Annotated in this window: 52 protein-coding genes (2 of these 52 cut by a window edge); 35 read left to right on the forward strand and 17 right to left on the reverse strand. The window is 70.6% G+C overall.

The window, feature by feature from the left end:
• The 4 genes from ABZV34_RS18940 to ABZV34_RS18955 form a co-directional block, all read left to right on the forward strand.
• A protein-coding gene (locus tag ABZV34_RS18940) for a glycosyltransferase (protein ID WP_356277484.1) crosses the window boundary here: on the forward strand, positions 1–873 show its 3' portion. 381 nt of this gene lie to the left of the window's left edge; the window shows 873 of its 1,254 coding nt (coding positions 382–1,254); its start codon lies off the left edge, out of view; its stop codon occupies positions 871–873.
• A 191-nt stretch (positions 874–1,064) separates the two neighbouring features.
• On the forward strand, positions 1,065–2,726 hold the full coding sequence (locus ABZV34_RS18945) for a phospholipid carrier-dependent glycosyltransferase (RefSeq protein WP_356277487.1): 1,662 nt from the start codon (positions 1,065–1,067) through the stop codon (positions 2,724–2,726).
• Entirely contained in the window at positions 2,723–3,937 is a 1,215-nt protein-coding gene (locus tag ABZV34_RS18950; protein WP_356277490.1) for a glycosyltransferase family 2 protein, read from the forward strand. The genes ABZV34_RS18945 and ABZV34_RS18950 overlap by 4 nt, the downstream gene beginning before the upstream one ends.
• A 157-nt stretch (positions 3,938–4,094) precedes the next feature.
• Positions 4,095–6,359 (forward strand): galactose oxidase early set domain-containing protein, encoded by a 2,265-nt coding sequence (locus tag ABZV34_RS18955; RefSeq protein WP_356277668.1) that lies wholly within the window; start codon positions 4,095–4,097, stop codon positions 6,357–6,359.
• A gap of 10 nt (positions 6,360–6,369) precedes the next feature.
• On the opposite strand, the gene ABZV34_RS18960 is transcribed toward ABZV34_RS18955, so the two are convergent.
• From ABZV34_RS18960 to ABZV34_RS18975, 4 genes are all read right to left on the reverse strand, one after another.
• On the reverse strand, positions 6,370–7,104 hold the full coding sequence (locus ABZV34_RS18960; protein ID WP_356277493.1) for a Mut7-C RNAse domain-containing protein: 735 nt from the start codon (positions 7,102–7,104) through the stop codon (positions 6,370–6,372).
• Positions 7,105–7,116: 12 nt separating this feature from the next.
• On the reverse strand, positions 7,117–7,752 hold the full coding sequence (locus ABZV34_RS18965) for a TetR family transcriptional regulator (protein ID WP_356277496.1): 636 nt from the start codon (positions 7,750–7,752) through the stop codon (positions 7,117–7,119).
• Between the two features lie 5 nt (positions 7,753–7,757).
• A complete protein-coding gene (locus ABZV34_RS18970) occupies positions 7,758–9,326 on the reverse strand; it encodes an MFS transporter (protein ID WP_356277499.1) in 1,569 nt (522 codons plus the stop codon).
• Positions 9,327–9,559: 233 nt separating this feature from the next.
• Complete coding sequence (locus tag ABZV34_RS18975) at positions 9,560–10,285, reverse strand: hemolysin III family protein (RefSeq protein ID WP_356277502.1); 726 nt, start codon at positions 10,283–10,285, stop codon at positions 9,560–9,562.
• 331 nt (positions 10,286–10,616) lie between these two features.
• Between ABZV34_RS18975 and ABZV34_RS18980 the strand changes: the two genes are divergently transcribed.
• Positions 10,617–12,440, forward strand: coding sequence for a phosphoenolpyruvate carboxykinase (GTP) (locus ABZV34_RS18980; protein WP_356277505.1), 1,824 nt, complete (start codon positions 10,617–10,619; stop codon positions 12,438–12,440).
• A 208-nt stretch (positions 12,441–12,648) separates the two neighbouring features.
• Here the strand turns inward: ABZV34_RS18980 and ABZV34_RS18985 are convergent, their stop codons facing one another.
• The 6 genes from ABZV34_RS18985 to ABZV34_RS19010 all read right to left on the reverse strand — a co-directional run bounded on the left by ABZV34_RS18985 (position 12,649) and on the right by ABZV34_RS19010 (position 19,029).
• The gene (locus ABZV34_RS18985) at positions 12,649–13,257 is read right to left on the reverse strand and encodes a hypothetical protein (protein ID WP_356277508.1); all 609 of its coding nucleotides are present in this window, start codon (positions 13,255–13,257) and stop codon (positions 12,649–12,651) included.
• Positions 13,244–14,746: a VWA domain-containing protein gene (locus ABZV34_RS18990; RefSeq protein ID WP_356277671.1), complete on the reverse strand. Its 1,503-nt coding sequence runs from the start codon at positions 14,744–14,746 to the stop codon at positions 13,244–13,246. Before ABZV34_RS18990 ends, ABZV34_RS18985 begins: the two co-directional genes overlap by 14 nt.
• Positions 14,747–14,796: 50 nt before the next feature.
• On the reverse strand, positions 14,797–15,969 hold the full coding sequence (locus ABZV34_RS18995) for a toxic anion resistance protein (RefSeq protein ID WP_356277511.1): 1,173 nt from the start codon (positions 15,967–15,969) through the stop codon (positions 14,797–14,799).
• Positions 15,966–17,057 (reverse strand): substrate-binding domain-containing protein, encoded by a 1,092-nt coding sequence (locus ABZV34_RS19000; RefSeq protein WP_356277513.1) that lies wholly within the window; start codon positions 17,055–17,057, stop codon positions 15,966–15,968. Before ABZV34_RS19000 ends, ABZV34_RS18995 begins: the two co-directional genes overlap by 4 nt.
• Positions 17,058–17,300: 243 nt before the next feature.
• The gene (locus tag ABZV34_RS19005) at positions 17,301–17,714 is read right to left on the reverse strand and encodes a hypothetical protein (RefSeq protein ID WP_356277515.1); all 414 of its coding nucleotides are present in this window, start codon (positions 17,712–17,714) and stop codon (positions 17,301–17,303) included.
• A 103-nt stretch (positions 17,715–17,817) separates the two neighbouring features.
• Positions 17,818–19,029, reverse strand: coding sequence for a pyridoxal phosphate-dependent aminotransferase (locus ABZV34_RS19010; protein ID WP_356277518.1), 1,212 nt, complete (start codon positions 19,027–19,029; stop codon positions 17,818–17,820).
• A gap of 365 nt (positions 19,030–19,394) precedes the next feature.
• On the opposite strand from ABZV34_RS19010, the gene ABZV34_RS19015 reads away from it, so the two are divergent.
• Positions 19,395–20,333 (forward strand): serine protease, encoded by a 939-nt coding sequence (locus ABZV34_RS19015; RefSeq protein ID WP_356277521.1) that lies wholly within the window; start codon positions 19,395–19,397, stop codon positions 20,331–20,333.
• Between the two features lie 19 nt (positions 20,334–20,352).
• Here the strand turns inward: ABZV34_RS19015 and ABZV34_RS19020 are convergent, their stop codons facing one another.
• Both ABZV34_RS19020 and ABZV34_RS19025 read right to left on the reverse strand, forming a co-directional pair.
• Entirely contained in the window at positions 20,353–21,975 is a 1,623-nt protein-coding gene (locus ABZV34_RS19020; protein WP_356277523.1) for a D-aminoacylase, read from the reverse strand.
• 26 nt (positions 21,976–22,001) lie between these two features.
• Positions 22,002–23,279 (reverse strand): amino acid deaminase, encoded by a 1,278-nt coding sequence (locus ABZV34_RS19025; RefSeq protein ID WP_356277526.1) that lies wholly within the window; start codon positions 23,277–23,279, stop codon positions 22,002–22,004.
• Between the two features lie 151 nt (positions 23,280–23,430).
• Here ABZV34_RS19025 and ABZV34_RS19030 point away from each other — a divergent pair, with 151 nt between their 5' ends.
• The 5 genes from ABZV34_RS19030 to ABZV34_RS19050 all read left to right on the forward strand — a co-directional run bounded on the left by ABZV34_RS19030 (position 23,431) and on the right by ABZV34_RS19050 (position 28,109).
• Positions 23,431–24,573 carry a sugar kinase gene (locus tag ABZV34_RS19030; protein ID WP_356277529.1) on the forward strand — a complete coding sequence of 381 codons (1,143 nt, stop codon included), beginning with the start codon at positions 23,431–23,433 and terminating at the stop codon, positions 24,571–24,573.
• Complete coding sequence (locus ABZV34_RS19035; RefSeq protein WP_356277532.1) at positions 24,570–25,328, forward strand: IclR family transcriptional regulator; 759 nt, start codon at positions 24,570–24,572, stop codon at positions 25,326–25,328. Before ABZV34_RS19030 ends, ABZV34_RS19035 begins: the two co-directional genes overlap by 4 nt.
• 8 nt (positions 25,329–25,336) lie before the next feature.
• Positions 25,337–25,747 carry a RidA family protein gene (locus ABZV34_RS19040; RefSeq protein ID WP_356277534.1) on the forward strand — a complete coding sequence of 137 codons (411 nt, stop codon included), beginning with the start codon at positions 25,337–25,339 and terminating at the stop codon, positions 25,745–25,747.
• 132 nt (positions 25,748–25,879) lie between these two features.
• Positions 25,880–27,352, forward strand: a complete 1,473-nt coding sequence (locus ABZV34_RS19045; protein WP_356277536.1) for a gluconate:H+ symporter — start codon at positions 25,880–25,882, stop codon at positions 27,350–27,352.
• 64 nt (positions 27,353–27,416) lie between these two features.
• Positions 27,417–28,109, forward strand: a complete 693-nt coding sequence (locus ABZV34_RS19050; protein ID WP_356277539.1) for a hypothetical protein — start codon at positions 27,417–27,419, stop codon at positions 28,107–28,109.
• Positions 28,110–28,175: 66 nt separating this feature from the next.
• Here ABZV34_RS19050 and ABZV34_RS19055 read toward each other — a convergent pair whose 3' ends face one another.
• Positions 28,176–29,513 (reverse strand): M14 family metallopeptidase, encoded by a 1,338-nt coding sequence (locus tag ABZV34_RS19055; protein ID WP_356277542.1) that lies wholly within the window; start codon positions 29,511–29,513, stop codon positions 28,176–28,178.
• Positions 29,514–29,774: 261 nt separating this feature from the next.
• Complete coding sequence (locus tag ABZV34_RS19060) at positions 29,775–31,460, reverse strand: glycoside hydrolase family 18 protein (protein WP_356277545.1); 1,686 nt, start codon at positions 31,458–31,460, stop codon at positions 29,775–29,777.
• Between the two features lie 378 nt (positions 31,461–31,838).
• On the opposite strand from ABZV34_RS19060, the gene ABZV34_RS19065 reads away from it, so the two are divergent.
• The 20 genes from ABZV34_RS19065 (at position 31,839) to ABZV34_RS19160 (ending at position 50,050) form a co-directional block, all read left to right on the forward strand.
• Positions 31,839–32,714, forward strand: a complete 876-nt coding sequence (locus ABZV34_RS19065; RefSeq protein ID WP_356277548.1) for a hypothetical protein — start codon at positions 31,839–31,841, stop codon at positions 32,712–32,714.
• Positions 32,715–32,944: 230 nt separating this feature from the next.
• A complete protein-coding gene (gene cpaB, locus ABZV34_RS19070; protein WP_356277551.1) occupies positions 32,945–33,658 on the forward strand; it encodes a Flp pilus assembly protein CpaB in 714 nt (237 codons plus the stop codon).
• Between the two features lie 39 nt (positions 33,659–33,697).
• Positions 33,698–35,314 (forward strand): AAA family ATPase, encoded by a 1,617-nt coding sequence (locus tag ABZV34_RS19075; protein ID WP_356277553.1) that lies wholly within the window; start codon positions 33,698–33,700, stop codon positions 35,312–35,314.
• 185 nt (positions 35,315–35,499) lie between these two features.
• A complete protein-coding gene (locus ABZV34_RS19080) occupies positions 35,500–35,811 on the forward strand; it encodes a TadE/TadG family type IV pilus assembly protein (protein WP_356277556.1) in 312 nt (103 codons plus the stop codon).
• Positions 35,812–35,854: 43 nt separating this feature from the next.
• Positions 35,855–37,195: a CpaF family protein gene (locus ABZV34_RS19085; RefSeq protein ID WP_356277559.1), complete on the forward strand. Its 1,341-nt coding sequence runs from the start codon at positions 35,855–35,857 to the stop codon at positions 37,193–37,195.
• A gap of 25 nt (positions 37,196–37,220) precedes the next feature.
• Entirely contained in the window at positions 37,221–38,162 is a 942-nt protein-coding gene (locus tag ABZV34_RS19090; RefSeq protein WP_356277562.1) for a type II secretion system F family protein, read from the forward strand.
• 16 nt (positions 38,163–38,178) lie between these two features.
• A complete protein-coding gene (locus ABZV34_RS19095; protein ID WP_356277565.1) occupies positions 38,179–39,069 on the forward strand; it encodes a DUF5936 domain-containing protein in 891 nt (296 codons plus the stop codon).
• Positions 39,069–40,655: a histidine kinase gene (locus tag ABZV34_RS19100; protein WP_356277673.1), complete on the forward strand. Its 1,587-nt coding sequence runs from the start codon at positions 39,069–39,071 to the stop codon at positions 40,653–40,655. The genes ABZV34_RS19095 and ABZV34_RS19100 overlap by 1 nt, the downstream gene beginning before the upstream one ends.
• Positions 40,648–41,379 (forward strand): response regulator transcription factor, encoded by a 732-nt coding sequence (locus ABZV34_RS19105; RefSeq protein WP_356277567.1) that lies wholly within the window; start codon positions 40,648–40,650, stop codon positions 41,377–41,379. Before ABZV34_RS19100 ends, ABZV34_RS19105 begins: the two co-directional genes overlap by 8 nt.
• A 102-nt stretch (positions 41,380–41,481) precedes the next feature.
• Positions 41,482–41,685 (forward strand): hypothetical protein, encoded by a 204-nt coding sequence (locus tag ABZV34_RS19110; RefSeq protein ID WP_356277676.1) that lies wholly within the window; start codon positions 41,482–41,484, stop codon positions 41,683–41,685.
• Positions 41,682–42,290, forward strand: coding sequence for a pilus assembly protein TadG-related protein (locus ABZV34_RS19115; protein ID WP_356277679.1), 609 nt, complete (start codon positions 41,682–41,684; stop codon positions 42,288–42,290). The genes ABZV34_RS19110 and ABZV34_RS19115 overlap by 4 nt, the downstream gene beginning before the upstream one ends.
• A gap of 15 nt (positions 42,291–42,305) precedes the next feature.
• The gene (locus tag ABZV34_RS19120; RefSeq protein WP_356277570.1) at positions 42,306–42,905 is read left to right on the forward strand and encodes a hypothetical protein; all 600 of its coding nucleotides are present in this window, start codon (positions 42,306–42,308) and stop codon (positions 42,903–42,905) included.
• Between the two features lie 2 nt (positions 42,906–42,907).
• Positions 42,908–43,561, forward strand: coding sequence for an OmpA family protein (locus ABZV34_RS19125; protein WP_356277573.1), 654 nt, complete (start codon positions 42,908–42,910; stop codon positions 43,559–43,561).
• Between the two features lie 12 nt (positions 43,562–43,573).
• Positions 43,574–44,149, forward strand: a complete 576-nt coding sequence (locus ABZV34_RS19130) for a dihydrofolate reductase family protein (RefSeq protein ID WP_356277576.1) — start codon at positions 43,574–43,576, stop codon at positions 44,147–44,149.
• Between the two features lie 165 nt (positions 44,150–44,314).
• Complete coding sequence (locus tag ABZV34_RS19135; RefSeq protein ID WP_356277578.1) at positions 44,315–44,788, forward strand: hypothetical protein; 474 nt, start codon at positions 44,315–44,317, stop codon at positions 44,786–44,788.
• 9 nt (positions 44,789–44,797) lie between these two features.
• Entirely contained in the window at positions 44,798–47,092 is a 2,295-nt protein-coding gene (locus ABZV34_RS19140; protein WP_356277581.1) for a hypothetical protein, read from the forward strand.
• Positions 47,089–47,610, forward strand: coding sequence for a hypothetical protein (locus tag ABZV34_RS19145; RefSeq protein WP_356277584.1), 522 nt, complete (start codon positions 47,089–47,091; stop codon positions 47,608–47,610). Before ABZV34_RS19140 ends, ABZV34_RS19145 begins: the two co-directional genes overlap by 4 nt.
• A 175-nt stretch (positions 47,611–47,785) precedes the next feature.
• A complete protein-coding gene (locus tag ABZV34_RS19150) occupies positions 47,786–48,658 on the forward strand; it encodes an LLM class flavin-dependent oxidoreductase (protein ID WP_356277586.1) in 873 nt (290 codons plus the stop codon).
• Positions 48,659–48,750: 92 nt separating this feature from the next.
• Complete coding sequence (locus ABZV34_RS19155) at positions 48,751–49,215, forward strand: GNAT family protein (protein WP_356277589.1); 465 nt, start codon at positions 48,751–48,753, stop codon at positions 49,213–49,215.
• Positions 49,216–49,279: 64 nt separating this feature from the next.
• Positions 49,280–50,050: a class I SAM-dependent methyltransferase gene (locus ABZV34_RS19160; protein ID WP_356277592.1), complete on the forward strand. Its 771-nt coding sequence runs from the start codon at positions 49,280–49,282 to the stop codon at positions 50,048–50,050.
• Positions 50,051–50,380: 330 nt separating this feature from the next.
• Here the strand turns inward: ABZV34_RS19160 and ABZV34_RS19165 are convergent, their stop codons facing one another.
• Both ABZV34_RS19165 and mgrA read right to left on the reverse strand, forming a co-directional pair.
• Positions 50,381–50,716, reverse strand: a complete 336-nt coding sequence (locus ABZV34_RS19165) for a DUF192 domain-containing protein (protein ID WP_356010881.1) — start codon at positions 50,714–50,716, stop codon at positions 50,381–50,383.
• 427 nt (positions 50,717–51,143) lie between these two features.
• On the reverse strand, positions 51,144–52,181 hold the full coding sequence (gene mgrA / locus ABZV34_RS19170) for an L-glyceraldehyde 3-phosphate reductase (protein WP_356277595.1): 1,038 nt from the start codon (positions 52,179–52,181) through the stop codon (positions 51,144–51,146).
• A gap of 187 nt (positions 52,182–52,368) precedes the next feature.
• On the opposite strand from mgrA, the gene ABZV34_RS19175 reads away from it, so the two are divergent.
• The 4 genes from ABZV34_RS19175 to ABZV34_RS19190 all read left to right on the forward strand — a co-directional run bounded on the left by ABZV34_RS19175 (position 52,369) and on the right by ABZV34_RS19190 (position 57,513).
• The gene (locus tag ABZV34_RS19175) at positions 52,369–53,142 is read left to right on the forward strand and encodes an isoprenyl transferase (RefSeq protein ID WP_356277597.1); all 774 of its coding nucleotides are present in this window, start codon (positions 52,369–52,371) and stop codon (positions 53,140–53,142) included.
• 312 nt (positions 53,143–53,454) lie between these two features.
• Positions 53,455–54,780: a PhoH family protein gene (locus tag ABZV34_RS19180; RefSeq protein ID WP_168530006.1), complete on the forward strand. Its 1,326-nt coding sequence runs from the start codon at positions 53,455–53,457 to the stop codon at positions 54,778–54,780.
• Positions 54,781–55,208: 428 nt separating this feature from the next.
• Complete coding sequence (locus ABZV34_RS19185) at positions 55,209–55,925, forward strand: transglycosylase SLT domain-containing protein (protein ID WP_356277599.1); 717 nt, start codon at positions 55,209–55,211, stop codon at positions 55,923–55,925.
• A 136-nt stretch (positions 55,926–56,061) separates the two neighbouring features.
• Complete coding sequence (locus ABZV34_RS19190) at positions 56,062–57,513, forward strand: AI-2E family transporter (protein ID WP_356277602.1); 1,452 nt, start codon at positions 56,062–56,064, stop codon at positions 57,511–57,513.
• Between the two features lie 153 nt (positions 57,514–57,666).
• Here ABZV34_RS19190 and ABZV34_RS19195 read toward each other — a convergent pair whose 3' ends face one another.
• Positions 57,667–57,671: the final stretch of an alkyl hydroperoxide reductase gene (locus ABZV34_RS19195; protein ID WP_168530009.1), read on the reverse strand. 529 nt of this gene lie beyond the right edge of the window; 5 of the gene's 534 nt are visible here — the last part of the coding sequence; its start codon lies off the right edge, out of view; it ends in the stop codon at positions 57,667–57,669.

Below are 57,671 nucleotides of genomic sequence, written 5' to 3' on the forward strand. Positions count from 1 at the left end.
CACTGCCGGGGTGATGTCGTCGGGGTCTTCGACGCCGAGGACCAGGTGCATCCGGAGCTGCTCGCCCACGTCGACCACGCGTTCCGTACGACGGGTGCCGATGTCGTCCAGGGCGGGGTCCAGCTCATCAACTTCAACTCCAGCTGGTACAGCCTGCGCAACTGCCTGGAGTACTTCTTCTGGTTCCGCTCGCGACTCCATCTGCACGCGCAGAAAGGATTCATCCCGCTGGGCGGCAACACCGTGTTCGTCCGGACGGACGTGCTGCGGGAGGCCGACGGCTGGGATCCCGACTGCCTCGCCGAGGACTGCGACCTGGGGGTACGCCTGTCCAGCGTCGGCAAGAAGGTCGTCGTCGCCTACGACTCCGACATGGTCACCCGGGAGGAGACCCCCGGCAGCCTGATGTCGCTGCTCAAGCAGCGCACCCGCTGGAACCAGGGCTTCCTGCAGGTCTACCGCAAGAAGGACTGGAAGCAACTGCCGGGCTTCGGGCAGCGGCTGCTGGCCCGGTACACGCTCATGACGCCGTATCTGCAGGCGGTCTCCGGTGTGGTCATCCCGCTCAACGTGGCCATCGCCCTCTTCCTCGACGTGCCCGTGGGCATCGCCTTCATCACCTTCCTGCCGGCCGTGACCGCCCTGGTCACCTTCGTCTTCGAACTCGTCGGTCTGCACGACTTCGGCAAGCAGTACGGACTCCGTGTCCGCTTCGTGCACTACCTCAAACTCGTCGTCGGCGGCCCCTTTTATCAGGTGCTCCTCGCCGGTGCGGCTGTCCGGGCCGTGTGGCGTGAACAAAGGGGACGGAACGACTGGGAGTTGACCAGTCACGTCGGGGCGCACCTCACGGAAGCCGAAGTGGCCCGCTAGGGCCCGAAGCCACCAGCCGGGGCGAACTCACCAGCCGGTAGCCGAAGTCGCCAGCCAGGACCCGAAGCCGCCCACCGGGGAACCGCTCCGGCGGACCGGCGCCGGTTCCGCATGCCGTGGTTCCAGGGGCCCTGTCGGCTCACGCCCCGAACCTGTCGATATGTCCCGAAAGTCCCGAGAGGACCTTCCGCGTGACCTCCACTCTTCCCGCGGCGACCACTTCCACGGTCCCCGCGCAGCGGCCCTCCACGCCCGAAACCGTCCCCGGCCCCCCTCCGCCGCTCCGGCGGCTGCGCACCTCGCGCGCCGACCTCGCCCTGTGCGGTGTGCTGCTGCTGGCGGTCGTCGTCGTGCAGGGCTGGAACATCACCGACTACCCGACCCTCAGCGACGACGAGGGCACCTATCTCGCCCAGGCCTGGGCGGTGCAGCAGGGCAAGGGCCTCGCCCACTACACGTACTGGTACGACCACCCGCCCCTCGGCTGGATCCAGATAGCTGCCCTGACCTGGATACCCGCCCACCTCAGCCCCTCGCTGATGACCGTCGGCTCGATGCGGGTGGCGATGCTGACGGTCGGCGCGGCCAGTGCCGTCCTCCTGTACGTCCTCGCGCGCCGGCTCTCGCTGCCGCGCTGGGCCGCCGGGCTCGCGATGGTCCTGTTCGGCCTCTCGCCGCTGTCGGTCGTGCTCCAGCGCGAGATCTTCCTCGACAACATCGCGGTCATGTGGACGCTGCTCGCGTTCTGCCTCGCCGCGTCCCCGAGCCGTCACCTGTGGCACCACTTCGGGGCGGGCCTCGCCGCCGCGGCCGCCGTGCTCACCAAGGAGACGATGCTCGTCATCCTCCCCGCCCTGCTGGTCACCCTGTGGCGGCACGGCCACCGCGACACCCGCAAGTTCGCGCTCACCGGAGCCGTCACCGCCTGTGCCCTGATCGGCCTCGCCTATCCGCTCTTCGCCCTGCTCAAGGGCGAGTTGTTCCCCGGCGCGGGCCATGTCTCGCTCTGGGACGGCATCACCTACCAGATGAGCCGCCCCGGCTCCGGCTTCATCCTCCACCCCGGCACCGGCTCGTACGGCGTCCTGCACTCCTGGCTCTACTACGACCGCGTACTGCCGCTCGGCGGCCTCGCCGGAGCCCTGCTCCTCCTGGTCACCTGGCGCTGGTCGGTCACCGCCCGCGCCCTGGCCGGACCCGCGCTCACCGTCGCGATCCTGGCCCTGGTGGCGCTGCGCCCGAGCGGCTATCTGCCCGCGATGTACGTCATCCAGGCGCTGCCGTTCCTCGCGCTGGTCCTCGCCGGCGGCACCGCGAGCGTGCTCCACGCGGTGCTGCGCCGACGACGCGACACCGCGGAGAAACCCGTCCTCACCTGGGGGCGGCGGGCGACGGCGGCCGCGCTCGTCGCGGTGGCCGCCGGCTTCGTGCTGCCACGCTGGTACGACGGCGACCGCACCGCCGTCACCGCCGACGCCAACGCCCCCTACCGGGCGGCGGCTTCCTGGCTGAGGACCGAGGTGCGGGACCCGGCGGCCACCCGGGTCCTGGTGGACGACGCGCTCTGGCTCGACCTGGTGCACGACGGTTACCGGCCCGGCCTCGGTGTCATCTGGTTCTACAAGGCGGACCTCGACCCCGCGGTGACCAGGACGATGCCGGGCGGCTGGAAGGACATCGACTACGTCGTCGCCTCCCCGACCGTACGGCGCGACGCGGTGGACCTGCCCACCGTCCGCGCGGCCATCGAGCACTCCACGCCGGTCGCCACCTTCGGCAGGGGCGAGGACCGCATCGAGATCCGGCGGATCACCACGAGCGCCACCACGTCGAGCACCGGAGGCAGTCGATGAGCAGCTTCGAGAGCACGGTCCCCGGTGAGCTGGGCGACCCGGCGGCAGGAACGGCGGAGGTTCCCGAACCGGGCGCCGTCACCATCGTCGTACCGACCTTCAACGAGGCCGGCAACGTCGCCGAACTGCTGCGCCGGATCACCGAGTCGGTACCGGCCCGGCTGCCCTGCGAGGTGGTCTTCGTGGACGACTCCACCGACGACACCCCCGAGGTGATCGCCCGGTCCGCGCGGGACTGCCCGTTCCCGGTGACCGTGCTGCACCGCGACCGGCCCACCGGCGGCCTCGGCGGCGCGGTCGTCGAGGGACTGCGGGCGGCGACCTCCGACTGGATCGTCGTCATGGACGGCGACCTGCAGCATCCGCCGTCCCTGGTACCGGAGTTGGTGGGTTCCGGAGAGCGGTCCGGCGCCGGCCTCGTCGTCGCCAGCCGCTACATCAAGGGCGGCAGCCGCGCGGGGCTCGCCGGCGGCTACCGGATCGCCGTCTCACGCGGCGCGACCTGGCTGACCAAGACCCTCTTCCCGCGCCGGCTGCACGGCATCAGCGACCCGATGAGCGGCTTCTTCGCGATCCGCCGCAGCGTGGTCACCGCCGACATCCTCCAGCCCCTCGGCTACAAGATCCTCCTCGAACTCGCCGTACGCAGCCGCCCCCGTCAGGTCACCGAGGTGCCCTTCGTCTTCCAGGACCGGTTCGCCGGCGAGTCCAAGTCGACCGCGCGGGAGGGCTTCCGTTTCCTGCGCCACCTGGCCGGGCTGCGCACCGCCTCACCGGTCGCCCGGATGGTCGTCTTCGGCCTGATCGGCGCCACCGGCTTCCTGCCCAACCTGCTCGGCCTGTACGCGCTCACCGCGGGCGGCCTGCACTACCTGCCGGCGGAGATCCTCGCCAACCAGTTCGGCGTCGCCTGGAACTTCCTGCTCGTCGAGCACCTGCTGTTCCGCGAACGCCGCAGGCACCGGGGCGGGTGGGACCGCGTGGGCCGCTTCGCCCTGCTCGCCAACGCCGACCTGGTGCTGCGTATCCCCCTGATCGCCCTGTTCGTCCGCCACTTCGGCATGGGCGCGCTGTCCGCCACCGCCCTGGCCCTGGTGACGACCTTCGTCCTGCGCTTCGCCGGCACCGAGGCGCTGGTCTACCTGCCGCGCCGTGAGGCCGCGGACGAGAGCCGCGGCCGCGGCCGCGACCGCGACCGCGACGCACAGTAAGGAGAGCCGTGTGAACTCCCGGATACGACCACGCCGCAGAACCTCACTCCTGGCCGTGGCGGGTCTCGCCGCCGGGCTGCTGCTCGTCTCGCCGCAGCCCGCCTCGGCCGCGAACCTCGTCACCAACCCGGGCTTCGAGACCGCCGGTACGGACGGCATGCCGCACTGCTGGGAGAAGTCCGGCTGGGGCGACAACGACTTCACGTTCGCCACGGTGAGCGGAGCGCACTCCGGTTCCCAGGCGATGAAGGTCAGCCTGACCCGGCGCGTGGACGGCGACCGCAAGGCGCTGATCACGGAGTCCGCGGCCTGTGCGCCGGTGGTCACCGCGGGCAGGCAGTACGACCTGGGCCTCTGGTACAGAACGACGACTCCGGACGCCGCCCTCACCCTCTTCCGGCACGACACGACGGCGGGCTGGCAGTACTGGACCGATCTGAAGACCCTGGACATGGCGGCGGCCTGGACCTCGGCGAGCGTCCGTACGCCCGCCGTCCCGGCCGGTACCGACCGGATCACCTGGGGTGTCTCGGTGTACGGCACCGGCTCGGCGACCACCGACGACTACACGATGGAGCAGGTCGTCGACCCGATCCCGCCGGCCGGCTGCACCGGCACCGCCGACCAGTGCGCCAACGGCCGCTGGGACGTGCTCCCCACCGGGAACCCGGTGCGTTCCATGCACTCCGTCGTGCTCCACAACGGCAAGGTGCTGCTGATCGCCGGGTCCGGGAACAGTGAGGAGAACTTCGACGCGGGCACGTTCACCAGCGCGGTCTACGACCCGGCGAACGGCACGTACAAGGTGATCCCCACGCCGAAGGACATGTTCTGCTCGGGGCACGTCCAGCTCGCCGACGGGCGGGTGCTGGTGATGAGCGGCAACAAGGCGTTCCCGGTCGCGGGCGGGCACGGCTACGAGGGGTACAGGGAGTCGTACGTCTTCGACCCCGTCACCGAGACGTACAGCAGGACGAACGACCTGAACGACGGCCACTGGTACCCGTCGGCCACCGAGCTCGGCAACGGTGACGTCCTCTCGTTCGGCGGCCTGCGCGAGGACTCCACCGGTTCGGTGACCGCCGAGCGCTGGTCGGCGCGGGAGCAGCAGTGGCTGCCGCTCTGGCAGGTCAACCAGACCTGGTCGTACTGGGGTCTGTACCCGTCGATGATCCTGATGCAGGACGGGCGGCTCTTCTACTCGGGCAGCCATGTCTTCGGCAACGGCACCCCGGGTACCGGCGCGGCGGTCTACGACTACGACGCGAACACGGTGACGGCCATCCCGGGGCTGCGGAACAAGGACGAGCGCGACCAGTCCGCCAGCGTGCTGCTGCCCCCGGCCCAGGACCAGAAGGTCCTCACGCTCGGCGGCGGCAACATCGACTCCAACCCGGACGCGGGCCGGCTCACCGACGTCATCGATCTCAAGGCCGCGAACCCGGCGTACACGATGGGCCCGCAGATCCCGCGGGGCACCGTCGACCTCGGCGACGGCAAGGTCCCGGAGACGGGCGGGCAGGGCAAGATGTACGTCTCCGCCGTCCTGCTGCCCGACGGCAAGGTGCTGGAGACGGGCGGCGGTCTGCACAACCGGGCCAACCCCGTCTACGAGGCGTCGATCTTCGACCCGGCCTCCTCCACCTTCGACCCGGTGGCCGCCGACCCCGAGGCGCGCGGCTACCACTCCTCCGCGTTCCTGCTGCCCGACGGCCGCGTCATGGCCACCGGCGACAATCCGGGCAACGGCACCTGGAACCACAACGTGTCCCTCTACACACCGCCCTACCTGCTCAAGGGCACCCGCCCGGCGATCACCTCGGTGATCGACAACGAGTGGGTGTACGGGGACACCCAGCGCATCACGGTCGACCGGCCCGTCGTGAAGGCGGAGCTGATCCGGCCCGCCGCGGTGACGCACTCGTCCGACCCCAACCAGCGGTTCGTGGACCTGCCCATGAGCGTGGACGGCGACAACGTCGACCTGAACGTGACCAGCAACCCCGACATGGCGCCGCCGGGCTGGTACATGCTCTTCGCGGTCGACGCCAACGGTGTCCCGTCGGTCGCCAGGTGGGTGCATCTGCAGGGCCCGTCCGCGCTCGCCACGGACACCGCCTCGGCGCACGTCCACTCCTTCGCCGGCTCCCTGGGGGGCACGGTCACCGAGGGCGGCAAGAAGCGGAGTTCGCAGAAGGTCAGCACCACGATCTCCGGCTGCGACCGGCACTACGGCGGCGTCGGCGTCTGTGTCCCGACGGTCTTCCCGCCCGGCGTCGGAAAGGCGACGGTCCCGCGCTGCGCGTGGCTGAAGGCCAACGGCTACGGCCGCCTCGGGGTCAACGGCAAGGACGACCCGCTGGGCCTGGACCCCGACCGGGACGGGGTGGCCTGCGGCGCGAAGGACGTGAAGCGGCGCTAGTGCCGCGGCGCTAGCTCTCGACCCGTCCGAACTCGGCGAGGGCGCGCCCCACGATGGCCTCCAGGTTCTCGTGGTGCGCGCCCCTCCAGTAGGCGCGCCCGCACTCCCGGCACTGCGCGAACACGTCGTACGACCGCTCGGTGCCGCCCTCCAACTGGCCGGCGACCTGCTCCTTGGCGGCCTCCTGGAGCAGACCGTTGCAGGCGGTGCAGCGCGTCCACGGCTTCAACTCGGGTGCGAACCGGCCCAGGACGTCCCGGAGTTGGTCGTCGGGCCGGGTGCTGTAGACGAACGCGCCCGCCCACAGCTCGCGGCGGCGCAGCAGTCCCCGGTCGCGACTGAGCATGACGCGCCGCTCGGCCGCCGAGCGGGTGGCGAGGGCCGGGTCACCGATGTCCGTGGACTCGTAGGCGGTGTCGACGCCGAGGAGGCGCAGGCGGCGGGCGAGGGTGCCGAGGTGGACGTCGAGGAGGAAGCGGAGCGGGGCGCCGGGGACCCGCTGCGGGCGCACGACCGGGCGTACGTGCACGGACTCGCCCGCCGCCGGGACGTGCGACACCGGGACCTCCCGGCCGTCCACGACCAGGGTGCCGACCTCGGTCAGCGGGACGCCGAGCGACTCGACGACATGGCCGAGGGTCGAGGAGCCGTCGGTGGCGACGGTGCCGGCGCCGGAACGCCGCGTGCGGGGGACGAACAGGCCCAGCTCCGGGGCGAAGGCGACGAGGATCTCCGGTCCGTTCACCCGGTCAGGATGTCATGAGCCCTTCGCCACCGGCAGGCCGTGTTCCAGGACGTCCACCGCGCGCTCGACGACGTCGGCGAAGTCCTCCCGGTGGCCGCCCTCGGCCCAGTACAGGGAGGTCTCCAGCAGGCCTCCGATCAGCGACATCGCGAAGACACGCACTTCGAGGCTGTCGGGATCCCGGCCGACGCGTTCCCCGATCGCCCGGCACAGCAGACGGCCCGTGACGGACATGCTCTCCATCATCCGGGAGCGGACCGCGGGGATCTCGACCATCAGCCGGGTCCGCAGCCGGGTCACCTCGGGCTCCTCGGAGTTCCCGAGACCGATGGCCTTCCTCAGCACGTACCGCAGGGAGTCGAACCACGGCTCGTCCGCGGGCCGTGCCCGCAGTTCCTCCTCGAGGAGCGCGTCGTACTCGTCCGTGAGGACGATGTCCTCCTTGGCCGGGAAGTAGCGGAAGACCGTGGACGGGGAGACCTCGGCCGCCTCCGCGATCTGCTCGACGGTCGTCGCGTCGTACCCCTGCTCCCGGATCAGCCGGTACGTCGCCTCGCGGATCGCGATCCGGGTCTTCATCTTCTTGCGCTCCCTCAGCCCCGGCTGGGTGCCCGGGGCGGGAGGGGAGCTGTGTGCGGTGGCGGCCATGACGCTCATTGTCGGGCATCGGCGGGCGTCGGAGCCATGCCGGTGTCCTCCTCGGCGGCGTGGGCGGGGGCCGGCTCGGGGTGGGGCAGCAGTGCCGCGGCGAGCAGCGCCGTGACGAGTGCCGCGATCCCGCTGACCAGCAGGACCAGGTCCATGCCGTGGAGGTAGGAGGCGTCCGCGGAGGCGGCGAGCGCGTGGTCGCCGAGCCGTGCGGCGACCACATGGGCGCCGACCACGGAGTCCGTGGCGGTGTCCGCGGCCGCGTGCGGCAGACCGGAGGTGTCGAGCCGGTCGCCGTACGTGCTCGCCAGCAGTGAGCCGAGCAGCGCGATACCGATCGCACTGCCCACCTGGCGCACGGTCATCAGGAGCCCCGAGCCGCTGCCGGCGCGGTCGCGGGGCAGTGCGCCGAGGGCGGCGGACATCGCGGGCACCACGGCGAAGCCGAAGCCGAGTCCGGCGATCGAAAGCCACAGGGCGGTGAAGCCGTAGCCGTCGTCGACGGCCGTACGGCTGCCGAGGACCGCGGCGAAGGCGAGCGTGACCAGGCCCCCGCTGATCACCGCCCGCGCCCCGAATTTCGCCAGCAGCGGCTGGGCGCCCCTGGAGGCGATGAGCAGTCCGCCCATCATCGGCAGCATCCGCACCCCGGTGGCGAACGCGTCGTGTCCGAGGACCGCCTGCAGATACTGCGGCAGCACGAACATCAGCCCGGACAGCACGAACATGACGAGGGTCGCCGCGAGGGTGTTGAGCAGGAAACCGCGCCGGGTGAGAAGGGAGAGGTCGAGCATCGGGCGGGGGCTACGGCGTTCGCGGACGACGAGCAGCGCGATCAGGACGGGGGAGGCGGCGAAGAGGCCGAGGATCAGCGGATCGCCCCAGCCGCGCTGCGGCGCCTCGATGATCGCGTAGATGAGGATGCTGAGGCCGGCCGCGGTGAGTGCCGTGGAGACGATGTCGACCCTGGGCGAGGCCGGGTCGCGGGTCTCGGGGAGCAGGAAGACGCAGGCGGCGATGCCGATCGCGGCCATGGGCACGTTGACCAGGAAGACCGAGCCCCACCAGAAGTGGTCGAGCAGCCAGCCGCCGAGGATCGGGCCGAGCGGCAGGCCCAGCGCGGACGCGGCGGAGACCGCGCCGACCGCCTTGGTGCGTTCCTCGGGTCCGAAGAGCGACGGCAGGACGGCCATCGCGAGCGGCATCACGAGCGCGCCGCCGACACCCATCAGCGCGCGGGCGACGATCAGCGGGGTGACGTCGTCGACCAGCGCGCCCACCAGGGAGCCGGCCAGGAAGACGCCGAGGCCGGTGATGAGCATCCGGCGCCGTCCGAAGCGGTCGCCCAGCAGACCGGCCGGGAGCATCAGCGCGGCGAAGACGACGACGTAGGCGTCCGCCATCCACTGCTGTTCACCCGTGCTCGCGTCCAGGTCCCGGGCCATCGTCGGCAGCGCCACGTTGAGGATCGTCATGTCGAAGCCGAGCACGAGCATGCTCGCGACCAGGGCCCCCAGGGCCCACCAGCGGCGGGGGTCGCGCCCCACGGCGTCATTCTGAGTGAGAGTCACCATGAAATGAAAGTAACTCTCAAAAGATGGTCACTGTCAATGGGTTGCCCCTTGTGGTGCGTCCACGGGCGCCTGCGGGTACGTGCGCGTGCCTTGTTTGCGCCTCGCCCGTGCCTTGCCCGTGCCTTGCCGTGCCTCTGGTGCCTTTGGTGTTGCGGGCATGGCGAAGGGCCGCGACTCGGGAGTCGCGGCCCTGGATTGGCCGGAAGGGTGCCGGGGGGAGCCCGGCGGTGGGATCAGCCGTGCTGGTAGGCCACCAGCGAGATGCCCACGTAGTGCACGACGAACGCCGCGAGGGTGAGGGAGTGGAAGACCTCGTGGAACCCGAACCAGCGGGGGGAGGGGTTGGGGCGCTTGATCCCGTAGATCACTCCGCCCGCGCTGTAGAGCAGGCCCCCGACGATCACCAGGACGAGGACGGCGATCCCGCCCGTGCGCATGAAGTCCGGGAGGAAGAAGACGGCGGCCCAGCCCATCGCGATGTAGCACGGGGTGTAGAGCCAGCGGGGCGCGCCGACCCAGAACACCCGGAAGGCGATGCCGGCCGCCGCCGCGCCCCAGATGCTCCACAGGAGCCACTGCCCCTTGGCCTCGGGGAGCAGCAGCATCGTCAGCGGCGTGTAGGTGCCAGCGATGATCAGGAAGATGTTGGCGTGGTCGAGTCTGCGCAGCACGCCGTCCATGCGCGGGCTCCAGTCGCCGCGGTGGTAGAGCGCGCTGACCCCGAAGAGCAGGCAGGCGGTCAGGGCGAAGATCCCGCAGGCGATGCGGGCGCGGGTCGAGCTCGCGAGGGCGGTGAGCACCAGGCCGGAGATCAGGACGGCCGGGAACATGCCGAGATGCAGCCAGCCGCGGAGCTTGGGCTTGACCGGAGATGATTCCGGCTGCGACAGGGGTGGCGCTGCGGGGCCGCGGCCTGTGGCCGGCGAGTCCGTGGGCGCGTCGGGGACGGGCGCAGTCATAGCCGAATCGTACCTACGGAACCGTAAGTTACGTATCAGTACGGCGCGCCGGCCGGTCAAGAACCGCCATCTTCTCACGCTGCTGGCGTGCCGCGGCGTTCAGGCAAAAAATCCTTCAGCTGAACCCCGTGTGGACGCAAAGAAGCGTGGGTACACGTGGCGATGCTCACTCCGCTCAGGTGTGAGGCCCTCTGGACATATGGGCGGATGCGTCGGATGATCAAATGAGTGCGGTCGGCACCGGATGAGCGCCAGGGTCTCTCACCGTGAAGCATCCGGGTCGCAGCCCCCAAGGGGCACAACAAACAAAACCCCTCATCTAGGAGCAATCGTGGCGCGCGACATCGCGGCTCCCTCCACCGTTCCCACCCAGCACAAGGACCTGATCTCGTGGGTCAACGAGATCGCAGAACTGACGCAGCCGGACAGCGTGGTCTGGTGTGACGGATCCGAGGCCGAGTACGAGCGGCTGAGCGAGGAGCTCGTGCGCAAGGGCACCTTCAAGAAGCTCGACCCGATCAAGCGCCCCAACTCCTACTACGCAGCTTCCGACCCGACCGATGTCGCGCGGGTCGAGGACCGGACGTTCATCTGCTCCGAGGAGGAGAAGGACGCGGGCCCGACCAACCACTGGAAGGCGCCCGCGGAGATGCGGGAGATCTTCAGCGGCGAGCAGGGAGTCTTCCGCGGCTCGATGAAGGGCCGGACGATGTACGTCGTCCCGTTCTGCATGGGCCCCCTCGGCTCCGACCTCTCCGCGATCGGCGTCGAGATCACCGACTCCGCCTACGTCGCCGTCTCCATGCGCACCATGACCCGTATGGGACAGCCCGTCCTGGACGAGCTCGGCACCGACGGCTTCTTCGTGCGTGCCGTGCACACGCTCGGGGCGCCGCTCGCCGAGGGCGAGGCCGACGTTCCGTGGCCGTGCAACTCCACGAAGTACATCTCGCACTTCCCGGAGACCCGCGAGATCTGGTCGTACGGGTCGGGCTACGGCGGCAACGCGCTGCTCGGCAAGAAGTGCTACGCCCTGCGCATAGCCTCCGTCATGGCACGGGACGAGGGCTGGCTCGCCGAGCACATGCTCATCCTGAAGCTGACCCCGCCGCAGGGCGGGTCCAAGTACGTCGCCGCGGCCTTCCCGAGCGCGTGCGGCAAGACCAACCTCGCCATGCTGGAGCCCACCGTCTCCGGGTGGACGGTCGAGACCATCGGTGACGACATCGCCTGGATGCGGTTCGGCGAGGACGGCCGGCTGTACGCGATCAACCCCGAGGCCGGATTCTTCGGCGTCGCGCCCGGCACCGGTGAGCACACCAACGCCAACGCGATGAAGACGCTCTGGGGCAACTCGGTCTTCACCAACGTCGCGCTGACCGACGACAACGACATCTGGTGGGAGGGGATGACGGAGGAGACTCCCGCCCACCTCACCGACTGGAAGGGCAACGACTGGACGCCGGAGTCCGGCACCCCGGCCGCCCACCCCAACGCCCGCTTCACCGTCCCCGCCGACCAGTGCCCGATCATCGCGCCCGAGTGGGAGGACCCCAAGGGCGTGCCGATCTCGGCGATCCTCTTCGGCGGGCGCCGCGCCACGGCCGTACCGCTGGTGACGGAGTCCTTCGACTGGAACCACGGTGTCTTCCTCGGCGCGAACGTCGCCTCCGAGAAGACCGCCGCCGCCGAGGGCAAGGTCGGTGAGCTGCGCCGCGACCCGTTCGCGATGCTGCCGTTCTGCGGCTACAACATGGGCGACTACATGGGGCACTGGATCGACGTCGCCAAGGACAAGGACCAGGCGAAGCTCCCGAAGATCTACTACGTGAACTGGTTCCGCAAGGACGACGCGGGCAAGTTCGTGTGGCCGGGCTTCGGCGAGAACAGCCGTGTCCTGAAGTGGATCGTGGACCGCCTCGACGGCCGTGCCGAGGGCGTCGAGACGCCCATCGGCGTCCTGCCGGCCAAGGGTGCCCTGGACACCAAGGGACTCGACCTGTCCGAGTCGGAGCTGGACTTCCTGCTCACGGTCGACCGGGAGGTGTGGCGCGAGGAGGCCGCGCTCGTGCCCGAGCACCTCAACACCTTCGGCGAGCACACCCCGAAGGAGCTGTGGGACGAATACCGGGCGCTCGTGCGGCGTCTGGGCTAGGCCGTGTCCGTCTTTTCCCGCCGGGCGGACGGCGCCCGACGGGGGGAGGCGGACACGTCCCACCCGCTCCGCGGCCGGCCGGATGTGCCCTGACCTGCGACGTCGCCAGGGCCGGCCGCGGTGACAGCACCCCGCCGGGGCTCCGCACGATTGTGTGCGGGGCCCCGGCGGACGTCATCACCGCACCGCACCGGGCCGGGAGCGGCCGTCACTGCGAGCGGCCGCGGTCCTCCAGGTAGCGCGTGTGCGTCTCCTGGCGCCGCGACTCCGCTTCCCGCAGGGCGCCCGCCAGCCGGTCGGCCTCCTCGTGCAGCAGGGTGAGCTGCCGCTCCAGATGCCGTTCCGGCGGCTCCGCGCCGGGCGTCAGCCGGGTCCACCACCGGGTCCGCACGAAGGTGTCGACGGCCTCGGGAATGTCCTGCCGCACGGCACGGGACAGCGCGTGCACGCCCTCCGGGTCGCTCGCGAGGACCTCGGCGACCCAGCCGGGGTCCAGCAGCGCGGCCAGGAGTTCGCTCAGCTCGGTGAGCCGGCCCGCGGCCGCCGGAGGCAGCTCGACGCCGTCCAGATACGCGCGCAGGGTGGCGAAGTCGGCCCGCAGCTCCTCCAGTTGCGCGGAGGGGTCGGGGAAGTCCGGGAGCGCCGGACGCTCCGGCGGCGCGATCAGCGCGCCCGCGCCGTACAGACCCGCGACGACCACGGGCCAGTACACACCCGCCAGACCCGTGAAGGTCAGCGCCAGCCCGCCGAGCCCGCAGGCGCTCCCGGCCAGGTTCTTCCGGGACTCCAGATAGCCCACGAACCTATTGGTAGCCACGGATCTCCTCGAAGGCGCCGTCGAGCGAACCCTTGCGGGCGTCGAAGAGACGGCCGCCGGTCAGGTCGGCGATGTGCCCCAGCTCGTCGCGGTCGGAGTCGCCGAAGAGGATCGGGAACACGGGGATCTCCCGCTGCGCGCCGGGCAGTTCGCGGTAGAAGCCGTCGAAGTGCCCGGGTCCCGAGCCCGTCGTGTTCTCGCCGTCGGTCATCAGCACGATCGACGTGAACGAGTCGTCGTCGGCGCCCAGATGCTCGTAGGCCTTCTCCAGCGAGGTGTAGATCGCGGTGTCGCCGGAGGCGCTGAGCGCCCGGGTGTCCGCCCGGATGCCGTCCAGCCCGGCCTTCGGGTCGGCGGGCCGCACGAGGTGCGTGCGGACGCTCTTGACGTTCGATCCGAACGGCATCAGCGTCACCTCCTCGCGTTCACGGAAGTCACCCGTCAGGGAGGTGAGCGCCTTCTTCAGCCGGTCGAGCCTGCTGCCGCGCATCGAGCCCGAGGTGTCGAGGACGTACACGGTCCGGGAGGGCCGGCGGAGCTGGTTCTCGTACGAGTCGAGGAGCCGGTCGGCGACGGACCGGGTGCCGGGGAAGGCGAGTTCGCGCCGTCTGCTCGTGTCGAGACCGGCTGCCGGGGCGACGGAGGCGACCACCGGACGGCGCAGGGTGCGCTCGGTGATGAGCCGCTGGACGGCCGGGGTGCGCAGCGCCTCGGTGAGACGGCGGACGGTCTCCCGGGTGTTCTTGTCCGTGGCGGCGAGCGAGGAGAGCGGATAGTCGGCGCTCACGACGCCGTCGCGCGGCCGGATGACCGTCAGGTCCTTCATCCCCTTGAGGACGGACTCGTAGTTGAGCAGGGCGTCCACGGTGCCGCGGCGCCGGTACGCGCTCGCCAGCCAGCCGGAGGACCCCGAGGTCAGCTTCTGGCCCTTGAAGAACTCCTTGAGACGTGGGGTCGCCTTGGCCACGTCCGCCTCGGTGAGCGCCGACTGTGCTCCGGACAGACCCGAGGCGACCGAGATCAGGGTGGAGAAACCGGAGTTGGAGCGAGCGGGGTCGGTCATGCCGTACGTCAGCCGGCCCTGCGCCACCGCCTTCTCCACCTGCGGCCAGGTGACGTCGTCCGGCTTCCAGCCCAGGGCCGCCACGGTCGCCGGCTTCACCCCGATGGCCACCGGGCTCGACATGACCGGCGTCTCCGAGACGACCCTCTTCGCCGCCTCGGGGCGCAGCCGCAGATAGTCGTTGGACGACAGCCACAGCGCGTCGTAGGAGCCGTCGACCTTGCCGCGCGCGAGGAGGTCCACGGCGGCGAGCGTGCCCAGGTAGGTGGGGCGGACCGTGATGCCGGTGTCCTTGCGGACCTGCTCCAGCACCGGCCGCATGTCGCCGAGTTCGCTGGAGGCGAGGATGCGCAGGGTGCCGGGTTCGGGTGCGTTCTCCTCGGGCCGCTGCTCGTGTCGCGGGTGTGCCGTGCACGCCGCCAGCATCGCGAGCACGGCGAGAGCGGCCGTTCCCGCCCCGGTGCGTCTGACGCGCCTCACGCGGACCCTCCGTCCAGGGCGCCGCGCGACCGGCTGCGCTCCAGGTAGACGCTCGCCTGCTGGAGTTCCGAGGTGAGGGACTCCACGGTCACCGCCATCGCCTCGGTGGCCTGGACCTTGTAGGTGTCGATGGCGTCGAGGGTGCGGTAGATCTGCTGGAAGGCGGTACGGAGGGTCTCCGCGCCGACGGCCGGGTCGGCGGCGATGCGCTGGATCTCGCCGCTCTGCGTGGCCAGCATCTCGGCGTTGCCGCGGATCAGTTCCTCCGTGGTGCCGCGCAACGCGTTGACCTGGTCGACGACCTTGCGCTGGTTGTCGAGGGCGGAGGCGAGCATCACGGAGATGCGCAGCGCGGAGACCGTGGTGGTGGCGGCGCGGTCGACGCCCTTGATGAGTTCGTCGTTGTTGCGCCGGACCACGTCCATGGCCAGATAGCCCTGCGCGCACACCGCGAGCTGGGTCAGCAGGTCCTGGTGCTTCTGGCGCACCGGGAAGAGGACGTCGGAGCGGAGGGTGTCGGCCTGCGCGGGGTCGCCGCCGTCGACGCCCGAGATGTGCTCCTCGACGGCCGTGTCCAGGGCCTGGGTCAGCACCACGTACTCCTGGAGCTTGCCCATCGTCTCCCAGAGCCGGACCCGCTCGGTCTGCAACGCCGCGTTGTCACGGCGCAGTTCGTCCTGACCACCGCGCAGAGAGCCCACGATCTTGTTCAGGGTGGCCTGCGAGGAGGCGTACTTGGCGACGTGGTCGCGCAGCTTGTTGCCGCCCGGCAGCCGCGAGAGGAGCTTGCGCCCCTTGCTCGCGGGCAGGTCGCGCGGGTCCAGATCCTCGACCACGCGCCGGAGTTCGACGAGCGAGCCCGCGACGTGCGACTGCGCGTCCTCGCCCTTCGAGGGGAGGCTGCGCAGGGTGCGCTCCAGCATGCGGTTGGACTGCGCGGCGGCTCCCCGCATCTCGCTCGCGCCCAGGCCCGCGATCTCCCCGACCTTGCCCGCGAACTCGGGTGAACGGGCGTCCAGGGTCGCGAGTCCGCCGATGTACTCGGCCGCCCTGCGCGCCATCTCGTCCTGCACGGACGGGTCGACGGGAACGAGTCCGCCGGCCTTCTCGCGTCGCACGGGCGCGACGGCCTCGGGCGGCGTGAGGGTGAACGTGTCCTCGATGCTCATGATGTGCTTCCCCCCTGGCCCTTCGCCCGGCGGGCCATCTCGTGCAGCACCGCGGAGGCGGGCACGGGCGCCTGCCGGACGCCGGTCAGTTTCTGGTTGAGATAGGTGGCGTGGGCGGCGGTCGCCGCCGTGAACTCCGCGCTCGCGCCCTGCGGCCGGAACCCGTGCTTGACGGCCAGCCCGCGCAGAACCGGGTCGCCGCTGAGGAGTTCACCGAGCGCACGGCCGGCCTCCGTCAGCGGTACGACGGTGTGGTCGCTGTTCGCGGTGGTGTCCGGGTACAGGACGGTGAGATCACCGACGTCCTGGCCCTGGGCGAGCAGCGAGGCGACCTGTGACTCGTACACCAGCACGAGCGGGTTTCCGGCCCCGCTGATGAAGTCCCGGAACGCGGCGTCCGTGCTGGTCTGCTGGGCCCCCTGGACGCTGATGAGCTTGCGCATGAGGGGCGCGGTGCGGGTGACGGCGGCGGTGTCCGCGGCGACCCGGCCGCCGTCGGCGACGTACGAGGCGGCGGCGAGGTAGAGCGCGCCGGAGTTGGAGGTGACGGGGTCGGTGGTGGCGATGTACAGCGTGCCGGTCAGCTCCCCGTGCGCCCCGGCCCCCTTGAGCTGTTGCCAGGTCCGGTCGTGCTCGGCGGCCTTGAGGTACGCGGCCATCCTGAGCGTGCCGGAGCCCTTGCCGAGGGTCGCGAGCCCGTTCGCCGCGAGCACCTCGGCGGCGCTGCGGTGGGCGACGACCACGAGGGGCGAGTAGAAGGGGCGCGGCAGCGGCTGCCGCGCGTGGTACTTGGCGGCGAGCTCGTCGGCCGGGGCCTGGCTCGAGGGGAAGGCGAAGTCGTACCCCTTGAGGTCCAGGCCCTCCATGGCCCAGGACCCGGAGGTCTCCGTCTTCACGGTGTAGCCCTTGGCGGCGAGGGCCTTCACCACGTCGGGGTCGGCGAAGAACTCCGCCTTCTCCGAACCGATCACTCCATGCACGGTCTTCGTTGCCGTGCCCGTGTCCTGGCCTTCGCGGCCCGCTACGACGGCTGCTGCCACGCCGCCGATCAGCAGGACCGCCAGGACGATTCCCACGATGCGTCTCACACCGAGGAGAATGCTCCCGGAATCCAACGTTCCCGGAGGCACCGGGTGAACGGGGAGTGACCGACCTATCCCGGTATGCAACCGGAACGGGTGCTTCCCCCGGTGCGGCCCGTCATCGGAGAGCGAAGACGGAGCCGAGATCGTCCTCGCCACGCCCGCCGGAGACGGGTGGAGTGTGTGGCGCCCGGTCCGCGCGACGCTGAGGGTGCGCGCGGACCGGGGCCGTTCGGGGGAGCGCCGGGCTCAGTGGGAGGCGAGCGTGCGGGGGTCGGTGGCCAGGGCGTGGGCGTCCATGCGCTCGGCGGCCAGGATCGCGGCGGCCGTGTCCGCGCGGGAGGCGGCGACGACGAGGGCGCGTCCGGCGAGGGCGTGGGCGCGCTGGTGGAGGGCCGTGGCGCGCGGCTCGGGGGCGGCCGAGGACGTGCGCACCGGCGCCATGCCTCCCCGGAGCCGCGCGACCTGTTCGGCGAGCCGCCCGGCCGCGGCGTCCAGGTCGGGGGAGGGAGCGAGTGCGCGGATCTCGTCCGTCACCGCGAGGAGGGCCGCGAGATGCCCGGCGAGCTGGATGTCCAGCTCCTCCTCGCGCGACCGGTGGGGGAAGTCCGAGGGCGTGCCGGGCGCGGTGTGGACCGACTTGGTGCGGATCGGTTCGTACATGGGACGGCCTCCTGTGCGCTCGCAGGAAGCCATCCTAGCTTGGATTCGGTCTAAAGTTGAGCCGGGTCGCGCATCTGGACCCGGCGGGCACGCAGGGTGAGGGTCAGGGCTGGCCGTAGCCGTCCAGGAAGGTGCCGATCCGGGTCACCGCGTCGGTCAGATCGCCTACGGTCGGCAGGGTGACCACCCGGAAGTGGTCCGGCTCCGGCCAGTTGAAGCCCGTTCCCTGGACGACCATGATCTTCTCGCGGCGCAGCAGGTCGAGGACCATCTGCCGGTCGTCCTTGATCTTGAAGACCTTCGGGTCGAGCCGCGGGAAGAGATACAGCGCGCCCTTCGGCTTCACGCAGCTCACCCCCGGGATCTGGGTCAGCAGTTCGTACGCGACGTCCCGCTGCTCCTTCAGGCGCCCGCCCGGCAGGACGAGCTCGCCGATGGTCTGCCGGCCGCTCAGCGCGGCGACCACGCCGTGCTGGCCCGGCATGTTCGCGCACAGCCGCATGTTCGCGAGGATCGTCAGGCCCTCGATGTAGGAGTCGGCGTGGGCGCGGGGGCCCGAGATCGACATCCAGCCGACGCGGTAACCGGCGACCCGGTAGGCCTTCGACATGCCGTTGAAGGTGAGGGTGAGCAGGTCGGGGGCGACCGCGGAGGTGGGGGTGTGCGTCGCGTCGTCGTACAGGATCTTGTCGTAGATCTCGTCCGAGCAGACGAGCAGGTTGTGGCGGCGGGCGATGTCCGTGAGCCCGCGCAGCATCGCCTCGTCGTACACCGCGCCCGTCGGGTTGTTCGGGTTGATGATGACGATCGCCTTGGTGCGGTCGGTGACCTTCCGCTCCACGTCCGCGAGGTCGGGCATCCAGTCGGACTGCTCGTCGCAGCGGTAGTGGACGGCGGTGCCGCCGGACAGGGACACGGCCGCGGTCCACAGCGGGTAGTCCGGTGCCGGTACGAGCACCTCGTCGCCGTCGTCGAGCAGGCCCTGCATCGCCATCACGATCAGCTCGGACACGCCGTTGCCGATGAAGACGTGCTCGACGTCCGTCTCGATGCCGAGGGTCTGGTTGTGCATGACGACGGCGCGGCGGGCGGCCAGCAGGCCCTTCGCGTCGCCGTAGCCGTGCGCCGAGGAGACGTTGCGGAGGATGTCCTCCAGGATCTCCGGCGGGCACTCGAACCCGAAGGCGGCCGGATTGCCGGTGTTCAGCTTGAGGATCCGGTGCCCCGCGGCTTCCAGCCGCATCGCCTCCTCGAGCACCGGGCCCCGGATCTCGTAACAGACGTTGGCGAGCTTGGTCGACTGGATCACCTGCATGTCCGTGAGCTTACGGCCGCGTAACGCGTCGCGGGGCGTGTTTTCCACCACGTGAGACGTGGTGTTTTGGGTGACTTTCGTCCGCCGGCGCGTCGTGGACCCCGTGACCCCGGCGGTATCCGCCCGTGTCCTGGCGTGACGGCCGGACCGGCGCGCGAGCCGGGCGCGGGGCAGGGCTGATCCCGGCCACGGGCGAGGTTCCCCCGAACGGGTCGGTGACCGCGACCACACGGTTCCCGCGGCGGTCGCCCGAGGCCGGAAACGACTCCTTGTCCGTTGCGTCCCCTCGCTTCACAATGCGCATGACAAATCTGGCCGTGGCCGGAAGACCTCCGGCCGCCCAAGTCGCAAGAGGGGACCCCCACATGAGAAAGCCTCTCGTCGCCGCGCTGTTCGCCCTGGTGATCACCGGGGCGGGCGTGGCACCCGCGGTCGCGGCACCCGCCCATACAGCCACCCCCGCGCACACAGCCACCCCCGCGTACGCACCCGCGTCCGCACCGGTCACACGGGCGTCCGCCGCGCGGTCGTCGGTAGCGCAGGCGTCGGCCGTCCGGGCGCCTGCCGTCCAGGCCGTGACCTACGCCGGCACCGTCGCGCTCAGCAACTGCTCGGGCTCCGTCATCCGGATGCCCAACTCCGCCGACAGCGACCCCGCGCTCGTGCTCTCCAACGGGCACTGCCTGGAGACGGGCTTCCCGGAACCGGGCGAGGTCATCGTCGGCCAGACCTCCTCGCGCTCCTTCACCCTGCTCAACTCCGCGGGGACGGGCGTCGGGACACTGCGCGCGAGCAAGGTCGCGTACTCGACGATGACCGACACCGACATCACGATCTACCAGCTCACCCGCACCTACGCGCAGATCAGGAGCTCGTACGGGATCAGCGCGCTGACCCTCAGCGACACGCGTCCCACCGCGGGCACGGCCATCAAGGTCGTCTCCGGCTACTGGAAGCGGACCTACAGCTGCAACGTCGACGGGTTCGTGTACCGCCTGAAGGAGGGTGGCTGGACCTGGAAGGACTCGGTCCGCTACACCTCCGCCTGCAACACCATCGGCGGCACCTCGGGCTCGCCCGTGATCGACAACACCACCGGCAAGGTCGTCGCCGTCAACAACACCGGCAACGAGGACGGCGAGCGCTGCACGGTGAACAACCCGTGCGAGGTCGACGCGAGCGGCAACGTCACCATCCGTCAGGGCATCAACTACGCCGAGGAGACGTACCAGATCGTCCCGTGCTTCGGGACCGGCAACAAGCTCGACCTGAGCGCCACCGGGTGTGTCCTGCCCAAGCCGTGACGCCCGGCGGGGCGGGCGGTCAGGCCGTACGGCGGACCGCCCGCCCCGCCAGGACGTCCGTGCGCCGTCCGTCCTCGATCACGAAACGCCCGTCGACCAGCACGTACGGGATGCCCGTCGGGAGGGTGCGCGGTGCCTCGAAGGTGGACCCGGCCGCGACGGTGGCCGGGTCGAACAGGACGAGGTCGGCGCGGTAGCCCTCGCGGACCAGACCGCGGTCCGGCAGCCGCAGCCGGGCGGCCGGACGGCCGGTGAGGTGGGCGACGCACTCCTCCAGTGAGAGGACCCCCAACTCCCGCACGTACCGGCCGAGATACTGCGGGAACGTGCCGTAGGCGCGCGGGTGCGGCTTGTCGCCGCGCAGGATGCCGTCCGAGCCGCCGGTGTGCACGCGGTGCCGCATGATGGCGCGCACGTTCTCCTCGTGGCCGACGTGCTGGAGGATCGTGGCGCCGAGCCGGTCGTCGAGGAGGATACGGCGGGCGGTGGTCCACGGGTCCTCGCCGAGCCGGTCGGCGGACTGCCGGACCGTGCTGCCGACGTACTGCGCGAGCGCCGGATCGGTGACGCCGGAGATCTCGATGGTGTCCCACTCGATGGGGACGCCGTGACAGCCGTCCGCGCCGAGGACCTCCATGTGGTGCCGGATGCGCTCGGCGCTCTGGTCGTCCGCCAGCCGGGCCAGGACCGCCTCGGGACCGCCCTCGCCCGCCCAGCTCGGCAGCATCGCCACGAGCGTGGTGCAGCCGGGGGTGTAGGGATACGTGTCGAGGCTGATGTCCGCGCCCTCGGCGAGCGCGCGGTCCAGGAGCGCGAGCAGCTCGGGCGCCCGGCCCTCGTTCACCCCGAAGTTCATGGTGGCGTGCGCGAGATGGAGCGGGCAGCCCGCCTCGCGGGTGAGGGCCACCATCTCCTCGTACGCCTCCAGGGCGCCCGCCCCGTACGAGCGGTGGTGCGGGCAGTAGTAGCCGCCGTGCGCGGCCACCACCCGGCACAGTTCGGTGAGTTCGGTGTTCTCGGCATACATGCCCGGGGTGTAGGTGAGGCCGGAGGACATGCCGACGGCGCCCTCCCGCAGGCCGTCGGCGACCAGCCGCCGCATACGGTCCAGCTCCCGCTCGGTCGCCGGGCGGTCCTCCCAGCCGACGGCGAGCATGCGGACGGTGCCCTGCGGGACGAGGTACGCGGCGTTCACCGCGATGCCCTCGCCGTCGAAGCCGTGGTCGAGCCGGTCCAGGTACTCGCCGACCGAGCGCCAGCCGAAGTCGATGTCGTCGCCGTACCCGTTCCAGCCGGTGATCGCCCTGCGGACCTCGGCGAGCGTGCGGTCGTCCACCGGCGCGTACGACAGTCCGTCCTGCCCGATGACCTCCAGGGTCACCCCCTGGGCCGCCTTCGCGGTGTGCTCCGGGTCGCGCAGCAGGGCCAGGTCGCTGTGGGCGTGCATGTCGATGAAGCCGGGCGCCAGGGCCAGACCCTCGGCGTCCAGGACCCGGCGGGCGACGGGCCGCAGACAGCCGGCCGCCGCGCCCTCCTTGAGGACGGTGGTGATCCTGCCGCCCTCGATCCCCACGTCGGCGCGGTACGAGGGCCCCCCGGTGCCGTCGACGACCTCCGCGTCGCGGATGACGAGATCCATCATGGCGTGCGTCCTTTCCCGTGCCGGTTCTAGAAGAACGTCCGTACGTAGTCCACGACCGTGCCGTCCGCCTCCACCACGGGGATCAGCTGCCACTTGTCGAAGGAGGTGCACGGGTGCGACAGCCCCAGCCCCACCCAGTCCCCGACCTCCAGGTCCGCCTCCGGGGAGGTGGTCAGCCACCCGTGCTGGTCCGAGAGACCGGTGACGGCGACCCCGGTGGCCGGGCGCTCACGGCCGCCGCGCCGGACCGCCTGGGCCTCGGGCAGATCGAGGTCGTAGGCCGCGTCCCGCTTGCCCGCGTTGACGAAGGCCTGCTCGGGGGAGGGCCGCGAGACGACCTGGGACCAGAGCCGGAACGCCGGGTGCAGGGCGCCCTCCTCGGGGACCCGGGCGAACGGCGTCAGCCGGCGGTAGTGACCGTCGTCGTGCGAGACGTACGCACCCGAGCGCAGCAACTTCAGGACGGGACGGGAGAGTTCGGGGATCTCCGCGAAGACGTCGGCCACCGCGTCGAACCAGGCGCTGCCGCCCGCGCTGACGACGATCTCGTCCACCCCGGAGAACCGGCCCGCCTTGTCGAGGTCCACCGCGAGCGCGGTCAGCCGGCGCAGCCACGCGTGCACGCGGTCGGGATCGGCCTGTGGCACCTCGCCCTCGTACCCCGCCACGCCGACCAGCCGCAGCGCCGTCGTCGCGGCCACCGCGTCCGCGACCGCCGCGCACTCCGCCTCCGTCCGCACGCCGGTACGGGCCCCCTCGCCGGCGGCGAGCTCGACGACCACGTCCACCGGGCGGGTGGAGCCGTGCAGCGCGGCGGCCATCAGCTCGACACCGCGCACCGAGTCGACGTAGCAGACGAAGCGGAAGTCCGGGTCGGCGGCGAGCTCGGCCGCGATCCGGCGCAGGGCCGCCGCGTCGACGAGCTCGTTGGCGAGGAAGACCCGCTGGACGCCGAACTCCCGGGCCACCCACACCTGGTGGGGCACGGCGAGGGTGATGCCCCAGGCGCCGTGCTCGATCTGCCGGTGGAAGAGCTGCGGGGCCATCGAGGTCTTGCCGTGCGGGGCGAAGGCGAGACCGTGGCGGGCGGCGTACGACTCCATCAGGGCGAGGTTGTGGGTGAGGCGTTCGGCGGAGAGGGCGAGCACGGGGGTGGTGAAGCCGTCGTCGAAGAGATTGCGGCGCTGGGCGGTCAGCTCGCCGACGGTCAGACCCCGGGCGTCCGGGGGCAGCCCCTTGAAGCGGTGGTCCACGCGGTCCGCCGCGAGGGCGGCGAGGCGTGCTGCGGCGGTGTCGGCGCCCATGGGGCCTCCCTGAGGAAGTGCGTTGCATGTATTGCAACGGTCATTGCGTATGTCGTTCACTGCTGTCTAACATCCCAGCCAACGCAGGGTCAACGGTGCCGTCGGACGCCGTCGTCCGCGAGAGCCGCGCGAGCAAGGAGCCCCCGTCACCGTGACCCCCACCGGACCCGAAGCTGCCGTGTCCCGTCCCGTCGACGGCATCCGCCCCGTCGACGTGGTCGCGCTCGGCGAGTCCATGGTCACGTTCCTGCCCTCCCGGCCGGGGCGGCTCGCCGACGTACCCTCCTTCGACCGGGGGATCGGCGGCGCCGAGTCCAACGTGGCCTGCGTCCTCGCGGCCGCGGGGCACCGCGTGAAGTGGATCGGCCGGGTCGGGGACGACGGATTCGGCGACCATCTGGTCGAGGCGATCACCGGGTACGGCGTCGACACCTCCGCGGTGCGCCGCGACCCGCACCGCCCCACCGGAATCTACTTCCGCACCGCGGGCGACCGGGCCACGGACGACCACGAAGTCCTCTACTACCGTGCCGGTTCCGCCGCCTCCGCGATGTCCCCGGACAACACGCCCCGCGCGGAACTGGACTCCGGACGCGTCCTGCACCTCTCCGGCATCACCGCCGCGCTCTCCGCCGACTGCCTGGCCCTGCTCCGCGAACTGACCGCCTCCCGCCCCTCCCGCCCTCTCGTCTCGTTCGACGTCAACCACCGGGCCCACCTCTGGCACCACCCGGAGACGGGCCGGACCGTCCTGCTGGAACTGGCCCGCCGCAGCGACCTCGTCTTCGTGGGCGAGGACGAGGCGGAGGAGGCCTGGGGCGTCACCGGCGGCCCCGACGCGATCCGCGCCGCCCTGCCCGAACCACGGGTACTGGTGGTGAAGCAGGGAGCGGGGGGCGCGACGCTGTTCGAGCGCGGCAGCGGCGGCGAGCCCGGCGGTGTCCGCGGTGCGGAGCCCGGCGGTGTCCGTGACGGCGGACCCCGCGCGGACACCGTCACCCGCGTTCCCGCCCTGCGGGTCGACGTCGTCGCGCCCGTCGGCGCCGGGGACGCCTTCGCCGCCGGGTTCCTGTCCGCCACCCTGCGCGGGCTGCCCGCCCGGGAACGGCTGCGGCACGGCCACCTCACGGCCGCCGCCGCCCTCACCGTCCCCGGCGACCTCGCCACGCCGCCGTCCCGCGACCACGCCGACCGGCTGGCCGCTCTGGACGACGAGGCGTGGGGGACACTTCGACTCGGCCCCGGCTGGACCGAAGCCGTCACGCGGGCCGACGAGGAGGTACGTACCCCATGAGCCAGACCGTCGACCGGGCGCTGAGCATCCTGCCGCTGCTCGCCGAGGGACCCGCCGACCTCGGCCAGGTCGCCGACCGCCTCGGCGTCCACAAGTCCACGGCGCTCCGGCTCCTGCGCACCCTGCACGAGCACGGCCTCGTCCACCGCCAGTCCGACCAGCGCTACCGCCTCGGCGCCCGCCTCTTCGCCCTCGCCCAGGAAGCCGTGGAGAACCTCGACATCCGGGAGATCGCCCACCCCCACCTCGTACGCCTCAACGAGCAGTGCGGGCACACCGTCCACCTCGCGGTGTACGAGGACAACGAGGTCCTCTACATCGACAAGGTGGAGAGCCGCTACCCCGTGCGCATGTACTCCCGGATCGGCAAGCCCGTCGCCATCACCGTCGCCGCGGTCGCCAAACTCCTCCTCGCCGACCTGCCCGACGCCGAGCGCCGCGTCCTCACGGAGAAGCTCGACTACCCCCTGTACACGGCCCGTTCGACCCCCAACGCCCCGGCCTTCCGCAAAGAGCTGGCGACGGTGCGCGAACAGGGCTGGGCCACCGACCTCGGTGGCCACGAGGAGTCCATCAACTGCGTCGCCGCGCCCATCCGGGGCGCCGACGGGCGGGTCGCCGCCGCGATGTCGGTCTCCGCGCCCAACGTCGTCGTCACCGCCGAGGAACTCCTCACCCTGCTCCCGCTGGTGCGCCGTACGGCGGACGCCATCAGCCGCGACTACTCCGGAAGACCCCCCAAGGACCCCAGCTAAGGACCCCCATGACCGAGAAGACCGCCCTCACCCCCAAGACCCACACCACCCCGCCCGCCAAGTTCTCGCACGGAGTCAGGAAGGGGAACTTCCTCCAGGTCGCCGGGCAGGTCGGCTTCCTGCCCGCCGTCGAGGGCGAGCCGCCGACGCCCGCCGGCCCTGCCCTGCGTGAGCAGACCCTCCAGACCCTCGCCAACGTCCGGGCCATCCTCGAAGAGGGCGGCGCCACCTGGGACGACGCGATGATGATCCGCGTCTACCTCACCGACGTCGACCACTTCGCCGAGATGAACCAGATCTACAACACGTACTTCGAGGAGCAGGGCCTCACCGCGCCCCCCGCCGCCCGCACGACCGTCTACGTCGGTCTGCCCGCGGGCCTCCTCGTCGAGATCGACGCGCTGGCCGTCCTGAGCTGACGCCGGGCTCCGCCCGCTCCCGGCTTTCCCCCCGCACCCCGTACGTCCTCACGGTGCGGCACCCGTTCCCGGGGCGCCGCACCGCGATTCCCCCTGCCCCGAAAGACTCATGGAATTACGAGGTCCCCCGTGATGTCCCTGCTCGCAGCCGCCGCTCCGGAGACCCCACCCCACACCGGTGGACTCATCGCCCTCATCCACGGCACCGCCGGCCTCCTCACGGTCGCCGCGCTCGGCATCCTGCTGCTCCTCTTCCTGATCATCAAGGTCAGACTGCAGCCGTTCGTCGCGCTGCTCGCGGTCTCCATAGCCGTCGGCCTCGCGGCCGGTCTCTCGGTCACCGAACTGTTCGGCACCGTCCAGCGCTCCGACGCCGTCTCGCTCATCGAGTCCGGCATGGGCGGCACCCTCGGCCACATCGCGATCATCATCGGGCTCGGCACCATGCTCGGCGCCGTGCTCGAAGTCTCCGGCGGCGCCGAGGTGTTGGCCTCCCGGCTGCTCCAGCTCTTCGGCGAGAAGCGCGCCCCGCTCGCCATGGGCCTCACCGGCCTCATCTTCGGCATCCCGGTCTTCTTCGACGTCGGCATCTTCGTCCTCGCGCCGATCGTGTACGCGGCCGCCAAGCGCGGCGGCAAGTCGATCCTCCTGTACTGCCTGCCGCTGCTCGCCGGCCTGTCGATGACCCACGCGTTCCTGCCGCCGCACCCGGGTCCGGTGGCCGCCGCCGGTCTGCTCCACGTCGACCTCGGCTGGGTCATCCTGATGGGCGTCGTCTGCGGAATCCCCGCCGTGCTCGCCGCCTGGGTCTGGGCCGCCTGGATCGGCAAGCGGATCTTCGTCCCCGTGCCGCAGGACATGGTCGAGGCGGCCGACGAGGCGAAGGCCGCGCTGGCCGAGGAGCAGCGGAGCGCCGGTGTCACGCCGCGGGAGGCGCCGGTGCCGCTCGGCACGGTGCTGGCCATCATCGGTACGCCGCTGGTGCTGATCCTGCTCGCGACCTTCTCCTCGATCGCCTTCGACCCCTCCACCGGCCGCTCGGTCATCGAGTTCTTCGGCCACCCCTTCGTCGCCCTGACGATCGCGCTGCTGCTGGCGTACTACCTGCTCGGCATCCGTCGCGGCTGGTCCCGCAAGTCGCTGGAGACGGTGTCCACCGCCTCCCTCAAGCCGGTCGGCAACATCCTGCTCGTGGTCGGCGCGGGCGGTGTCTTCGGCGCGGTCCTCAAGGGCAGCGGGGTCGCCCAGGCGCTCTCCGACACCTTCAACGACGTCGGCCTGCCGGTGGTCGTCCTCGCCTACCTGATCTCCCTGGTCCTGCGCGTCGCCCAGGGCTCGGCCACGGTCGCCATCGTCACCACGGCGGGCATCGTGGCTCCGCTGCTGACGGAGGGCGACCACTCCCAGGCGTTCGTCGCGCTGGTCATCATGGCCATCTCGGCGGGCTCCATCTTCGCCTCGCACGTCAACGACGGCGGCTTCTGGATGGTCGCCAAGTACTTCGGCATCAGCGAGCGGGACACGCTGAAGACCTGGACCGTCCTGGAGTCGGTGCTGTCCGTCGCCGGGTTCGCCGTGGCCGCCGTGGTGAGTGTGTTCGTATAACAGCCGCGTAGCTAAGTAGGGGCTGGCTGTGCCCGGCACAGGATCTTCGACCATACTGCCCGCTGTGGAGCAGCGCATAGGTTCGAAGAGCCAGCCCCTGGACGCCGCCGCGGTGAACCCGGCGTACATCCCCGGGCTCACGTCACCCGCCACGGCGGAGCCGAAGGACGCGGTCGTCGAGGAGGCCGTGTCCGAGGAGGCGGCTGTCGAGGACGTCGCCCCCGAAGAGGAGGTCTCCGCCGAGACCTCCACCAAGTCCGAGGAGGAAACCGACTCCGAGACCGACTCCGAGACAGAGTCCGACTCCGGGACAGAGTCCGAGACCGAGTCCGACCCCGAACCCGTTCCCGACGGACCGGTGTTCGAGGCCTCCGACCGGCGTGCCTCGATCAAGGCCGACCACGGCGGCGTACGCCTTCGTCTGGACGACCAGGAGGCGGAGTTCCGCTGGGACGAGATCGGGGCCGTGGAGACGGAGTCGCCCCGCTTCGGGAAGCGGTTCACCATCACGGTGCACACACCGGACCGCCGTTGGTACCCGATCGAGATCGAGGCGACGGCCCGGGCACGCTTCAAGGAGTGGGAGGAGCGGCTCGACGCCGTGCTGGACGCCTACTTCGAGGAGGGTGCGCCGGAGGAGGACACCCGGGACGGGGACGTCTCCGCCGAGGACACCTCCGCCGAGGGCGTCAAGGCCGAGAAGACCCCGGCCGAGAAGGCCCTGGAAGAGGACACCCCGGCCGAGGACACCCCGTAGGCGCGGGGGAACCGCGCGACCGGCCGTACGCGGCCGCGCGGTTCCCCTCTGTCAGGACCGCCCCGGTCAGGCGCAGTACTGCGCTTCCTTGCCGATGGACCGGTACATGCAGTCCGCGTTCTCCAGCAGTTGGAGCACCGCGTCCCGGTTGCGCGAGGTCTCCCGCTCGATCACCTCGTCGGGCGGGTAGAACCCGCCGCCCGAACTGGACGTCGGGTACATCTCGAAGGTGAAGTCGAAGATCTTCTGGGAGCCCCAGAGGTAGTCGTCGATCGAGCCGTCGGTGATGTACAGGTCGCTGGACTGCTCCGGTGTGTACCCGTTGCTGGCGGCCATCTTGCGCCCGACGGCCTTGAACGCGGCGGCGTCGTCCGCGGTCATGCCGGTCGCGGTGTCGGCGGTGGTGTATCCGAAGGGCCACAGCACGAGTTCGCTGTACGTGTGGAAGTCGATCCCGGCCCTGATCTGCTGCTTGCCGCCGACGACCCGGCCGCGTACGAAGTCGGCGACCACCTTCACCTCGGGCGCCGACTCGGCGGACGCGCCGCGGTAGGTCTCGGAGGACGTGGACCCGGACGAGCCGCCGCAGCAGCCCCACCGGTAGTTCCAGTTGCGGTTGAGGTCGGTGCCGACGTACGAACTCCCGCTGTTGGGCTGACGGTTCTTGCGCCAGGAGCGGTACGACCCGGTCGCGATGTCGTACTCGCCGCCGTCCGGGTTGAGGTCCGGGACGATCCAGATCTCGCGGTTGTTCACCATGTTCGTGACCCGGGAGTCACCGCCGTAGCCGGCCCCCAGTTCGCGCAGCAGGTACAGCGCCATCTCGACGGTCAGGTGCTCACGGGCGTGCTGGTGGAAGGTGAGCAGGACCTCGGGTTCGTTCTCGTCGGCCGCCACGTTGTCGCTGACCTTGACGGCGATGATGTCGCGGCCCTGGTAGGACTTGCCGATCACCCGTTTGCTCATGATGCCGGGGTAGGCCGCGATCCGCTGGTCGATCTCCGCGTTCGCCTCGGCGTAGTTGTGGTACTTCGAGTCGGCCGAGGGGAAGTCGAGGAGGCGGAGATCACCGGGGCCGTTCGAACGGTCCGGTGCCGAGCCCAGCGGCGAGACCTCGTAGCCGAGCCGGCGCAGCTCCCTGGCCTGGTCGGCGCGGCCCGAGACGACGACGGTCTCCTCGTCGGCCTCGTCCACGGTGACGCCGGTGCGCTGGATGGCCGTACGGGTCACCGGGGTCGTGCTCTGGTGGATCTCGTACTGACGGATGTCGTCGGCCGAGGGCGCGGGGGCCTTCGCCCCGGTCGCCGTGGCGGTGGTGGCCGAACCGGTGACGGGTGCGGCGAGGGCGAGCGCCAGCAGCGTGGCGAGGGCGGCGGCCCGTCTGCCGCGTGTGCGAAGTCGCATGAAGTCTCCTTGTTTCTCCAGGAATCCGGGTGACCGGATGTGGGGGACGGAGCTGGGGGGTGGGATCAGTGCGACGTGCGGGGTGCGGATGTGGCGCCCATGGTGAAGCTATGGCATGAGCAGGTCAAGACTGGACAAAGGGCGGGCGAGCGGAATCGGCCGGAATCCGGCCGGGAAAGCCCGAAGGGGCGACCTCGTCGGAGGTCGCCCCTTCGGCCGGCCCGGTGGGGCCGCCCCACCGGCTCCGCCGGTTCGGCGGGTTCAGCCGAGCCCGTGCACGTGTGCTCCCACCGAGTTGGACCACGCGTTGCCCGCGGAGGCGTCCCAGTTCGTCGACCAGGTCATCGCGCCGCGCAGGTCCGGATAGGTCTTGGAGGGCTTGAAGGAACCGCAGTTGGTGCCCTTCGCCAGGCAGTCCAGGGCGTTGTTGACGATGGCCGGGGAGACGTAACCGCTGCCCGCGCCGCTCGTCGAGGCCGGCAGGCCCAGACCGACCTGGGACGGGGCGAGGCCGCCCTGCAGCTGGATGCAGGCGAGGGCGGTCAGGAAGTCGACGGAGCCCTGGGAGTAGACCTTGCCGTCACAGCCCAGCATCGAACCGCTGTTGTAGTACTGCATGTTGACGACGGTGAGGATGTCCTTGATGTTCAGGGCGGTCTGGAAGTAGGAGTTCGAGGTGGACTGCATGTCGATCGTCTGCGGGGCCATCGTGATGATCAGGGACGAGCCCGCCTTCGACGCCAGGGAGCGCAGCGCCTGTGTCATGTAGGTCGCGTTGAGGCCGTTCTCCAGGTCGATGTCGACGCCGTCGAAGCCGTACGTCTGCATGAGGGAGTAGACGGAGTTGGCGAAGTTCGCCGCGGACGTCGAGTCGGTGATCGACACCGTGCCGTTCTGGCCGCCGATGGAGATGACGACCTTCTTGCCCGCGGCCTGCTTGGCCTTGATGTCCGCCTTGAACTGGTCGACCGAGTACCCGCCGAGGCCGGCGGAGTCCAGGTTGAAGGTCACCGCGCCCGGTGTGCCGGTCGCGTCCGCGAAGGCCACCGCGATGATGTCGTACTGGGACTGGACGGCGGAGATCTTCTGGACCGTCGCGCCGTTGTTGAAGTTCTGCCAGTAGCCCGTGACGGCGTGCTTCGGCAGGGTGCCCCCGCCGCCGGAGGTCGCGCCCGTGGTGCCCGTGACCGTCGCCGACTTCACCGACTCCCCGGCCGAGTTGGTCGCCGTGACCTGGAAGGGGTACGAGGTGGACGCCGCAAGCCCGGTCACCGTCGCCGAGGTCCCGGTCACCGCCGTCACCTTCGTGCCGGACCGGTAGACGTTGTAACCCGTCGCGCCCGACACCGTGTTCCAGGTCAGGGAGACGGACGAGGAGGTGGTGGAGGAGACGGCCAGGCCGGCCGGCGCCGCGGGAATCGTGGGGGCCGGGTCGCCGCCTCCGCCGCCGTCCGGGCCGAAGACCGAGAGGTCGTCGGCGTAGTACGCGGCCTGCGCGTACCACCCGTGGGTGTAGACCGTCACCGAGGTCGTCGACGCGCCGGTGGTGAAGGTGGTGGACAGCTGCTTCCAGGAGGCGGAGTCCGGGGTCCAGGTCGACACGTCCGTGGTGCCCGTGCCGGTCACACCGAGATAGGAGTACCCGCCCTGCACCCACGCGCTCAGCGTGTACGTCGAGTTGGGCTTGACCGCGACGGGCTGGGTGCACTGGGCGTTGTCCTGCCCGGCCGGTGTCGCCTTGAGCGCCGCCGAGCCGCCGTGCACCGGTGAGGAGACCGTCGTCCCGCTGCCCGCGGAACAGGTCCAGTTGCTCAGGCCCGACTCGTACCCGCCGTTCCTGGCGTTGTTGACGTCGGCGGCCTGGGCCTGGCCCGCCAGGCCGGTGAGGGAGAGGACGGAGGCGGTGACTGCGGTGGCGAGGCCGACCGCCCATCTCCGTGCGGGCATGCGTGTGACGCGGTCCACTGGGTCCTCCGGGGAGGTGGGGGAGGGATACGGAACGGCGGCCACCGCTGGATTACAAGTTGGTCCAGACCAATCCTGTTGTCAAGACCCCGGGGAGCGGTCGAAAATCCCAACACCCCTGCCGCGCGGGCGACTTGTCGCGTATTCGCCTTACTCTGCGTTGATCATGCCCGCACCTTCCGTGAGATGATCTGGTGGATTCGGTGTTGAGCGGGGCATGCCGTGGATATGGTGCTGATGCACGATGCGAGGGGACGTCACAGTGGCGATCTGCGACCAACTGTGGCGGTCCATGACGAAACAGGGGCGATCCGTGGCGGTGGTTGACCACCTCGCCGCGGCGAACGGGGTGTGTGCAGCGTGCCGACCGCGATAGCCGTCACCAGTTCCGACCTGGTGCTGCCGCCGCACGACCGGCAGACCCCGCCCGCGGTCGTCCAGCCCCTCGACACCCTCGAAGACTCCCTCACGGGAATGCACGCGCTCATCGAGCAGCACGGATACGTCATCGCGCTCTACCCGGCCTCCGTCGACGCGGCCGTGACCCGGCGCCTGCACACCGTCCGCTCCGTCCTGGAGAGTGACCGGATCGCGCTGCTCGGCATCGATCTGCCGCCGCTCGGACTCGCCCTTCTTGCACAGCAGTTGCGCCAGCTCTCCGGCTGTGACTTCAGTCCCGGCGTGCTCGCCTCCTCCGCCCGGCTGCTCGCCCACTACATCTACGCCGGCGCCCTGCTCGGCTCGGTCGCCAAGCTCGACCGGGTGCCGGTGACCCTGAAGTCGCACGCCAAGTCATGGGTGCCCGGGGCTCAGTTCGCCGTGCTGGCCACTCCGCGGCCCCAGCTCGCGCGGATCGGCCAGGACGACATCGCCGGCCCCGAGTTCGGCACCCGGCTGCTCGTGGCCGCCGGACAGCCGCCCTCGGACTGGGTCACGGCGACTCTCGCGCCCGCCTGGCGCGTACAGGGCGTCGCGACCGTGCCGCTGCCGGAGGAGTCGGCGCGCTGGTGGGGCACCACCAAGCTCGCCGAGTTCGCCGCCGGTCTGCACGACGTCTCCGTGCTCTACCAACTCGTGTCGTCCGTCCGGCGGGAGGAGTGCCACTGGTGCGGACTCGAACTCATCGGTGACCGCTGCGGGTTCTGTGCCGCGCCCCTGACACCGCCCTCGGAGCTTCCGGCCGCCGCGGTGCGGGCATCCTCTCCAGTGCGTGCCCTGCCCCGGGGCATGACATAAGCCACATAGGTCACATCGGACGCGTCGACCGCGCGGATCCACGCTCACGGCTCCGCAGCACCACCGTTTCGCAGCACCACCGTTTCGCAGCACCACCGTTCCGCAGCACCACCGTTCCGCAGCACCACGGCGCCACGGCTCCACAGCGACATCCCGACAGCACCTGAACAGCACCAGGCACGACCGCTCGACCCCGCCGTCCCCGCCCCACGATCGAGGTTGTCCGCGTCATGAACTCACGCCAGCGCCGCGGCGTCATCCTGCTGGTCCTCTCGGTCCTGTGCGCCCTGGGCGCCTTCGCCGGAGTGCTCTCGGTGATCCGCGACGTGAACTCCAAGGTCGGCCCGGAGGTCTCGGCGTACCGCCTGAAGGACGACATCGCGCCCTACAGGGAACTGACGGCCGACCAGTTCCAGAAGATCTCGATGCCCGAGCGCTGGCTGTCCTCCACGGCCGTCACGGACCTCTCGCGGATCCGCGGGAAGATCGCCGTCACCAAGCTGGAGAAGGGCTCCCTGCTCCAGAGCGACATGATCGTGGACCGGCCCGCGCTGGAAGCCGGCCAGCAGGAGATCGCCATCATGATCGACGCCGCGACCGGCGTGGCCGGAAAGATCGACCCGGGAGCGCGGGTCAACATCTACGCCACCTTCAAGGCCGAGAACGACAAGCAGAAGGACCAGTCCAAGGTCATCGTGGCGAACGCGCGCGTCATCGACGTCGGCAGACTCACCGCCCTCGACCCGGGCCAGTCCAGCGCCGAACGCAGCCGCACCGCCACCCAGGCCGTCCCCATCACGTTCGCGCTCGACACCGCCGACGCCCAACGCGTCGCGTACGCCGAGTCCTTCGCGACCCACGTCCGGCTCGCCCTGGTCGCGGGCGGCTCCGACACCACCGTCGCCCCCGGCGAGCGTACGTACACCCTCGACCAGGACAAGTAGGAGGCCGCGCATGAGGTCCACGCCCCCGGGGCCGTGCCGATGACCATCCGTATCCTCCCGGCCGTCGGCGACATCGACTCCGCCCGAGCACTCACCACCCTGCTCAGCCAGCTCGCCGACGCCGAACCCGCCCCGCCCGTCGCCGACTCCACCGCCCTCCTCGACACCCTCGCCCGGCTCGCCGCCCAGGCGCTCGACGAGCTGCCCGAGGTCGTCCTCGTCCACGAACGCATCGGTCCCGTACCGGCGTTGGACCTCATCCGTGATCTGGTGCTGCGCTTCCCCGCGGTCGGCGTCGTCCTCATCACCGCCGACCCCGGCACCGGCGTCCTCACCGCCGCCATGGACTCCGGCGCCCGCGGCATCATCGGTCTGCCGCTCGGCTACGACGCGCTCGCCGAACGCGTCCAGGCCGCGGCCGGATGGTCGCTCGGCATGCGGCGCCACCTCGGCAGCGGCACGCCCGAGCTGTACACGGGCCCCGGCGGCACCGTCGTCACGGTCACCGGGGCGAAGGGCGGCGTCGGCACGACCCTGACGGCGGTCCAGATCGCCCTGGCGTCGAAGGCGTCGGGGCGGGACGTGGCCCTGGTGGACCTCGACCTCCAGTCCGGCGACGTCGCCTCGTACCTGGACGTGCAGTTCCGCCGGTCGGTCGCCGACCTCGCCGGGATCAGCGACATCAACCCGCGCGTCCTCCAGGACGCCGTCTACCTCCACGACAGCGGCGTCGGCCTGCTGCTCGCCCCCGCCGAGGGCGAGCGCGGCGAGGAGGTCACGGACCGGGTGACCCGCCAGGTGTTGTCGGTGCTGCGCTCCCGCCACGACGTCGTGATCGTCGACTGCGGCTCCCAGATGAACTCCGCGACCGCGGCGGCCGTGGAGATGGCCGACCAGGCGCTGCTCCTCGTCACCCCGGACGTCGTCGCCGTCCGCGCGGCCAAACGCATGGTCCGTATGTGGGACCGCCTCCAGATCCGCAAGGCGGAGGAGACGACCACGGTCGTCAACCGGTTCGCCCGCGGTACGGAGATCCAGCCCTCCCTGGTCCAGCGCGTCACCGGCACCAAGGTCGCGAGCGCGGCGGTCCCCGCCGCCTTCAAGGAGCTCCAGTCGGTCGTGGACGCGGGCCGCCTCCAGGACCTGGACGCCCGCTCCACCGTCAAACAGGCGCTGTGGGCACTGGCGGCGGAACTGGGACTCGTGGTCGCCCAGGAGGGCGGGGGCGGCGGCCGGCGCCGCAAGGCCTCCCCGGACCGGGGGGCGTCGGCGCTGCGCAGGCGGGGCGGCGACCGGGGCGCGGTGACCCTGGAATTCGCCGGGATGTTCCCGATCCTGCTGGTCCTGATGACGATCCTGTGGCAGTGCGTGCTGTACGGCTACTCGTACTCGCTGGCCGGGAACGCGGCGGACGAGGCGGCGCGCGCGGCCACGGCGGCGTACGCGGTCGACGGTGACGTCGGCGGCGCGTGCCGGACGGCCGGGAGCAGGCATCTGCCGGGCTCCTGGCAGGGCGCGGACATCGGCTGCGCTCCGGCGGGCTCGGTGATGAGGGCCACCGTCGACGTCGACGTCCCGCTCTTCTTCCCGGGCTTCGACGCGGGGTGGCACGTGACAGGGACGGCGGGCGCGGCGCTGGAGGGGGACGTCGGATGACGGTTCCTCCGGCGGGGGCGGGGGCGGGGGCGGGGGCGGGGGCGCGGTCCGGGGTGCGGTCGCGATGGCGGACGCGGTGGCCGGGACCGGACCCGCGGGTGCGAACGGATCGCCGGCTACGGCCGGGGGCGCGCCCGGACGACAGGCGCCGGCCGGGGCGTCTCCGCGACGACCGGGGCGTCTCCATGCTGGAGTTCGCCGGGTTCCTGCCCATCCTGCTGGTCATCGGAATGGCCACCATCCAGCTGGGCCTCATCGGATACGGGATCAACCAGGCCGGTTCCGGCGCGCGAGCCGCCGCCCGGGTCGCCTCACAGGGCGGCGACGGCGGGGCGGCGGGACAGGCCGCGGTGAGCGGATGGCTGGACCCGGCCGTCACTCCCGCGTCGGGCCCCGACCTCACCACCGCCACGGTCACCGTCACCGTCCCCGGGGTCATCCCCCTCTTCGGCCCCTACACCGTCACCCGCCACGCCACCATGCCCACCGACGACTGAACCCAACGACCGAACCCACGACCGCCCGGGAGGAGCCGAACCCATGAGCCTGCGATCCCGACTGGCCGCCCCCGACGAGGGAGGCCCCGCCCGCGAGGACGGACACCTCGTCGCCGTCTACCGCGCCAAGCTCCTCGAGGAGATCGACCTCGCCGAGATGTCGAGCCTGGCGGCAGCCGAACGACGGGTGCGCCTGGAACGCGTACTCGGCCACATCATCAGCCGCGAAGGCCCCGTCCTCTCCTCCGCCGAACGCTCCCAGCTGATCCGCCGGGTCGTCGACGAGGCCCTCGGACTCGGCGTCCTCGAACCCCTGCTCGCCGACGCGTCGATCACCGAGATCATGGTCAACGGCCCGGACTCGATCTTCGTGGAGCGGGCGGGCCGGGTCGAACAGCTGCCGCTGCGCTTCGCCTCCACCGAACAGCTCATGCAGACCATCGAACGCATCGTCTCCACGGTCAACCGCCGCGTCGACGAGTCCAACCCGATGGTCGACGCCCGCCTCCCCACCGGCGAGCGCGTCAACGTCATCATCCCGCCGCTCGCCCTCACCGGGCCCACCCTCACCATCCGCCGCTTCCCCCGCGCGTACACCCTGCCCGAACTCATCGGCCTCGGCTCGCTCGACGAGCAGATGCTGATGCTCCTCGCGGCGTTCGTACGCGCCCGCTTCAACCTGATCGTCAGCGGCGGCACGGGCAGCGGGAAGACCACCCTCCTCAACGCGCTCTCCGGACTCATCCCGTCCCACGAGCGCATCATCACCATCGAGGACTCCGCCGAGCTCCAGCTCCAGCAGGAACACGTCATCCGCCTGGAGTCCCGGCCCCCGAACGTCGAGGGCAAGGGCCAGATCACCATCCGCGACCTGGTCCGCAACTCCCTGCGCATGCGCCCCGACCGCATCATCGTCGGTGAGGTCCGCGGCGGAGAGACCCTCGACATGCTGCAGGCCATGTCGACCGGCCACGACGGCTCGCTCGCGACGGTCCACGCGAACTCCGCGGAGGACGCCCTCATGAGGCTCCAGACCCTCGGCTCGATGTCCGAGGTCCTGATCCCCTTCGAGGCGCTGAAGGACCAGATCAACTCGGCCGTCGACGTGGTCGTCCAGCTGTCCCGGCACGCCGACGGCTCCCGCAGGATCACCGAGATCGCCCTGCTGGTCTCGCACGGCCGCGAACAGTTCCGGGTCGTCCCCGTCACCCGTTTCGTCCCACGTCCCGTCGGCCCCGACCGTGTGGTCCACGGCCGCTTCGAGCACCTCCCGCTGCCCCGCCCGGTCGCCGAGAAGCTGTACGTCGCCAACGAGCCGCTGCCGCCCGCCTTCGGCGTCGTGGAGGTCCTGGACGCACTCGACCCCAGGCAGGCCATCGGATGACCCCCACGACCGAGAGGAGCGAGCCGTGAACCACCCCGCCGTCCTGGCCCTCGGCGCCACCGTCCTGTGCGGCACCCTCGCCGTCGCGGGCGTGCACACGTACGCCTCCGGGCGCGCCCAGCGCCAGGCCCTCGTGGACCGCCTCGCCGGCGGCGGCCCGCTGCGCACGGCCGCCGGCCGCGTACGCCGCTTCGCCGCCGTCGACCGCAGGCTGCGCCGCACCCGTCTCGGCCGCACCATCCACCTGCGTCTGTCGGCGACGGGCCTCGACGTGACGGCGGGCGAGTTCGCCACCTACGTCACCGTCGTCGTCGTCGCGCTGTGGCTGATCGCGGCCTCCACGCTGGCCCCCTTCTTCGGCCCGATCGCCGCTCTGGTAGGGGTGTGGAGCGCGGTCATATTCCTCAACTGGCAGCGACAGAAACGCATCGAGGCCTTCATCGGGCAACTCCCCGACGTGGCACGACTGCTGGCCAACGCGACCGCCGCCGGCCTTGCCATGCGGACCGCGCTGGCGATGGCCGCGGAGGAGCTGGAGAACCCGGCGGGCGAAGAACTCGCCCACGTGGCGGACCAGTTGCTGATGGGCCGCACCATCGACGACGCCCTCGGCGAGCTCTCCGAGCGGCTCCCCTCCCGCGAACTGATCGTCCTGGTCACCACCCTGGTCCTCGCCAACAAGGCGGGCGGCTCGGTCGTCAGCTCCCTGCGCAACCTCACCCAGACCCTCGAGGACCGCAAGGAGACCCGCCGGGAGGTCCGCACCATGCTCTCCGAGGTCAACGCGACGGCCTTCACGGTCCCGCTGCTCGGCCTCGGCTCCCTGCTCCTCATCAACTCCTCGAACGCGGGCGCGCTCGCCCGCGTCACCGGCTCCGGCCTCGGCCAGGCCCTCGTCCTGATCTCGCTGGGCCTGTACACCGTCGGCTTCTTCGTCATCCGCCGCCTCGGCAAGATCGAAGTCTGAGGAAGGAGGGATCACGTTGCTCCCCCTGCTGCTCGCCCTCGTGACGGCCGCCGCCGTCGCGGGCGCCCTGCTGGGCATCCGCATGATCCGGGCCGACGCCAAACTGCCCAGCGACCTCGCGCTCGCGCTGGAGGTCGGCGGAACCCGCGTCTCCAAGGCGGAGTCCGCCGTCGACCGACTCGGCATGCGCTTCGCCCCCACGGTGCTGCGCCTGATGGGCCCCCGCCGCGTCGACGCCAAACGCCGGCGCATAGACATGGCCGGCAACCCCGGCGGTCTGACGATCAACCGCTACGCGGCGCGCCGCGCGGTGTACGGCGTCTTCGGCGTCCTCCTGGGCCTGATCTTCCTCACCAACGGCCGGCTCCTGTTCGCCGTCCTCTCGCTGACCTTCGGCCTGGTCGCCGCCGACGCGCTCATCTGGCAGGCCGTCCGCGAACGCAAGGAGGCCATCGACCGCATCCTCCCCGACTTCCTCGACGTCCTCGCGGTCGTGGTCTCGGCGGGGCTCGGCTTCCGCCAGGCCCTGGACCGCGTCGCGGAGAAGTACGAGGGTCCGTGGGCGGACGAACTGCGCATCACCCTGCGTCAGATGGACATGGGCGTCAGCCGCCGTCAGGCCTTCGACGAGCTGCGCAGGCGCAACTCCTCCGAACAGGTCGCGCAGTTCGTGTCGGCGCTGCAGCAGGGCGAGGAGCTCGGCTCCCCGATCGCCGAGACCCTGATCCAGCTGGCCACGGACATGCGCCGCACGGACGCCCAGAACGCCCGCCGCCGCGCGGCCAAGACCATCCCCAAGGCGACGATGGTCACCCTCGTCTTCATGCTCCCGGCGACGATGATCCTGATCGCCACGGGAATGTTCCTGGGGTCGGGCACGAACTTCGGCTCGATCCTGGGCCGTTGATGAACACCCGCCGTACGCCCCCGCCCTGGCTGTCGCCTCCCGCGCCGCGACTGTCCCGGCCGGGTGCGCGGCGAGGCCTCCCCGGGGCCCTCACCGGCCGCTCGTGGGCCCCGCCGGGACGGCTGTGGGCCCGGCTGGTCCGGCCGTGGGAACCGGAGCACTCCACGAACCCCGCCGGGCACCCGGAGGCACCGGGAGCGGGCGCGTCGGCGCGAACCGGGACGTCCGTGGTGTCCACGGAGCGGGCGGGGGGAGCCGGGGAGACGACGGCGTCGGGCTGGCCCGGTGGCGCGGGCCCCGGCTATCTCGCCGACGACGCGCCCGCCCCCGGCAACGTCCGTCTCCAGCTCAACGCCCTCCAGGCCCTCTGCCGCCAGGCCTTCGCCGTCCGCCTCGCCGCGATCGCGATCGGCGCCCCCTTCGCGATGGCCAACGCGACCGACGGCCTGTCCCGCTACACGGTCCTGGCCGCCGCCGTCCTCGGCGTCATGGGCTCGTACGCCATGCTCAGGGACTGGGAACGCTTCGGCCCCCGCCTCCTCGCACACCCCACCCTGATGGCCGTGGACCTGACCTTCGGCGCGGTGCTGCTCCTGACGGCGTCCCCCGCCTCCCCCCTCGCGTACGCGATGGTCTGCACCCCGCTGCTGGCGGGCCTGCTGTACGGCTGGCGCGGCTCGGGCGTCTTCACGGGCCTGCAGCTGATCGTCCTGGTGACGGTGTACCGGGCCTGGCAGCACCATCCGGGAGCCGGTGCCAACACCTTGCTGATCGCGGGGTTCTGCGTCGGGGCGGGCATCATCGGTGTCACCCTGCGCAACCTGATGTTCCGCTTCGGCACGGCGAGCCAGGCCCTGTCCGAGGCGAACTCCCGCCTCGCCGTCGCCGAGGCCGTCGAGTCGGAACGGGCGCGGCTGGCACGCGAGATGCACGACTCGGTGGCGAAGACGCTGCACGGGCTGGCCCTGGCGGCGGAGGCGCTGGCCGCTTCGGCCTCGGCGGACGGTGCGGACCCGGCCACGCTGAAGCGCCAGGCGACGACGGTCGCGGGGGCGGCCCGCCGGGCGGCGGCGGAGTCGCGTGACCTTCTGTCGGATCTGCGCCGCCATACAAATCTCACCACCCCGGAAACGGATGTCCTGTCCGAACTCGCCCGACTGGTCGCGGCGTTCGAGACCCGCACACACCTCCCCGCAGAGCTCCGGCACCGGGGCGAGCACCCGGTCCTGCCCCGCGCGACCGCCCGTCACGTCCTGGCCATCGTGTCCGAGGCGCTGGAGAACGCGCACCGGCACGCGCACGCGAAGGCGGTGACGGTGGAAGTGGAAGTAGAACTGGACATCCCTGAAGCCGAGTTCGTGGTACGAGTGCGGGACGACGGAGTGGGCCCTCCTCCGGGCGCCACCCTCGACGACCTGACCAGAACCGGCCACTTCGGCCTGCTCGGCATGGCGGAACGCGCCGCGTCCCTGGGCGGCCGCATCGACCTGAACCGCTCCGAGCCAGGAGGGGCGGAGGTCCGTCTGACCCTTCCCTTCGCCCCCACTCCTCCCCACACCCCCCAAGAGGAGGCCGCACATGCCTGACCAGGCACTTATCGGCCCACCCCTCCGTGTACTCGTGGCCGACGACAACCCCGTCGTCCGGGCCGGACTGGCCGCGCTGCTCGGCGGCCAGCCGGACATCGAGGTCGTCGCCCAGGCCACGAACGGCGAGGACGCCGTGACCGCGGCGACCGCTCATCCGCCGGACATCGTCCTGCTCGACGTCCGCATGCCCGGCACGGACGGGCTCACCGCACTGCCCGACCTGGCCCGGCTCGCCCCCGTGATGATGCTGACGTACAGCCGCGAACCCGAGGTCGTGGCCGAGGCGTCACGCCGGGGCGCGGTCGGCTATCTCGTCCACGGCGAGTTCACGACGGCCGAACTGCTCACCGCCGTACGGGATGTGGGGCGCCGCCCACGCGCCCTCCCGGATTCGCTCGGTGTTTCGTACGAACCGAACGAAATCTCTTCGCATCTGCAATCGTTTGTGGGACAGTCGTCAAAGGCTCGCCCCGGCCAGGGAGCAAGGCTCCGCCTTCGCATGCCCAACCGGCGCGACTTCAACCTGAGTTCGAGGGAGGTGGAGGTGATGGACCTCATCGCCGCCGGCATGAACAACCGTCAGATCGCCGCCGCCTGCTTCATCAGTGAGAAGACCGTCAAGAACCACATCAACCGCATCTTCGCGAAGCTGCACAGTTCCTCGCGCAGCGAGGCGATCGCGCACTGGCTGGGTACGGCGCGTGAGGGGTGGAACCGATGACTCCGGAGCGCGGAAGTTGGGCCCCTGGGCCCACTCGGAGTAGGCGGGTTCTCACGTACGGTGCCCGAGTTGGCTTTGGTGTCGCGCGAGAGGGCAGTGACGATGGGCAAGTTCGACAGCTGGAAGCGGACTGTCGTCTCTCGGATGCGGGGCGAGCGGCGGGACGCGGGGGCCGGGTTCGTGGAGTACGCGGGCCTGATGATCATTATTGCGGGGATCTTCACGCTGATCGACCAGATCGGTCTGGACGGGATGATCTCGGGCGCGATCCGGACGGCAGTCACCCAGGTGACCGGTGGCGGCTGAGCCGGCCCCTCCGCGGTGACCGAGGGCAGACACTCCCCATCTACATCTGGCTGACGGGGATTCTGCTCTTCGCCGCGTTGGCCTTCTTCGTATTTGCCCAAGCAGCGTCCGTCCGCAATGGAGCTCAAACCGCGGCGGACGCTGCGGCGTTGGCGGCGGCTCAGGACGCCCGTGACGAGCTGAAGGACAAACTCGGGACAGTCATCGGCCAGCAGGACGACTGGCTCGACTGGCTAGACGGCGTGCGTTCCCCGGACGGTACGGGTGCCACCGCCGCGGCCCAACAGTTGGCCGCAGAGAACCGCTCGACCGTCCAAGGTGGTGCCCAACCCACCGACGTGGACGGCTATCTCGGATACCGGGTCGACATCGAGACCACCTACACGGTCGGCGCGTCGATCATCCCCGGCACGGAGAACCGGCGGGCCAAGGCGCACGCCGTCGCCGTCATCCAGCCGCGCTGCGATTTCGATCCGGCCGCGGATCCAAAGAAGCCCGTCGAGCTGAACTGTGACGGCGACATCTTGAACATCGACCCCGGAGATTTCGATCCGGTCGACCTTCCGGACGCGTCCGTGCTGTTCTCTGTGTATCTGGCCGAGTGAGAGGAAGCCGTACCGATGGACTTTCGGCACACCATGAAGGGCCGCAGGGCGCTGAGCGCGGTGGCGATCACGACTGGGCTGCTCATCACGGTGGCCGGTTGCGGTGGGGGAGGCGACGGTAAGTCCGACAAGGGCTCCTCGTCCGCGCCGGCCTCCGCGACGAGCGGCAGCAGCGGCGGCGGTACGCCGTCGGTGAAGGCACCGGAGAGCGCCCCGGCCCTCGCCGAGGTGAAGGGCGGTGACATCACGCTCACCATCACGAAGGCGGTCCGCGACCAGGGTGACTTCGTAACCGTCAGCGGCAAGGTGGCCAATGGGGGCGGCCAGTTCTGGATTGCCTCGAACTGGCGCGGTGACGAGCGGGAGTTGAGCGGCAACGGCGCATCGTTGGCCGGGGCGGCCCTGGTCGACAGCAAGGGCAAGAAGAAGTACCTGGTTCTCCGGGACACCCAGGGGCGATGCCTCTGCACGAAGTTCGACGGAGGCGGTGTCGAGGCCGGTCAATCGGCCGACTGGTTCGCCCAGTTCCCCGCCCCACCCGCGGGCAGCGACAACGTCGATTTCCAGGTCGGCTCCATGCCCCCCGCCTCCATCCAGATCTCCGAGGGCGAGTAGCCATGGCCCTCCCACCCCGCTCCGCCGCGACGACGCTCACGGCCCTCGCCGTACTGGTCGCCCTCGGTCTCCCCGGCCCGGCGTACGCCGACGGCACCGACCCCAGCGTGCCCCCGGGCAGCGTCACCACCTCGCCGCCTCCTTCGGTGGACGCCACCAGCCCCGGCCTCAAACTCGCCGACGGCGCCACCCTCGCCCCCGCCAAGGTGCTGGACATCAAGTCGGTGGTGGAGGACCTCGGAGGAGAGGAGCGGCGTGAGGACACCAACTCGGACGTGACGTTCGCGCTGCAGGCCGAAGTCCTCTTCCCCAAGGACAGTTCGAAACTGAACCCGGACGCCCGCGCCCGCATCGACGCGATCGCGGACGAGATCAAGGCCCAGAAGGCGACGACGGTCAGGGTTTTCGGCTTCACCGACAACCTCGGCTCGTACGCCCACGGCCTGACCCTCTCCAAGCACCGCGCGGAGATCGTCCACGACGAGCTGGCGGCGGCGCTCGGTTCGACGGACGTCACCTTCGAGGTGCGTGGCTACAGCGAGGACTATCCGATCGCGGACAACACCTCGGAGCAGGGCCGCCGGAAGAACCGCCGCGTCGAGGTGACCTTCCCGCGCGGCGCGTCGAGCGGTACCTCGTCGGGGACGCAGGGCTGAGAGCGTGCTGCCATGAGAAAGATCGTGCTGATGATGTCGGTGTCCCTCGACGGGTACGTCGAGGGACCGCACCGCGAGATCGACTGGCACCGGGTCGACGAGGAACTGCACCGGCACTTCAACGAGGAGATCAGCCGCTTCGGCGCCCTGCTGGACGGCCGGGTGACGCACGAGCTGATGGCCGCGTACTGGCCGACCGCCGACCAGAACCCCGCGAGCACCCCCACCGAGGCCGAGTTCGCCGGGATCTGGAGGGACATCCCGAAGATCGTGTACTCACGGACGCTGGAGCGGGCCGACTGGAACACCACCGTGGTACGGGACGTCGTACCGGAGGAGGTGCGGGCGCTCAAGGAGCGGCCGGGCGGGGACCTGGGCCTGGGCGGCGCCGACCTCGCCGCCGCGTTCCTGCGGCACGACCTGATCGACGAGTTCCGGATCTATGTCCATCCGGTGCTGATCGGCGCCGGCAAACCGCTGTTCCCGCAGACGGACGCCCTGACCGCGCTCCGGCTCACCGAGACCCGCACCTTCGGCAACGGCGTCGTACTCCTGCGGTACGAGCGCGTGCCGGAGGGGCAAGTGTGAAGCATTGATGTGAGGTGTCATTCGAGTGATCGACGCTCACGGCACCATTGCTACGGTAAGGACCCGGTAAGGGGGACGGCCGCTCATGGGCCGCGACCGGCTGCCGCAGCGCGGGGATCACGGGGATCACGGGGACAGCAGGGAACGCGGGAGGACGCGGGTCGCATGGCCTGGGACGAGTGGGAGAAGCTGAAGGCCGACGCGGCCCGGCGGAGCACGACGCACATGCGGCTGAACCAACTGCCCGCGGACCCGGGCGGCGGTGGCGGCGCCGATCTTGTGGTCAACCAGGACGACCTGGGCGCCGTGGGCCACGAGGCGTTCATCCTCTACGGAGAACTCCACAAGAAGACGGACATCGCGGGCGCCGGCGCGGACAAGGGAGGCGCGGGCTCGACGATGCAGTCCGCCGCCGCCCTGAAGTCCCACGGCTTCGAGATGGGCGGAGCCCTGGAGCGGACGGTCGAGGTGTGGACCTCCCAGGCCAAGTCGGTGCTCCAGGCGTGCGCGCACATCTCCAACCACCTCGACTTCAGCAAGAAGCTGCACGCGGAACAGGACGCCGAGATCGCGGCCGTGCTCCAGGGCCGGGACGGCTCGGCCGAGTCCGTGTCCGAACTCGACAAGTACTTCAAGTAGGGGTGCTGGATGCCACTCACGTTCACGGACCTCGTCGAGGTCGACCTGAGCAGGCTCGCCACCGCCGTCACCGACTGGAAGAGCACCGTCGACGGGCTCAGGACCCAGGCCGAGAACGCCCGCAAGGGCATGCGGGCCAAGTCCGACACCGCCCGCTGGGCCGGGGTGAACGCCACGGTGACACGGGAGTTCGTGACCAGGACGACCAAGGAGATAGCCGACCTCCACACCGAGGCGAACAGCATCTACCAGGTCCTCGACGACGCCCACACGGAACTCGCCGCCCTCCAGAAGCAGATCAGGACCGCGGTCCGTACGGACGCCCCCGCCCTCGGCATCCGCGTCGAGGACATCGGTGACGGCAAGGTCCGCTGCTTCTTCCCGCACGTCCGGGGCGACACGGACGAGCGAACACAGGAACAGCTCGACGCCAGGCAGGAGTTGGAGGGCCGCGTCAACGGACTGCTCGCCCACGCCTCGGAGATCGACGCGTCGGTGGCCCGCGCCCTGCGCAAGAGCCACGGCGGGGACCTGCACAACGCCGGCCACAGTGCCTACGAGTCCCTGAACGACGCCCAGGTCGAACGCGCGCTGGAACTCGCCCACAAGGGCGACGGGATGACCGACCAGGAACTGGCCGAACTCAACCGGTTGATCCACTACAACGGGCGCGAGAAGGACGGCGAGTTCGCCACCGAGTTCTACGAGGGTCTCGGCGGCCCGGAGAAGACGCTGGAGTTCTACGCCGAGATGTCCATCGACGGGACCGGCGGGGACGCGACCAAGGTCCGGCTGGACGCCGTACGCGATCTCCAGCAGAACATGGGCTTCGCGCTGGCCAACGCGACGGACCCGGACACCGCGCACCACCTGCCGGGCAGCTGGGGCGCCGACTTCCGCCGCCTCGGCACCCAGGAGATCGGCTGGGAGCAGGGCCAGTGGAACAAGCCGTACGGGTACCAGGTACTCGGCGGACTGCTCCGCTACGGGAACTACGACGCCCGTTTCATCAACCCGATCGCCGAGCACATCACCCAGCTCCACAAGGAAGACCCGTACCGCTTCCTGAACAACAAGCCCATGGGCAGCGAGGACATCTACGGCTTCAACCCCTCCGGCAGGCTCGGCACCGGCAACGACCCGCTCAACAGCGTCCTGGAGGCGCTCGGCCACAGCCCGGAGGCCTCGGAGAAGTTCTTCACCGATCCGCCCACCGCGTACAACGAGGACGGCACGGTCAAGAAGGACGGCAAGGTCGGTTTCGGCACGTACCTCGACCTGTTCACCGACAAGGACTTCGAGTGGACCGTCGACACGAACGACACCAACATCCTCGCCGACGAGGACAAGACGAAGAAGGCGCTGGGCTACGGCCCTGAGGCCCTCGGCCACGCCCTTGAATCGGCGACGACGGGCCGCCCGTACGACAGCGACGACACCGCGGACGCGATCCGGCACACTCCCGAACGGGCCCAACTTGTCAACGAGATCGTGACCAAGTTCGGCGAGGAGCCCGGACTGATCCGGCACAACGAGAACGGGGACATCGACGAGGAGAGCGGCCCGCTGTACGCCATGCGCGGGAGCCTCGGAGACATCAGCGCCGAGTACATGGGGGACTTCCAGAGGGCCCTGGCCGGAGGCGGGGACCAGTTCACCACCTTCGGGGAATCCGCTGCGCTGGATCCGGACAGCGCGCACCGGTTTCTCGCGGAAGTCGGCCAGGACCCGGATGCCTACGCGTCGATCACGAGCGCTCAGCAGGCCTACACGGCGGATGTCGTGAACGACGTGGTCAACGGTGACAGCGACTCCTCCGTCTCGGACGCCGAGCGGCTGCGCAACGCCACGCGCGCGGGGGGAATCGTCGCGGGCATCATGAGCGAATCGCGGGCCGACGCCGTACTCGACTACCACACGGCGTCGGACAAGGAGTTCAACGAAGCCGCCGCCGACAAGCAGAAGTGGGCGGACCGTCTCCTCGGCATGGGCATCGACAAGGCCGCCGAACGCGTGCCGATTCTCGGCGCTCCTCTTGAATGGGCTTCCGAGGACATTCAGGAATCCATCATGAAGAGCATCGAGAAGGACTCCTCGGACCAGGCCGAAGGGGATGCGACGCGTACCTATCACGAAGGTCGCTCGGCGGTGATGGACTCGGCGAGGACCGCTGTCGGCGCGGCCACGCGCGACAGCGGTTTCACCGCCGACACCATCAACGACCTCAAGAACTCGGCGGCGAACGGCGCGGACGACGGACACACCGCCGGCGCCACGATGGAAAGCGCGGGAGACGCATCGTGATCAGACACAAGGCCGTCGGCGTGTTCGGTGCGCTCGCCCTGCTGACGCTCGCCGGGTGCTCCAGCGGCGACGACAAGGCCTACACGGTTCCCGACCAACTCTGCGGTGTACCGGCGAAACCGGAACTCACCAAGGAGTTGCTGCCGGGTGGGGACAAGCTGGGGATCATCAAGTCCCAGACGGCCGAAGCGGTGCCGGACTACTACTGCAAGGCGCTCATCGACGGTGACGTCGAGCTCGCGATCGAGGGTATCTGGCAACCCGCCGGAACCACCGCCGAACAAGCCGCGGCGAAGGGTCACTCCTTCGATTTGCGTCCGGCCGACGGGGGACGCTTCGCGCTCCGGGACGACAAGGCGTTCACGGTGGTCGACTGCAAGAACACCGAGTACAAGGCGGAGCGTTTCTCGATCGAAGCGCGTTTGATCCACTCGGACGGAGACATGAGCAAGAAACTCCAACGCTTCCTCGCCCCGTTCTCCGACGCCTACCGCAAGACTCTCCCCTGCGAGTCCTGAGAACAGTTGCCCGGAACGCCTCCGTGATGCCGCTCGTCCCGCCGATGACGTGGTGCTGGAAGAGCGCTGGCCGCCTCCTTCCTCGAGCCGGGGCACCGTGACGAGACGGCCATGAAGGAGCTGATCCTGGAGTACACGTCCGCCTTCAAGAAGCAGCGGCCCTGCAAGGAGACCCATGACCACTCTCGGCGCCGTCCTCCGTCCCCAGTTGCCCCCGGAACGTCTCCGTGACGTCGCCCGGCTCGCGGACGACGTGGGGCTGGAGGAACTGTGGCTGTGGGAGGACTGTTTCCGGGAGGGCGGGATCTCGGCGGCGGCCGCCGCGCTCGCCTGGACCGAGCGCCTGCGCGTCGGGGTCGGCCTGCTGCCGGTACCCCTGCGCAACGTGGCGCTCGTCGCCATGGAGGCCGCCACCCTGCACCGGATGTTCCCGGGCCGGGCCGTGCTCGGCGTCGGGCACGGCGTACAGGAGTGGATGGGGCAGGTCGGAGCACGGCCCGAGTCGCCACTGACCCTGCTGCGCGAGCACCTCGACGCGCTGCGCGCGCTGCTCCGGGGCGAGCGTCTCAGCACCCGCGGACGGTACGTCACCCTGGACGACGTCGCCCTCGACTGGCCCCCGGCCGTCCCCGTGCCCGTACTCGCCGGCGCCACCGGACCGCGTACGCTCCGGCTCGCCGGGGAGGCCGCCGACGGCACCGTCCTCACCTCGTCGACCACGCCGGACGGCGTACGGCGCGCACGCCGGCTCATCGACGAGGGGCGCGCGTCCGCCGGCCGCAGCGACCCGCACCGGGTCGTCGTGTATCTCCTCACCGCCACCGGACCCGGCGCCGAAGCCCGGCTCAGGGCCGAGTTCGAGGCGGAGGGCCTCGGCTCGGTCCCGGACCTCGGTGCCGCGGGAGACGCGGGCGCCGTCGCCGCGGCCGTACGGCGGCTCGCGGACGCCGGGGCCGACGCGGTGATCCTCCAGCCCACGGGTGACGAACCTGATCCCGAGGGGTTCGTTCGGTTCGCGGCCGGGGAAGTGCGCGCGCTCGTTCCCTAGACCGAGCGCGCGACCGCCGGGCACGTGACCGCCGGGTCGGGGGTCCGCCCGGCGGGAGCCCGTTGTCAGTGCCAGGTGCCAGACTCGCGGGCATGACAGAGGACAGCGTGCGGTTGCGGGACGTCGTGGAGGCCGACCTGGAGGCCTTCCTCGCGTACGAGCACGAGCCCGAGGCCCTGCGGCGTTCGAGGTTCACGCCACGGCCGCGGGACGCCTTCATGCGCCACTGGAGGGAGCGGATCCTCGGGGACGCGACCTGCCTGGTCCAGGCGGTCGTCGTGGACGACGAGGTGGCGGGCAGCGTCGTCGCCTGGTGGGAGGGCGACCGGAGATTCATCGGCTACTGGCTGGGCCGCCCTTACTGGGCCCGTGGCATCGGCGGCAGAGCCCTCGGCCTCTTCCTCGGCATCGAACAGAACCGGCCCCTGTACGCCGACCCCTTCACCGAGAACACCGCCTCGGTCCGCCTGCTGGAGAAGCACGGCTTCCGGCACACCGGGACGGTGCGGCACGGGGAGGACGAACACGCCCTGCTCGTCCTCGCCGAGAAGACATGACCGGCCACCGGACGGCGGAAAAATCGCCTCGCTTCGCCGGGCAGCCGTTGGGAGGATCTCCGGCATGACCGTTCCGCGTACCTTCGAAGCCCTCGTCGCCGAGGCGGCGGCCGCGTCCGTCGACGGCTGGGACTTCTCCTGGTTCGAGGGCCGCGCCACCGAGCAGCGGCCCTCCTGGGGGTACGCGCGGGCGATGGGGGAGCGGCTGGCGCGGGCCGCCGCCGCCCTGGACATCCAGACCGGCGGCGGCGAAGTCCTCGCCTCCGCGCCGGAACTGCCCCCGGTCATGGCCGCCACCGAGGGCTGGCCCCCGAACGTGGCCAAGGCCACCGCCCTGCTCCAGCCGCGCGGTGCCGTGGTCGTGGCCGCCCCCGAGGACGCGCCGCTGCCCTTCGCCGGCGGAGCCTTCGACCTGGTCACCAGCCGGCATCCCGTCAGCACCCACTGGGCCGAGATCGCCCGTGTCCTGCGCCCCGGCGGCACGTACTTCTCCCAGCAGGTCGGTCCCGCGAGCGTCTTCGAACTGGTCGAGCACTTCCTCGGGCCGCAGCCGGAGGAGGTCAGGAACGCCCGGCACCCCGACCGGGCCCGCGCCGCCGCGGAGTCCGCCGGGCTCGACATCGTCGGCCTGCGTGCGGAGCGGCTGCGCGTCGAGTTCCTCGACATCGGAGCCGTCGTCCACTTCCTGCGCAAGGTGATCTGGATGGTCCCCGGCTTCACCGTCGACCGGTACCGGCCCCAACTCCGCTCCCTGCACGAACGGATCGGGACGGAGGGACCGTTCGTCGCCCACAGCACCCGCTTCCTGATCGAGGCGCGGAAGCCGCGGCCGTAGGAATCGGGGCCGCCGCCGTCGACGCGGCCGTCCGGAGGGGGCTCGGCACGACCCTCCGCACCGCCCCGATCCGAGGGCGAACGTGATGATCGACACATGCCGGAACGGATTGACCGAAAACACCCTGATGCGGGCTGTCATGTGCGAGGTGTTCCTCCGGATTCCGGACCGGCACGCGGGGTTTCCGCATCGTTATCGAGGGCGCCTCGCCCTGGTTGATCGCCTCACGTAAGTTCAGACCAAGGTAATTCGCGTGAGCAAAGCTGCGCGTGTCTGGCACCGCGCAGTGGAGGGGGCTGCGCGGTGCCGTGTCCACCCTCCGGCGCGTTGTCACCGGCCGTGCAGGGTTACCTGTGCCCCGCGCCGTACACCCCACCGCTCCATCGCCCCGGCCTCCGCCTCCAGGACGTACCGGGAGCGCGGACGGGGGAGCCCCAGCCGGCCCGGCCGCATCGTCCGCACCGCCAGGACCCGAAGTCTCCGGTCCAGGTACGCGACATCGATCGTGAACCGCATGCCCAGGGTGTGCACCGCGCTCGCCGGACCGAGCAGCAGCGCCCCCTCGACCCCGTCCCGTCCGAGCAGACCGCGACGCCGGGCCCGCGCCGATTCGGCGAGTTCCAGCGGTACGGGTTCGGACGTCCGTTCCGTGGTGAACATGACCATGGCCGTGAAGTTAGCGCCGCCGTCAAGCGGGCGACGCGGACGCGCGTCACTCTCCCGGAGTACGCGCGGGCGGGACGGTGTGGGGGTCGCCCGAGGGCGCGGACCCCATGGATCCCTCTGATTCCCTGTGGATTCCTCCGAATACGGCGTGATTCCCTTTGAATCTGTTGTGATTCGGCCAAGATCACGCCCTGAATGGGGGATTCCGCGCTCACTGTGGCGTCGCCGGACGGTTGCGGAGAGTAGTTGTGGCACGCCGATGCACGCAGCATCACTTACGAAGGGTTATGGTGGAAACCCCCCCTCGGGCCGGTCCGTCTCCCCCCCACGGACCGGCCCGTTTTTTTGTGCCCCGGCCCGGAGGGCGGCCGGGCCGGTGTCTGCGCCCCCATGCGCCCCCTGACCTCGGAGACACGAGGGCGGTGACTCACTGCCGTCCGGCCCAGATGTTCGTCCCGGGCGTCGACACCGCGAAGGTGTCGATCTCCTTCAGCTCCTCGTCCGTGAGCTTCGGACCGGTCAGCGCCGCCACGTTCTCCTCGAGCTGCGCCACGCTCGACGCGCCGATGAGGGCGGAGGTCATCCGCTCGTCGCGCAGCACCCAGGTGAGCGCGAGCTGGGCGAGGGACTGGCCGCGGCGGGCCGCGATGGCGTTCAGCCCCTTCAGCCGGCGCAGCACCTCGTCGCTCAGCAGCTGCGGGTCCAGCGACTTGCCCTGCGTGGCCCGTGAGCCCTCGGGGATGCCCTGGAGGTACTTGCCCGTCAGCAGGCCCTGTGCGAGCGGCACGAAGGAGATGCAGCCCATGCCGGCCGCCTCCAGCGTGTCGAGCAGGCCGTCGTCCTCGGTCCAGCGGTTGATCATCGAGTACGAGGGCTGGTGGATGAGCGGCCGTACACCCATTGAGGTGAGGATCCGGGCCGCCTCCGCGGTCTGCTCGCTGCTGTAGGAGGAGACACCGACGTACAGCGCCTTGCCCTGCTGGACGGCGGACGCGAGCGCGCCCATCGTCTCCTCCAGCGGGGTGTCCGGATCGAAGCGGTGCGAGTAGAAGATGTCGACGTGGTCGACGCCCATCCGCTGGAGCGAGGCGTCCAGGGAGGACAGCAGGTACTTGCGGGAGCCCCACTCGCCGTACGGGCCGGGGTGCATCAGGTACCCCGCCTTGGTGGAGAGCACCAGCTCGTCCCGGTACGGCGCGAAGTCCTGCTTCATGAGCTTGCCGAAGTTGAGCTCCGCCGAGCCGGGCGGCGGCCCGTAGTTGTTCGCCAGGTCGAAGTGCGTCACGCCGAGGTCGAAGGCGCGGCGCAGGATCGCGCGCTGCGAGTCGAGCGAGCGGTCGTCGCCGAAGTTGTGCCAGAGGCCGAGCGAGACGGCCGGCAGCTTGAGGCCGCTGCGTCCGGCGCGCCGGTATTCCATCGAGTCGTACCGCTCCGTCGAGGCGCGGTAAAGAGGCAGGTCGTTCATGGGTACGAACCTATGCCAGGGCGCCGGAACCCGTCGGGGGAGGCCCGCGGGCGGCCCGGGGGTGGGCTCCGGCAGGACATGGCCGGGGGTAGGCTTCGCCCCCGGGGGCCGCCATCGGGACAGGGGTTGCGCCGAGCGAGGCCGCTCGGGTGCGCCGGTCCGATCCGCACGGAGGGGCTGACAACACGTGAACCTGCGGGACAACCTGCGCCGTCTGCTGCTCAGGTTCTATACACGCAGGGTGGAGGGCCACCTCGACCACGACCAGGTGCCCAAGCACATCGGGGTCATCATGGACGGCAACCGGCGCTGGGCGAAGGCGGCCGGCAACACCGCCGCCCAGGGCCACCGGGCCGGAGCCGACAAGATCGAGGAGTTCCTCGGCTGGTGCTCCGAGACGGACGTCGAGGTCGTCACGCTCTGGCTGCTGTCGACCGACAACTTCGACCGCCCCGCGGACGAGCTCGTCCCGCTGCTGGGCATCATCGAGGGCGTCGTGCGCACCCTGGCCGCCGACGGCCGCTGGCGTGTGCACCACGTGGGCACGCCCGACCTGCTGCCCTCCCCGATGCAGACGGCTCTCAAGGAGGCCGAGGAGGCCACCGCGCACGTCGACGGGATACTGGTCAACGTCGCCATCGGCTACGGCGGCCGCCAGGAGATCGCCGACGCGGTCCGCTCGATGCTCCTCGACGCCGCGGACAAGGGCGCCTCACTCGCCGACGTGGCCGACTCCGTCGACATCGACCTCATCGGCAAGCACCTGTACACGAGTGCCCAGCCCGATCCGGACCTGGTGATCCGTACCAGCGGCGAACAGCGGCTGTCCGGATTCATGCTCTGGCAGACCGCCCATTCGGAGTACTACTTCTGCGAAGTCTTCTGGCCCGCCTTCCGCAAGGTCGATTTCCTGCGCGCCCTGCGTGACTACGCGGCGCGACACCGCCGCTACGGCGGCTGATCCACGGGGTCACCCGGGATGCCGCGAGGGACATACGTCATCCGGAGTTAACGAACGCGTGGTCACATGCTCTTGCATGGCCATGCGCGTTCGAGGGCATAAGCCATGCAGGTCGACGCCCGAACCACGGGTGTCGTATCTCAGCGGACGGCACGGGGCCGTCCGCCCGGGAGGCCCTTTGCACCAGCCCGACCGTGCGGTCACAGCACGGACGAAGCGGAGGGCCGGTCCCCGGCCCGCGCAGCGTGGCCGTCGACCGGTCCAGATCTCCTTCGTCGCTCCCCGACCTCATCCGAGGGGGTACGTCCTTCCGTGGTGACCAGCACAAAGCGCCGTATGCCAGACCGGCGCACCTATGTTCTCGACACCAGCGTCCTGCTGGCCGATCCCAATGCCCTGAGCCGCTTCGACGAGCACGAGGTAGTGCTGCCGATCGTCGTGGTCACGGAGCTGGAGGCCAAGAGGCACCATCCCGAGCTCGGCTACTTCGCCCGGCAGGCCCTCCGCCTGCTCGACGAGTTCCGGGTGCGGTTCGGCCGCCTCGACGCCCCCATTCCGATCGGGGAACTGGGCGGGACCGTACGTGTCGAGCTCAACCACTCGGACCCCAGCGTCCTGCCCAGCGGGTATCGCCTGGGGGACAACGACTCCCGCATCCTCGCGGTCGCCCGCAACCTGCAGGCCGAGGGGTACGACGTCACTGTCGTATCGAAGGATCTGCCGCTCAGGATCAAGGCTTCGTCCGTCGGTCTCCTCGCCGAGGAGTACCGCGCGGAACTAGCCATCACGGGCTCCTCCGGCTGGACCGGAATGTCCGAACTGACCCTGTCGGGCGAACAGGTGGACCTCCTCTTCGAGGAGGGACACGTCTACGTCCCCGAGGCGTCCGACCTTCCGGTGCACACCGGCCTGACGATCCAGTCGGAGCGTGGCAAGGCCCTCGGCCGCGTCACGTCCGAGGGCAACGTCCGTCTGGTGCGCGGCGATCGGGAGGCCTTCGGCATCAAGGGCCGCAGCGCCGAGCAGCGCATCGCGCTCGATCTGCTGCTCGATCCGGACATCGGGATCCTGTCGATGGGAGGCCGGGCCGGCACCGGCAAGTCCGCGCTCGCGCTCTGCGCGGGCCTGGAGGCCGTCCTGGAGCGGCGCCAGCACCAGAAGGTGATGGTCTTCCGGCCGCTGTACGCGGTGGGCGGGCAGGAGCTGGGCTATCTGCCCGGTTCCGAGTCCGAGAAGATGAGCCCCTGGGCGCAGGCGGTGTTCGACACACTGTCGGCGGTCACCTCGCGGGAGGTCATCGAGGAGGTCACCGCGCGCGGCATGCTGGAGGTCCTGCCGCTCACGCACATCCGCGGCCGCTCGCTGCACGACGCCTTCGTGATCGTGGACGAGGCTCAGTCGCTGGAACGGAACGTGCTGCTGACCGTTCTGTCCCGGATCGGCGCCAATTCACGGGTGGTTCTCACCCATGACGTGGCACAACGGGACAACCTGCGTGTCGGCCGGTACGACGGAGTGGTCGCCGTCGTCGAGAAGTTGAAGGGTCATCCGCTCTTCGCGCACGTGACGCTGAACCGTTCCGAGCGGTCCCAGATCGCGGCGCTCGTGACCGAAATGCTGGAGGACGGACAGATCTGACCGCACCTGGCACTGTCTGATCTCTCTTGACCGAACTTGGTCAAAGGATGGCGAATACACGGTAGTTGGCGCCGTCCGGCAGAAGGCGAAGAGCCTAGCCGGGCGGCGTCTTCGTGCGCGCTTGTTTCCGGAAAACCGTTGAGGCAAACGGGGTGTGAGCTTTCACACGCAACTGAGAATTGCCTCGACGCGTCCGGTTGCGGCAGAGTCTCAGTCCTGTCAGGCCCCGCATACGACACACCTGTACCCCCAGCGGTACGGAACAACAGGAACCTCAGAACTCCATAGAGCCGTCGTATGCCGCCCGCGCACTACGAGGCGCTCCCCGAGCGGGAGTCGCCCAGCGGGCCCGTGCCTCCCGTGACCATGCAGTGCGGAGGCCAGCGCCAAGGGCAAGATTGCGTCCGCGAGGGTCACCTAAGCGGGCGATGCTGGAAGGAAACCGTGTGAGCCGGATTTCGGTCCGGGGATTCGCAGTGGCTTCGGCCACCGCGGTCACCGCCGTCGGTGCCGTTACCGGTGTTGCCTCGGGCAGCACTGGACAGCCGTCGAACGACGCCGAGGCAACGGCGAGCGACTCGACCCTCCTCGCGGACATACCTACGGGTCAGCAGGCCCAGGTGCAGACCGCGTCCCTGACGCAGCAGGCCGACGCACAGGCCATCGCCGCGGACGCGAGCGCCAAGAAGGACGCGGAGGAGGCCGCCCGTTTGCAGGCGGCCAAGGACGCGGTCGCCAAGCAGAAGGCTGCCGAAAAGGCCGAGAAGGCAGCCAAGGAGCGCAAGGCCGCCTCGGAGGCGGCCAGCCGCTCCGCGACGCGTGACGCCTCCACCTTCTCGGTTCAGGCCTCGTACACCACCGCGCAGATCCAGGCGATGGCGTCGTCGATGGTCCCGAGCGGGCAGTTCCAGTGCTTCAGCAACATCGTGGACCACGAGTCCAGCTGGAACTACCGGGCGGTCAACGCCTCTTCCGGTGCCTACGGTCTCTTCCAGGCCCTGCCCGGCTCCAAGATGTCGTCCGTCGGTTCCGACTGGCAGACGAACCCGGCCACCCAGATCAAGTGGGGCCTCAACTACATGGACAGCCGCTACGGCAGCCCGTGCGAGGCCTGGTCGTTCTGGCAGGCCAACCACTGGTACTGAGCCTCACGCCGTCCCCCGGCCGCTCAACCTTCCGAAGCCCCTCCCCGTCCTAGGGTGAGGGGCTTCGGCCATGTACGGTCGGAGCCGACGACTCCAGGGGGGAGTGGTGGGGCGGAGCGGGGGAAGAGGACCGATCATGTCGCGAGTGCCAGGGTGGCTCGGCCGGCTCGGCGCCGGACTGACCGAGCTCGGGGAACGGTTGGACGAACGCCGCGCCGAGGTGGAGAAAGAGTCCTCGGGCGCGCTCGACACCGACGGCTTCTTCGGCACCCGGGCCGCACGGGACACGGAGGACTCCGCCGGCGCGGCCGGGCGGCCGGACGGCCACGCCTACGGGGACGACCCGGACCGCGCGCGGACGCCCGCACCGGACTCCGCCGGCCTGCCGGCTCCCGGGTCCGGGCACGCGGTGCCCGTACCCACCTCCACTCCCGTCACCCAGGTGTACGAGGGAGTGACGCGTCCCGATCCCTCGATGGCCGTGCCATGGGGCGTACGGGTCGCGGCCGAGGCCGGCTGGCGGCTGCTCGTCCTCGCGGGCACCCTGTGGGTGCTGATGCGTGTCATCAGCGCCGTACAACTGGTCGTCCTCGCCTTCGTCGCCGCGCTGCTCATCACCGCGCTGCTCCAGCCGACGGTGGCGCGCCTGAAGGGGATCGGGTTCCCGAGAGGGCTCGCCACCGCCCTGACCGCGATCCTCGGCTTCGTCATCATGGGGCTGGTCGGCTGGTTCGTGGTCTGGCAGGTCCAGGAGAACATCGACAACCTCTCGGACCAGATCCAGGACGGCATCGACGAGTTGCGCAAGTGGCTCCTCAACAGCCCGTTCCATGTGACGGACAAGCAGATCAACGAGATCGCCAAGAACCTGCGGGACGCGATCGGCGCGAACACCGACCAGATCACGTCGGCGGGGCTCGAAGGGGTCACGGTCATCGTGGAGGCGCTGACCGGCATCCTCCTCACGATGTTCTCGACGCTGTTCCTGCTGTACGACGGCAAGCGGATCTGGGAGTGGACGCTGAAGCTGGTGCCGGCGGCGGCGCGGCCCGGGGTGGCGGGAGCGGGGCCACGTGCGTGGCGGACCCTGACGGCGTATGTGCGCGGCACGGTGATAGTCGCTCTGATCGACGCCATCTTCATCGGCCTCGGAATCTACTTCCTCGATGTGCCGATGGCCGTTCCGCTGGCCGTCTTCATCTTCCTCTTCGCGTTCATCCCGCTGGTCGGCGCGGTGGTGTCCGGGGCGCTGGCGGTCGTGGTCGCGGTCGTGACGCAGGGGGTGTTCACCGCGCTGATGACACTGCTCGTGGTGCTCGCCGTGCAGCAGATCGAGGGCCACATCCTGCAGCCGTTCATTCTCGGGCGGGCGGTGCGGGTGCATCCGCTGGCGGTGGTGCTGTCCGTCGCCGCGGGTGGGCTGGTCGCGGGGATCGGCGGGGCCGTGGTGGCGGTGCCGCTGGTGGCGGTCACCAACACGGTGGTCGGGTATCTGCGGTCGTATGCGCGGGAGCCGGGGCAGAGGCACGCGCCGGAGCCGCGTGGTGCCACGGCATCGGAACTCCCCTCGTCCCGCCCACCTCTCTGACCCCGATTCCTTCGTCCCCGCCGCCCCTGCCCGGCCCATCCCCGGGGGCGGCAGCCCCCACGGACAGGATGGGCCGGGTCGCTCGCGACGGGGCGAGGAACGCATGCGGGAGGCCCCGTTCGCCGATGTGGTGAACGGGGCCTCCCGGGGGTACTACT

The sequence above is a fragment of the Streptomyces sp. NPDC005195 genome (genome assembly GCF_040608315.1).
Classification (GTDB): Bacteria; Actinomycetota; Actinomycetes; order Streptomycetales; family Streptomycetaceae; genus Streptomyces; species Streptomyces kaempferi.

Coding starts and splice junctions, on each gene's coding strand:
- ABZV34_RS19010 (WP_356277518.1), bottom strand. CDS start 19,029: ATGCAGGTGATCCAGTCGACCAAGCTCGCCAACGTCTGTTACGAGATC.
- ABZV34_RS19185 (WP_356277599.1), top strand. CDS start 55,209: ATGCTGGAAGGAAACCGTGTGAGCCGGATTTCGGTCCGGGGATTCGCA.
- ABZV34_RS18965 (WP_356277496.1), bottom strand. CDS start 7,752: ATGGCCGCCACCGCACACAGCTCCCCTCCCGCCCCGGGCACCCAGCCG.
- ABZV34_RS19100 (WP_356277673.1), top strand. CDS start 39,069: ATGAACACCCGCCGTACGCCCCCGCCCTGGCTGTCGCCTCCCGCGCCG.
- ABZV34_RS19040 (WP_356277534.1), top strand. CDS start 25,337: ATGACCGAGAAGACCGCCCTCACCCCCAAGACCCACACCACCCCGCCC.
- ABZV34_RS19035 (WP_356277532.1), top strand. CDS start 24,570: ATGAGCCAGACCGTCGACCGGGCGCTGAGCATCCTGCCGCTGCTCGCC.
- ABZV34_RS19110 (WP_356277676.1), top strand. CDS start 41,482: ATGGGCAAGTTCGACAGCTGGAAGCGGACTGTCGTCTCTCGGATGCGG.
- cpaB (WP_356277551.1), top strand. CDS start 32,945: ATGAACTCACGCCAGCGCCGCGGCGTCATCCTGCTGGTCCTCTCGGTC.
- ABZV34_RS18995 (WP_356277511.1), bottom strand. CDS start 15,969: ATGAGCATCGAGGACACGTTCACCCTCACGCCGCCCGAGGCCGTCGCG.
- ABZV34_RS19080 (WP_356277556.1), top strand. CDS start 35,500: ATGCTGGAGTTCGCCGGGTTCCTGCCCATCCTGCTGGTCATCGGAATG.
- ABZV34_RS19045 (WP_356277536.1), top strand. CDS start 25,880: ATGTCCCTGCTCGCAGCCGCCGCTCCGGAGACCCCACCCCACACCGGT.
- ABZV34_RS19060 (WP_356277545.1), bottom strand. CDS start 31,460: ATGCCCGCACGGAGATGGGCGGTCGGCCTCGCCACCGCAGTCACCGCC.
- ABZV34_RS19190 (WP_356277602.1), top strand. CDS start 56,062: ATGTCGCGAGTGCCAGGGTGGCTCGGCCGGCTCGGCGCCGGACTGACC.
- ABZV34_RS18990 (WP_356277671.1), bottom strand. CDS start 14,746: ATGCTGGCGGCGTGCACGGCACACCCGCGACACGAGCAGCGGCCCGAG.
- ABZV34_RS19165 (WP_356010881.1), bottom strand. CDS start 50,716: ATGGTCATGTTCACCACGGAACGGACGTCCGAACCCGTACCGCTGGAA.
- ABZV34_RS19020 (WP_356277523.1), bottom strand. CDS start 21,975: ATGATGGATCTCGTCATCCGCGACGCGGAGGTCGTCGACGGCACCGGG.
- ABZV34_RS18970 (WP_356277499.1), bottom strand. CDS start 9,326: ATGGTGACTCTCACTCAGAATGACGCCGTGGGGCGCGACCCCCGCCGC.
- ABZV34_RS19120 (WP_356277570.1), top strand. CDS start 42,306: ATGGACTTTCGGCACACCATGAAGGGCCGCAGGGCGCTGAGCGCGGTG.
- ABZV34_RS19015 (WP_356277521.1), top strand. CDS start 19,395: ATGAGAAAGCCTCTCGTCGCCGCGCTGTTCGCCCTGGTGATCACCGGG.
- ABZV34_RS19055 (WP_356277542.1), bottom strand. CDS start 29,513: ATGCGACTTCGCACACGCGGCAGACGGGCCGCCGCCCTCGCCACGCTG.
- ABZV34_RS18950 (WP_356277490.1), top strand. CDS start 2,723: ATGAGCAGCTTCGAGAGCACGGTCCCCGGTGAGCTGGGCGACCCGGCG.
- ABZV34_RS18975 (WP_356277502.1), bottom strand. CDS start 10,285: ATGACTGCGCCCGTCCCCGACGCGCCCACGGACTCGCCGGCCACAGGC.
- ABZV34_RS19135 (WP_356277578.1), top strand. CDS start 44,315: ATGGCCTGGGACGAGTGGGAGAAGCTGAAGGCCGACGCGGCCCGGCGG.
- ABZV34_RS18955 (WP_356277668.1), top strand. CDS start 4,095: ATGCCGCACTGCTGGGAGAAGTCCGGCTGGGGCGACAACGACTTCACG.
- ABZV34_RS19005 (WP_356277515.1), bottom strand. CDS start 17,714: ATGTACGAACCGATCCGCACCAAGTCGGTCCACACCGCGCCCGGCACG.
- ABZV34_RS19155 (WP_356277589.1), top strand. CDS start 48,751: ATGACAGAGGACAGCGTGCGGTTGCGGGACGTCGTGGAGGCCGACCTG.
- ABZV34_RS19150 (WP_356277586.1), top strand. CDS start 47,786: ATGACCACTCTCGGCGCCGTCCTCCGTCCCCAGTTGCCCCCGGAACGT.
- ABZV34_RS19085 (WP_356277559.1), top strand. CDS start 35,855: ATGAGCCTGCGATCCCGACTGGCCGCCCCCGACGAGGGAGGCCCCGCC.
- ABZV34_RS19125 (WP_356277573.1), top strand. CDS start 42,908: ATGGCCCTCCCACCCCGCTCCGCCGCGACGACGCTCACGGCCCTCGCC.
- mgrA (WP_356277595.1), bottom strand. CDS start 52,181: ATGAACGACCTGCCTCTTTACCGCGCCTCGACGGAGCGGTACGACTCG.
- ABZV34_RS19075 (WP_356277553.1), top strand. CDS start 33,698: ATGACCATCCGTATCCTCCCGGCCGTCGGCGACATCGACTCCGCCCGA.
- ABZV34_RS19160 (WP_356277592.1), top strand. CDS start 49,280: ATGACCGTTCCGCGTACCTTCGAAGCCCTCGTCGCCGAGGCGGCGGCC.
- ABZV34_RS19025 (WP_356277526.1), bottom strand. CDS start 23,279: ATGGGCGCCGACACCGCCGCAGCACGCCTCGCCGCCCTCGCGGCGGAC.
- ABZV34_RS19140 (WP_356277581.1), top strand. CDS start 44,798: ATGCCACTCACGTTCACGGACCTCGTCGAGGTCGACCTGAGCAGGCTC.
- ABZV34_RS19130 (WP_356277576.1), top strand. CDS start 43,574: ATGAGAAAGATCGTGCTGATGATGTCGGTGTCCCTCGACGGGTACGTC.
- ABZV34_RS19105 (WP_356277567.1), top strand. CDS start 40,648: ATGCCTGACCAGGCACTTATCGGCCCACCCCTCCGTGTACTCGTGGCC.